General features: G+C 56.7%; 54 protein-coding genes and 1 other RNA gene (2 of these 55 cut by a window edge). 34 read left to right on the forward strand and 21 right to left on the reverse strand.

Features of this window, described 5'->3' with window-relative positions:
* Together ACA373_RS13690 and ACA373_RS13695 are read right to left on the reverse strand one after the other, a co-directional pair.
* Window positions 1–389 carry the 5' portion of a YggT family protein gene (locus ACA373_RS13690; protein ID WP_253458591.1) on the reverse strand. It extends 163 nt beyond the left edge of the window, so the window shows 389 of its 552 coding nt (coding positions 1–389); it begins with the start codon at window positions 387–389; its stop codon lies off the left edge, out of view.
* Between the two features lie 15 nt (window positions 390–404).
* Complete coding sequence (locus tag ACA373_RS13695; RefSeq protein WP_253458593.1) at window positions 405–1103, reverse strand: YggS family pyridoxal phosphate-dependent enzyme; 699 nt, start codon at window positions 1101–1103, stop codon at window positions 405–407.
* A gap of 15 nt (window positions 1104–1118) precedes the next feature.
* Between ACA373_RS13695 and ACA373_RS13700 the strand changes: the two genes are divergently transcribed.
* Window positions 1119–2114, forward strand: coding sequence for a type IV pilus twitching motility protein PilT (locus ACA373_RS13700; protein ID WP_370734669.1), 996 nt, complete (start codon window positions 1119–1121; stop codon window positions 2112–2114).
* Window positions 2115–2378: 264 nt separating this feature from the next.
* Here the strand turns inward: ACA373_RS13700 and ruvX are convergent, their stop codons facing one another.
* From ruvX to metK, 8 genes are all read right to left on the reverse strand, one after another.
* Entirely contained in the window at window positions 2379–2801 is a 423-nt protein-coding gene (gene ruvX, locus ACA373_RS13705) for a Holliday junction resolvase RuvX (RefSeq protein ID WP_125287317.1), read from the reverse strand.
* A complete protein-coding gene (locus ACA373_RS13710) occupies window positions 2801–3364 on the reverse strand; it encodes a YqgE/AlgH family protein (RefSeq protein WP_125287318.1) in 564 nt (187 codons plus the stop codon). Before ACA373_RS13710 ends, ruvX begins: the two co-directional genes overlap by 1 nt.
* Window positions 3365–3454: 90 nt before the next feature.
* The gene (gene gshB / locus ACA373_RS13715) at window positions 3455–4399 is read right to left on the reverse strand and encodes a glutathione synthase (protein WP_125287319.1); all 945 of its coding nucleotides are present in this window, start codon (window positions 4397–4399) and stop codon (window positions 3455–3457) included.
* A gap of 54 nt (window positions 4400–4453) precedes the next feature.
* Window positions 4454–5185 (reverse strand): 16S rRNA (uracil(1498)-N(3))-methyltransferase, encoded by a 732-nt coding sequence (rsmE, locus tag ACA373_RS13720; protein ID WP_253458602.1) that lies wholly within the window; start codon window positions 5183–5185, stop codon window positions 4454–4456.
* Window positions 5186–5257: 72 nt separating this feature from the next.
* Window positions 5258–5962, reverse strand: a complete 705-nt coding sequence (endA, locus tag ACA373_RS13725) for a deoxyribonuclease I (protein ID WP_370734670.1) — start codon at window positions 5960–5962, stop codon at window positions 5258–5260.
* 107 nt (window positions 5963–6069) lie between these two features.
* Window positions 6070–6582, reverse strand: a complete 513-nt coding sequence (locus tag ACA373_RS13730; RefSeq protein WP_370734671.1) for a SprT family zinc-dependent metalloprotease — start codon at window positions 6580–6582, stop codon at window positions 6070–6072.
* Window positions 6583–6651: 69 nt separating this feature from the next.
* Complete coding sequence (locus tag ACA373_RS13735) at window positions 6652–8049, reverse strand: sugar porter family MFS transporter (RefSeq protein WP_253458610.1); 1398 nt, start codon at window positions 8047–8049, stop codon at window positions 6652–6654.
* 413 nt (window positions 8050–8462) lie between these two features.
* Window positions 8463–9617, reverse strand: a complete 1155-nt coding sequence (metK, locus tag ACA373_RS13740) for a methionine adenosyltransferase (RefSeq protein ID WP_253458613.1) — start codon at window positions 9615–9617, stop codon at window positions 8463–8465.
* A gap of 540 nt (window positions 9618–10157) precedes the next feature.
* On the opposite strand from metK, the gene speA reads away from it, so the two are divergent.
* Both speA and speB read left to right on the forward strand, forming a co-directional pair.
* On the forward strand, window positions 10158–12134 hold the full coding sequence (speA, locus tag ACA373_RS13745; RefSeq protein WP_125287325.1) for a biosynthetic arginine decarboxylase: 1977 nt from the start codon (window positions 10158–10160) through the stop codon (window positions 12132–12134).
* A gap of 142 nt (window positions 12135–12276) precedes the next feature.
* Entirely contained in the window at window positions 12277–13200 is a 924-nt protein-coding gene (gene speB, locus ACA373_RS13750) for an agmatinase (protein WP_370734672.1), read from the forward strand.
* A 41-nt stretch (window positions 13201–13241) separates the two neighbouring features.
* Here speB and ACA373_RS13755 read toward each other — a convergent pair whose 3' ends face one another.
* Window positions 13242–13994, reverse strand: coding sequence for a M48 family metallopeptidase (locus ACA373_RS13755; RefSeq protein ID WP_125287327.1), 753 nt, complete (start codon window positions 13992–13994; stop codon window positions 13242–13244).
* Window positions 13995–14268: 274 nt separating this feature from the next.
* Here ACA373_RS13755 and tkt point away from each other — a divergent pair, with 274 nt between their 5' ends.
* On the forward strand, window positions 14269–16260 hold the full coding sequence (gene tkt, locus ACA373_RS13760; protein WP_370734673.1) for a transketolase: 1992 nt from the start codon (window positions 14269–14271) through the stop codon (window positions 16258–16260).
* Between the two features lie 98 nt (window positions 16261–16358).
* Here tkt and ACA373_RS13765 read toward each other — a convergent pair whose 3' ends face one another.
* A complete protein-coding gene (locus ACA373_RS13765) occupies window positions 16359–17096 on the reverse strand; it encodes a polymer-forming cytoskeletal protein (RefSeq protein WP_301253206.1) in 738 nt (245 codons plus the stop codon).
* A gap of 485 nt (window positions 17097–17581) precedes the next feature.
* On the opposite strand from ACA373_RS13765, the gene epd reads away from it, so the two are divergent.
* The 6 genes from epd (at window position 17582) to ACA373_RS13795 (ending at window position 23832) form a co-directional block, all read left to right on the forward strand.
* Complete coding sequence (epd, locus tag ACA373_RS13770) at window positions 17582–18628, forward strand: erythrose-4-phosphate dehydrogenase (protein ID WP_253458624.1); 1047 nt, start codon at window positions 17582–17584, stop codon at window positions 18626–18628.
* A 22-nt stretch (window positions 18629–18650) separates the two neighbouring features.
* Window positions 18651–19811 (forward strand): phosphoglycerate kinase, encoded by a 1161-nt coding sequence (gene pgk / locus ACA373_RS13775; RefSeq protein WP_370734674.1) that lies wholly within the window; start codon window positions 18651–18653, stop codon window positions 19809–19811.
* Between the two features lie 90 nt (window positions 19812–19901).
* On the forward strand, window positions 19902–20981 hold the full coding sequence (gene fbaA / locus ACA373_RS13780) for a class II fructose-bisphosphate aldolase (protein WP_125287332.1): 1080 nt from the start codon (window positions 19902–19904) through the stop codon (window positions 20979–20981).
* 284 nt (window positions 20982–21265) lie between these two features.
* Complete coding sequence (gene mscS, locus ACA373_RS13785) at window positions 21266–22162, forward strand: small-conductance mechanosensitive channel MscS (protein ID WP_301253209.1); 897 nt, start codon at window positions 21266–21268, stop codon at window positions 22160–22162.
* A gap of 179 nt (window positions 22163–22341) precedes the next feature.
* Window positions 22342–22962 carry an arginine exporter ArgO gene (argO, locus tag ACA373_RS13790; protein ID WP_370734675.1) on the forward strand — a complete coding sequence of 207 codons (621 nt, stop codon included), beginning with the start codon at window positions 22342–22344 and terminating at the stop codon, window positions 22960–22962.
* A gap of 150 nt (window positions 22963–23112) precedes the next feature.
* Window positions 23113–23832, forward strand: a complete 720-nt coding sequence (locus ACA373_RS13795) for an oxidative stress defense protein (RefSeq protein ID WP_370734676.1) — start codon at window positions 23113–23115, stop codon at window positions 23830–23832.
* A 90-nt stretch (window positions 23833–23922) separates the two neighbouring features.
* On the opposite strand, the gene ACA373_RS13800 is transcribed toward ACA373_RS13795, so the two are convergent.
* Window positions 23923–24819: a LysR family transcriptional regulator ArgP gene (locus ACA373_RS13800; RefSeq protein WP_125287336.1), complete on the reverse strand. Its 897-nt coding sequence runs from the start codon at window positions 24817–24819 to the stop codon at window positions 23923–23925.
* Between the two features lie 198 nt (window positions 24820–25017).
* On the opposite strand from ACA373_RS13800, the gene rpiA reads away from it, so the two are divergent.
* Window positions 25018–25677, forward strand: coding sequence for a ribose-5-phosphate isomerase RpiA (rpiA, locus tag ACA373_RS13805; RefSeq protein ID WP_253458641.1), 660 nt, complete (start codon window positions 25018–25020; stop codon window positions 25675–25677).
* 582 nt (window positions 25678–26259) lie between these two features.
* A complete protein-coding gene (gene serA / locus ACA373_RS13810; RefSeq protein ID WP_253458643.1) occupies window positions 26260–27495 on the forward strand; it encodes a phosphoglycerate dehydrogenase in 1236 nt (411 codons plus the stop codon).
* On the opposite strand, the gene ACA373_RS13815 is transcribed toward serA, so the two are convergent.
* The 3 genes from ACA373_RS13815 to zapA form a co-directional block, all read right to left on the reverse strand.
* Window positions 27489–28118 carry a 5-formyltetrahydrofolate cyclo-ligase gene (locus ACA373_RS13815; protein WP_253458645.1) on the reverse strand — a complete coding sequence of 210 codons (630 nt, stop codon included), beginning with the start codon at window positions 28116–28118 and terminating at the stop codon, window positions 27489–27491. The two genes, serA and ACA373_RS13815, sit on opposite strands and share 7 nt — an antisense overlap.
* Window positions 28119–28200: 82 nt before the next feature.
* A non-coding RNA gene (gene ssrS / locus ACA373_RS13820) (6S RNA) lies at window positions 28201–28385 on the reverse strand.
* 41 nt (window positions 28386–28426) lie between these two features.
* On the reverse strand, window positions 28427–28756 hold the full coding sequence (zapA, locus tag ACA373_RS13825; protein WP_125287340.1) for a cell division protein ZapA: 330 nt from the start codon (window positions 28754–28756) through the stop codon (window positions 28427–28429).
* A gap of 170 nt (window positions 28757–28926) precedes the next feature.
* Between zapA and ACA373_RS13830 the strand changes: the two genes are divergently transcribed.
* From ACA373_RS13830 to ACA373_RS13880, 11 genes are all read left to right on the forward strand, one after another.
* The gene (locus tag ACA373_RS13830; RefSeq protein ID WP_125287341.1) at window positions 28927–29505 is read left to right on the forward strand and encodes a YecA family protein; all 579 of its coding nucleotides are present in this window, start codon (window positions 28927–28929) and stop codon (window positions 29503–29505) included.
* An 81-nt stretch (window positions 29506–29586) separates the two neighbouring features.
* Window positions 29587–30903: a Xaa-Pro aminopeptidase gene (gene pepP, locus ACA373_RS13835; RefSeq protein ID WP_370734677.1), complete on the forward strand. Its 1317-nt coding sequence runs from the start codon at window positions 29587–29589 to the stop codon at window positions 30901–30903.
* Window positions 30900–32078, forward strand: a complete 1179-nt coding sequence (gene ubiH, locus ACA373_RS13840) for a 2-octaprenyl-6-methoxyphenyl hydroxylase (protein ID WP_370734678.1) — start codon at window positions 30900–30902, stop codon at window positions 32076–32078. The genes pepP and ubiH overlap by 4 nt, the downstream gene beginning before the upstream one ends.
* 13 nt (window positions 32079–32091) lie before the next feature.
* Window positions 32092–33291 carry an FAD-dependent 2-octaprenylphenol hydroxylase gene (gene ubiI, locus ACA373_RS13845; RefSeq protein ID WP_370734726.1) on the forward strand — a complete coding sequence of 400 codons (1200 nt, stop codon included), beginning with the start codon at window positions 32092–32094 and terminating at the stop codon, window positions 33289–33291.
* A gap of 385 nt (window positions 33292–33676) precedes the next feature.
* On the forward strand, window positions 33677–33994 hold the full coding sequence (locus ACA373_RS13850; RefSeq protein WP_370734679.1) for a tlde1 domain-containing protein: 318 nt from the start codon (window positions 33677–33679) through the stop codon (window positions 33992–33994).
* A 47-nt stretch (window positions 33995–34041) separates the two neighbouring features.
* Window positions 34042–34590, forward strand: coding sequence for a hypothetical protein (locus tag ACA373_RS13855; RefSeq protein WP_370734680.1), 549 nt, complete (start codon window positions 34042–34044; stop codon window positions 34588–34590).
* A gap of 688 nt (window positions 34591–35278) precedes the next feature.
* Entirely contained in the window at window positions 35279–36370 is a 1092-nt protein-coding gene (gcvT, locus tag ACA373_RS13860) for a glycine cleavage system aminomethyltransferase GcvT (protein WP_253458653.1), read from the forward strand.
* A 62-nt stretch (window positions 36371–36432) separates the two neighbouring features.
* The gene (gcvH, locus tag ACA373_RS13865) at window positions 36433–36819 is read left to right on the forward strand and encodes a glycine cleavage system protein GcvH (protein ID WP_125287347.1); all 387 of its coding nucleotides are present in this window, start codon (window positions 36433–36435) and stop codon (window positions 36817–36819) included.
* A 115-nt stretch (window positions 36820–36934) separates the two neighbouring features.
* Window positions 36935–39802, forward strand: coding sequence for an aminomethyl-transferring glycine dehydrogenase (gene gcvP / locus ACA373_RS13870; RefSeq protein WP_370734681.1), 2868 nt, complete (start codon window positions 36935–36937; stop codon window positions 39800–39802).
* A 63-nt stretch (window positions 39803–39865) separates the two neighbouring features.
* On the forward strand, window positions 39866–40609 hold the full coding sequence (locus tag ACA373_RS13875) for an SDR family oxidoreductase (RefSeq protein ID WP_369895959.1): 744 nt from the start codon (window positions 39866–39868) through the stop codon (window positions 40607–40609).
* Window positions 40610–40922: 313 nt separating this feature from the next.
* On the forward strand, window positions 40923–41576 hold the full coding sequence (locus ACA373_RS13880; protein WP_253458664.1) for a hemolysin III family protein: 654 nt from the start codon (window positions 40923–40925) through the stop codon (window positions 41574–41576).
* A 27-nt stretch (window positions 41577–41603) separates the two neighbouring features.
* Here the strand turns inward: ACA373_RS13880 and ygfZ are convergent, their stop codons facing one another.
* Window positions 41604–42584, reverse strand: coding sequence for a tRNA-modifying protein YgfZ (gene ygfZ, locus ACA373_RS13885; protein ID WP_301252516.1), 981 nt, complete (start codon window positions 42582–42584; stop codon window positions 41604–41606).
* Window positions 42585–42800: 216 nt separating this feature from the next.
* Between ygfZ and sdhE the strand changes: the two genes are divergently transcribed.
* Together sdhE and ACA373_RS13895 are read left to right on the forward strand one after the other, a co-directional pair.
* Window positions 42801–43067, forward strand: a complete 267-nt coding sequence (gene sdhE, locus ACA373_RS13890) for an FAD assembly factor SdhE (RefSeq protein WP_125287352.1) — start codon at window positions 42801–42803, stop codon at window positions 43065–43067.
* Complete coding sequence (locus tag ACA373_RS13895) at window positions 43048–43446, forward strand: protein YgfX (protein WP_253458670.1); 399 nt, start codon at window positions 43048–43050, stop codon at window positions 43444–43446. Before sdhE ends, ACA373_RS13895 begins: the two co-directional genes overlap by 20 nt.
* 9 nt (window positions 43447–43455) lie before the next feature.
* On the opposite strand, the gene fldB is transcribed toward ACA373_RS13895, so the two are convergent.
* Window positions 43456–43974, reverse strand: coding sequence for a flavodoxin FldB (fldB, locus tag ACA373_RS13900; protein WP_253461228.1), 519 nt, complete (start codon window positions 43972–43974; stop codon window positions 43456–43458).
* Window positions 43975–44069: 95 nt separating this feature from the next.
* Between fldB and xerD the strand changes: the two genes are divergently transcribed.
* The 7 genes from xerD to lysS all read left to right on the forward strand — a co-directional run bounded on the left by xerD (window position 44070) and on the right by lysS (window position 51044).
* Window positions 44070–44963 carry a site-specific tyrosine recombinase XerD gene (gene xerD, locus ACA373_RS13905; RefSeq protein ID WP_253458672.1) on the forward strand — a complete coding sequence of 298 codons (894 nt, stop codon included), beginning with the start codon at window positions 44070–44072 and terminating at the stop codon, window positions 44961–44963.
* Window positions 44964–45007: 44 nt separating this feature from the next.
* Window positions 45008–45706, forward strand: a complete 699-nt coding sequence (gene dsbC / locus ACA373_RS13910; RefSeq protein WP_370734682.1) for a bifunctional protein-disulfide isomerase/oxidoreductase DsbC — start codon at window positions 45008–45010, stop codon at window positions 45704–45706.
* A 5-nt stretch (window positions 45707–45711) separates the two neighbouring features.
* Window positions 45712–47430 (forward strand): single-stranded-DNA-specific exonuclease RecJ, encoded by a 1719-nt coding sequence (gene recJ / locus ACA373_RS13915; RefSeq protein ID WP_370734683.1) that lies wholly within the window; start codon window positions 45712–45714, stop codon window positions 47428–47430.
* A 147-nt stretch (window positions 47431–47577) separates the two neighbouring features.
* On the forward strand, window positions 47578–47877 hold the full coding sequence (locus tag ACA373_RS13920) for a type II toxin-antitoxin system HigB family toxin (protein ID WP_301252521.1): 300 nt from the start codon (window positions 47578–47580) through the stop codon (window positions 47875–47877).
* A complete protein-coding gene (locus ACA373_RS13925) occupies window positions 47874–48272 on the forward strand; it encodes a type II toxin-antitoxin system HigA family antitoxin (protein WP_253458680.1) in 399 nt (132 codons plus the stop codon). Before ACA373_RS13920 ends, ACA373_RS13925 begins: the two co-directional genes overlap by 4 nt.
* 143 nt (window positions 48273–48415) lie before the next feature.
* Window positions 48416–49514, forward strand: a protein-coding gene (prfB, locus tag ACA373_RS13930) for a peptide chain release factor 2 (protein ID WP_125287358.1) whose coding sequence is annotated in 2 segments (ribosomal slippage) — window positions 48416–48490 and window positions 48492–49514 — 1098 coding nt in all. Because the reading frame shifts where the segments join, the coding sequence is not laid out codon by codon here.
* 9 nt (window positions 49515–49523) lie between these two features.
* On the forward strand, window positions 49524–51044 hold the full coding sequence (lysS, locus tag ACA373_RS13935) for a lysine--tRNA ligase (protein ID WP_370734684.1): 1521 nt from the start codon (window positions 49524–49526) through the stop codon (window positions 51042–51044).
* A 288-nt stretch (window positions 51045–51332) separates the two neighbouring features.
* Here lysS and ACA373_RS13940 read toward each other — a convergent pair whose 3' ends face one another.
* Window positions 51333–51956, reverse strand: coding sequence for a serine protease (locus tag ACA373_RS13940; protein ID WP_253458685.1), 624 nt, complete (start codon window positions 51954–51956; stop codon window positions 51333–51335).
* A gap of 470 nt (window positions 51957–52426) precedes the next feature.
* On the opposite strand from ACA373_RS13940, the gene ACA373_RS13945 reads away from it, so the two are divergent.
* A complete protein-coding gene (locus tag ACA373_RS13945; protein ID WP_253458688.1) occupies window positions 52427–53590 on the forward strand; it encodes an MFS transporter in 1164 nt (387 codons plus the stop codon).
* Here ACA373_RS13945 and ACA373_RS13950 read toward each other — a convergent pair.
* Window positions 53587–54507, reverse strand: a complete 921-nt coding sequence (locus ACA373_RS13950) for a LysR family transcriptional regulator (protein WP_253458691.1) — start codon at window positions 54505–54507, stop codon at window positions 53587–53589. The two genes, ACA373_RS13945 and ACA373_RS13950, sit on opposite strands and share 4 nt — an antisense overlap.
* Before the next feature lie 119 nt (window positions 54508–54626).
* Between ACA373_RS13950 and lysA the strand changes: the two genes are divergently transcribed.
* Window positions 54627–55880 (forward strand): diaminopimelate decarboxylase, encoded by a 1254-nt coding sequence (lysA, locus tag ACA373_RS13955; protein WP_370734685.1) that lies wholly within the window; start codon window positions 54627–54629, stop codon window positions 55878–55880.
* A 3-nt stretch (window positions 55881–55883) separates the two neighbouring features.
* Here lysA and galR read toward each other — a convergent pair whose 3' ends face one another.
* A protein-coding gene (galR, locus tag ACA373_RS13960) for an HTH-type transcriptional regulator GalR (protein WP_125287364.1) crosses the window boundary here: on the reverse strand, window positions 55884–56375 show its 3' portion. 510 nt of this gene lie beyond the right edge of the window; 492 of the gene's 1002 nt are visible here — the last part of the coding sequence; its start codon lies off the right edge, out of view; its stop codon occupies window positions 55884–55886.

A 56375-nucleotide genomic window follows, 5' to 3' on the forward strand; every position in this document is an offset into this window, starting at 1 on the left:
ACCGGGTTGCGGCCCTGGCTTATCCAGCTCATCAGCGAGCGAATGATAATCACCCAGAATACCAGCACGCCGGCGGCTTTCACCAGCGACACCAGGCCGAAATAGAGGAAGACCGGATCGAAAATAAATACGCTGCTCTGAAGCGTGAACATCACGGTAAACAGCAGCACGCTCAGCACATAGGCCAGCAGTAAAGACGCGGTATCCAGCGGCCCGATAGAGGGAATGACCCGGCGCATCGGGCGGATCACCGGCTGGGTGATCTTAACGATAAACTGCGAGAACGGATTATAAAAATCGCATCTTGCCCACTGCATCCAGATACGCAGCAGCAGCACTTTCACGTAAAGATTGATTATCGTTGAGACCAGAAAAGTCAACGTCAGCATGGAGTCCCTCAAAAGTTAGTTAGTGGCGCCGTAATCGCGCGCGCCAAATATGGCGGTGCCAATGCGCACCATGGTCGTACCTGCCTCAATAGCCGCATCCATATCGTCGCTCATCCCCAGAGAGAGCGTGTCGACGGAGGCATAACTCTTTTTCAGTTCGCTAAAGGCTGCCGCCATCCGGCGACAAACGGCCAGCTGGTGCTGATAATCCGCCTCCGGCGCGGGGATCGCCATCAGGCCGCGCAGCGTTAAACGCGGCAGCTGAGCGATCTCGCGGGCCAGATCCGGCAGCGCAGCCAGCATGATGCCAGATTTACTCTGCTCGTCGCTGATATTTATCTGGATCAGCACATTCAACGGCGGTAAATCGGCCGGACGCTGTTCGTTCAGCCTTGCGGCGATCTTCAGCCGATCCACCGTATGGCACCAGGCAAAGTTTTCCGCTACCAGCCGACTTTTGTTGGATTGCAGCGGCCCGATAAAGTGCCACGCCAGCGCGGAATTGTTAAGCGCCTGGATTTTATCGACGCCTTCCTGCACGTAGTTTTCGCCAAAGGCAAGCTGGCCCGCCGCCGCCGCTTCTTCGACCGCGCTCGCAGGTTTTGTTTTGCTCACTGCAAGCAGCGTAATTTCTGCTGGATCGCGGCCGCATCGTGCGGCTGCCGCTGAGATCCGCTCGCGTATCTGCTGTAAGTTGTGCTGAATCGGGGTCATAGTCAGGGAGTTAATATGGATATTGAGGAATTAGTGGCGCTTAGTGTAAAGCATAACGCCGGGGATCTGCACCTCTGTAGTGGTCATTATCCGTTCTGGCGGCTGGCCGGCAGGCTGGAGGCGATACCGGGCGGTCTTCCTGCCAGCGACGAGCTGCTGCTAAAAATTAGTCAGGCGTGGCTGGATGCCGATCAGCAACGCGAATTCGCTCGCGCAGGCCAGCTGGATTTCGCGCTGACGCTGGCCGACGGCACGCGGCTGCGGGCGAATCTGTTCCGACAGCGGCGGGGTATTTCGCTGGCGCTGCGCTTTATCACCAGCCGCTGTCCCGAGCTGGCGGAGCTGGATCTACCGCCGATAGTAAAGGAGCTGCTCCGGCTGCAGGACGGGCTGGTATTGGTGACGGGCGCGACCGGCAGCGGCAAATCAACCACGCTGGCTGCGCTTATCGGCGCGATTAACCAGCAGCAGCACCGCCATATCCTGACGCTGGAAGATCCGGTGGAGTTTATTCACCGCAGCGAGCGATCGCTGATCCAGCAGCGGGAGATAGGCCGGCACTGCGTCTCTTTCAGCACCGGGCTGCGGGCGGCGCTGCGCCAGGATCCGGACGTCATCCTGCTGGGCGAGCTGCGCGATAGCGACACCATCCAGCTGGCTTTGACGGCGGCAGAAACCGGGCATCTGGTGCTGGCGACGCTGCACACGCGCGGCGCGGCGCAGGCGGTGGACAGGCTGGTGGACGTTTTTCCCGGCGCGGAGAAAAACCTGATCCGCAGCCAGCTGGCCGGCAGCCTGAAAGCGGTGATTGCGCAAAAGCTGGTGCCGGGCGTGACCAGGGGGCGGGTGGCGCTGTTTGAGGTGCTGATTAATACCCCAGCCACAAGCAGCTTGATTCGCGAGGGCAAAACGTATCAGCTGCCGGGCGTGCTGCAAACCGGCGCGCAGCTGGGTATGCAGACGTTTGAGCAAAGTTTGCAGGCGCGGCGGCAGGCCGGGCTGGTGGCGTGATTTCAGGTGAAGACGGAGGTGTAACGGAAAGCGGGGCCGATAGCGTAATGGCAGGCGTTACTGGCAAGTGAAGCTGGAGAAGTAATGGCAATCGAGACTGGCAGCCGCTGGTGCTGGGGCGTGGCGGCAATCGAAACGGGCGAGTGGCGGTGCTGGTGGCGTGATTTCAGGTGAAGACGGAGGTGTAACGGAAAGCGGGACTGGTGCACGAGCCGGGCGACGTTACGCGGCCCGGCGGTAAAAGTGAAGCGATAAACGAGCCGACTAGCTCCACGCGTTCTCAAACCAGCTTTCGAGGATGATCACGGCCGAAAGGGAATCGACGCTGCCCTTGTTCAGCGCCCGAAAGCCGCCGCGTGAAAAGAGGTCAGCCCTGGCTTCCACGGTGCTGAGGCGCTCATCGTGCAGCTCTACCTTGACGCCAAAGCGGCCGTGCAGCCGGTTGGCAAATTTGCGCGCTCTGGCGGTTAGCGGCTGTTCGGTGCCGTCCATATTTAACGGCAGACCGACCACAACATGATCCGGCTGCCACTCTTTCAGCAACGCCTCGATTTTGCTCCAGTCGGGCGTGCCATCCTGCGCTTTTAACGCGGGAAGCGGGCGGGCGGTGCCGGTAAGCTGTTGGCCTATCGCCACGCCGATGCTTTTGGTGCCGAAATCGAAGGCCAGCAGAGTAAGGTGGCTCATCAGGCGTGTCCAACATCGCTGGTGATATTGTGAATATCCACGCCGATGCTTTTCGCCGCTTCGCGCCAGCGTTCGGCCACGGGCGTTTTAAACAGAATATTGCTGTTGGCCGGAATGGTCAGCCAGGCGTTTTCCAGCAGCTCGTTTTCCAGCTGGTCTTTCTCCCAGGCGCAGTAGCCCAGCGCGACCAGTACGCTTTCCGGCTGCTCCGGCGTGCCCAGCGTTTCCAGCACGTCGCGGGAGGTGGTGATCACCGTATTATCGGAAACGCGAATGCTGGACGCGTAGGTATGCTGAGCCGAGTGCAAAATAAAACCGCGATCTTCTGCCAGCGGGCCGCCGGCAAAAACCGGCTTGTCGAGTTTGACTTCGGGTTCGCGCGGGGTTGGCATAATTTTTAACTTCTTAAGAATGCCGTCGACGGTAAGATTTTCCATCGGTTTATTAACGATAATACCCATGGCGCCTTCGTCATTGTGTTCGCAGATATAAACAACCGAACGTTTGAACAAAGGATCCAGCAGCGTGGGCATGGCAATCAAAAAATGATGCTGTAAATTCATATCAGGATTCTGTAGTCGGGTTGCCCGCCTGTGGTAAAGGCCGCAGGCGAACAACAGGGTTAGCACGAAGGCCCGTCAATCCTTTTCTTATCAGGCCAGTCGTTTTTCAATCGCATCCATAAGCATACCAGTAATTGAAATCGGGAATGCGGCCTCGATCTCACGTATGCAGGTCGGGCTGGTCACGTTAATTTCCGTCAGCTTGTCGCCGATGATATCCAGGCCGACAAAAATCAGGCCCTTTTGCTTCAGCATTGGGCCGACGCGGCGGGCAATTTCCCAGTCGCTTTCGGACAGCGGACGCGCTTCGCCACGGCCGCCGGCCGCCAGGTTGCCACGCGTTTCGCCCGATTTGGGAATGCGAGCCAGGCAGTAAGGCACGGGTTCACCATCCACCACCAGCACGCGCTTGTCGCCTTCTTTAATCGCTGGCAGATAGTTCTGCGCCATGCAGTAGAAGCTGCCGTGCTCGGTCAGCGTTTCAATAATCACCGACAGGTTTGGATCTTCCTGCTTCACTCGGAAAATAGAGGCGCCGCCCATGCCGTCCAGCGGTTTCAGGATAATGTCGCCGTGCTCCTGCCAGAAATCGCGGATCTGCTGCGCGCTGCGGGTCACCAGCGTGTCCGGCGTCAGCTCAGCAAACCAGGCGGTATAGAGCTTCTCGTTGCAGTCGCGCAGGCTCTGCGGCTTATTCACGATCAGCGTGCCTTTTTCTTCCGCGCGCTCAAGGATGTAGGTCGCATAGATAAATTCGGTGTCGAAAGGCGGATCTTTACGCATCAGCACTACGTTCAGGTCGGCCAGCGCAATATCCTGCTCGCTGCCGAACTCGTACCATTTGTCGTAGTTTTGCTCAACGCTCAACAGACGCGTTGCGGCGCGCGCTTCACCGCCGCGCAGATAGAGATCTTTCATCTCCATATAGTGAATTTCATAACCGCGGCGCTGTGCTTCCAGCAGCATCGCGAAGCTGCTGTCTTTTTTAATATTGATGGCGCTAATCGGGTCCATCACAATGCCAAGCTTAATCATTAGTCTCTCCAGTTGAGCTTTCTTGCCTGCCGTTTTTCTCGTCAGTGCCTGTTATCAGCCTAAATCGCCAAACCGCACCTGAAGGGCGGTAATGGCGGTTAGCGCGGTGGTCTCCGTGCGCAGCACGCGAGGCCCTAAAAGGATATCGGTGAAGCCGTAGCGCGCCGTCATCGCAATCTCATCCGCCGTCAGGCCGCCTTCCGGGCCAATCAGCAAACGGACGCGTTCCACGGGCTGCGGCAGGGTATTGATGCTTTGGCTCGCTCTCGGGTGCAGATTGAGCTTCAGGCTGCTGTCCTCTTCGGCGCTCCAGGCCTCCAGCGTCATTGCTTCACGCACCTCCGGCACGCGATTTCTGCCGCACTGCTCGCAGGCGGCAATCACAATTTTTTGCCACTGCTGGATTTTTTTCGCCAGCCTTTGGGCATCAAGCTTTACGCCACAGCGCTCAGAAAACAAGGGGGTGATGCTGTTTACGCCCAGTTCCACCGCTTTTTGAATAGTGAACTCCATCTTCTCGCCGCGCGACATCACCTGGCCTAAATGCAGGTGAAGCGGGGATTCACGGCACTCTTCGCGACTTTCCTGCACGGCGACGCGCACATTTTTCTTATCCGCCTGCACGATTTCGGCGCTAAATGTCAGATTAGTACCATCGAACAATTCCAGGCGCTGACCGGCGTTCATCCGCAGTACGCGTCCTACGTGATTTGCCGCTTCTTCGTTGAGGAAAACTTCACTGCCGACGACCAGCGGTTCGGCATGATAAATGCGGGGTATACGCATGGGGATCCTGATAAAAGTAACTGGCCGCGGCGGGCGCGGCCAAGACATGCTGTCCAGTTTAGGCCACAGATTTTACCGCTGGCAAGCACGCTGTACATAGGGGTTGTGGTTGCCCTGGACTTTTGCGATGCGGTTATCGCGCTCGCATTCCCAGGCGGTAACCGGATACTGCTTGTCCCAGACCGTCATCAGCTGAGTCTGCTGTTTCGACATCGCAATCTGGTACTGGTCGCGCATATAGAACCAGGTGCGGGCGATGGCGCCGCGCGCGCGCGCTGGCGGTTCAGCCTGCTTGTTCTTGAAGTCGATCTTCATTTCGCACTGGCCGTACTGATGCTCGCTGCCGTTCCACTGGCTGTACATAAAGTTGCCGCGATCGCCGTTAACCTCGCCGATGGCAGGCTGCAGGTTATGCAGATCGGACTCTATACGGCGATAGCCCGCGTCTTTGGCGCACTGTTTTCTGCCGCCTTCCTGCCAGCACTGGCGCTGGTGGCCGAAAGTCCAGGCGGGCACCACGTGCTCCCACTCAATGCGGTTAGCGCGGTTGGCGTTTTTGCGTACCTGATAGCCGCAGGAGGCGAGGTCCGGCACGCCTTTTTTCCCCTGCCAGTTAATTTTACAGCCGCAGTAAAAAGAGCCTGGCGCATCGGCATTGATTTGCGCGGCATAGGCTTTTGCCTGGCTGAAATTATTCTGATGGTAGTTGTTGGGGCTTAACCCGTGGGCAAAGAAGGCGGTCAGCAGCGAAAAGCAGCCAATAATTTTGCGTAACATAGTCCGGTTTTCTGTCAGTCAATAAAGCGGCGAGAGTAGCAGAAGCGCCGGATAACAGGAAATCGTCGCGTGCTTTATCAGCGCTTTTTTTGACGCCAGGCCGATTTTTATGCGGGCGTAAACGTGCCGGGCAGCAATTTTTCGCCGCAGTGAACGCAGTGGTATTCGCTTTCGCCACGCGTGACCCGGTTATGACGGCGTACGGTCAGCTGATGCTGCTGACAGCGGCAGCGATAGGGGAAAGCGCGGCTGCGCACCGATTCGATAGCAAACTGGTGGGTGCGTCTTGCAGGCACGCCCAGCACGCTTTCCATCATCCACTTCCACTCTTTGCCATGCGGCGCCACGCGGCCAAACTGTTTCCATACCAGCAGATGCGCCAGCTCGTGCGGCACCACTTCATTGATAAAAGCTTCCTGATTTTCCAGCAGCAGCACTGGATTCAGGCGGATCTCCCAGGCTTCCAGCCAGGCGGTGCCCGCAGCCGTACCCCGCTGCTGATAAACCAGCTTTGGTTCAGGATAGTGACGTTCAAGGCGCTGATTAGCCTGCTGCAGCTTGTCGCGCAGCGAACGCATCACGGCCTGTTGTAGGGCTATTGGAAGTCGAGGGGATTTCATGGTGCAGAGGATACGACGTGAGGCAGGGGAATTCAATGAAGCTGGCCGGGTTGCCCCGGCCAGTGAAGCTTAGTCGCGCTGACCGATGTCGCGCAGCTTTTTGCCACTTAACAGGTTGCGTTCGATATGCTCAAGAGAAACGTTTTTGGTTTCCGGGATCAGCATAATAGTCAGAATGATAAAGAGGATATTCAGACCTGCGTAGACCCAGAAGGTATTGGCGTTGCCCAGCGTGTTCAGCATGGTCAGGAAGGTCGCCCCGACGATCATGTTGGCAATCCAGTTGGTCGCCGTAGAAACGGTGATACCAAAATCGCGGCCTTTCAGCGGCTGAATTTCAGAACACAGTACCCAGATCAGCGGGCCGGCGCTCATGGCGAAGCCGATGATAAACATCAGCAGCATAGCGATAGCAAAGTACTGTGCACCGGCAGAGTGAATGCCGATATGCAGCATGGTACCCAGCACGCCCATACCGATCGCCATGACCAGGAAGCCCAGCTTCAGGGTCGGCTTACGGCCCCAGCGATCCACCAGACCGATAGCAATAAAGGTCGCCAGCACGTTGATCAGACCAACGATAACGGTGCCCCACATCTGCTCGGTGGTATTGGTAAAGCCGGCAATTTCAAAAATTTTCGGCGCGTAGTACATGATGACGTTCATACCGGTGAACTGCTGCATAACCTGTAGCAGAATACCCAGCCAGACCGCACGGCGGAAATTACCGTTGTTTTTGAACAGATTCCAGCCGGACTGTTTGATCTTCAGGCTTTCACGGATTTCATCCAGCTCGCGTTTTGCCTGCTCGCTGGTGTCGCGCAGGCGATCCAGCACGCGCTGCGCATCGCGGAAGTTGCCTTTCGCCGCCAGCCAGCGCGGGCTGTTAGGCAGGAAGCAGACGCCGACCAGCAGCAGGGCCGCCGGGATAGTGATGATGCCCAGCATCCAGCGCCATTCGCCGGTGTAGCTGAACGCGGTATCGGAGAGATAGGCACCCAGAATACCGATGGTGATCATCAGCTGGTACAGCGAGATCATGCTGCCGCGAATTTTTTCCGGTGCGATTTCAGAAAGGTAAAGCGGAGCGGTAAAGGAAGCCACGCCGACGGCCAGGCCCAGCAGCACGCGCGCCACAATCAGCATATCCGCGTTTCCCGCCATGGCTGACCACAGCGAGCCGATAACGAACAGCACGGCGCCAATCATCAGGCTCTTTTTACGACCGAGGTAAGAGGACATCCAGCCGCTGCCGACGGCGCCGACGGCGGCACCGAACATCATCGAGCTGACAATCCATTCCTGCTGGTGGGCAGTGACGTTGAAATCTTTCGCAATGAAAGGTAAAGCGCCGGCAATCACGCCGATATCCAGCCCGAAAAGCAGGCCGGCGAGTGCGGCGAGTAAACATACGAACAAGGTCATCGCCTTGTTGGATGTTCTGCTCTGTTTCTTATTATCAGGCATGAAGCCTCCATATTAGTGGTACTGTATATTGTTTTTATAAATGTTAAAAAAACCCGGCGCGAAAGACTGTGCGGGCGATCACATGGTGTAATCGGTTACACACCAGATCTTTCTGAAAACAGTGGTTTTCATACGCGCTTACGCTTTATAACCGTTCAGGCATAGCACTAAATAGCTTCTCCTGGTTCCCTGCTGGCCCTCTATCGGACAGCGCTGAAAATAGCGCATTCCCGCTACTCTTGTTAAGGCTGGAAATTCTTAATTATCAGATGCTGCCTGATGTTTCTGGATGTAACCGTTAACATGCGGGGCGACGAAGGCCTGCAAAAGTGTATACGGAGTTTACCAATCTGCCAGCCAGCGGGCAGCAAAAAGGGCACCCTTTAGGTGCCCTTGATGCGATAGGTAAAACCTTACTTCAGGCCAGCCGCTTCGCGCAGCTGTGCGGCCTTGTCGGTTTTTTCCCATGGGAAGTGCTCGCGGCCAAAGTGACCGTAAGCCGCAGTTTCGCGGTAGATTGGGTGCAGCAGATCCAGCATCTGGATCAGGCCGTAAGGACGCAGGTCGAAGAACTCGCGTACCAGCAGCGTCAGCTGTTCGGTAGAGATTTTTTCTGTACCAAAGGTTTCTACCATGATGGAAGTCGGTTCCGCAACGCCGATGGCGTAAGAAACCTGGATTTCACAGCGATCGGCCAGGCCGGCAGCCACGATGTTCTTGGCCACGTAGCGTGCCGCGTAGGCTGCGGAACGGTCAACTTTTGACGGATCCTTACCGGAGAACGCGCCGCCACCGTGACGAGCCATGCCGCCGTAGGTGTCCACGATGATTTTACGACCGGTCAGGCCGCAATCGCCCATCGGGCCGCCGATAACGAAACGGCCGGTCGGGTTGATATGGTATTTGGTACCGGCGTTGATCCATTCAGCTGGCAGAACCGGCTTGATGATCTCTTCCATCACCGCTTCCTGCAGTGCTTTCTGATCGATATCTTCTGAATGCTGCGTAGAAAGCACTACCGCGTCGATACCAACGATTTTGCCCGCATCGTACTGGAAAGTGATCTGGCTTTTCGCATCCGGACGCAGCCACGGCAGGGTGCCGTTTTTACGCACTTCGGACTGACGCTGCACCAGACGGTGCGCGTAGGTCACCGGCGCAGGCATCAGCACGTCGGTTTCGTTGGTGGCATAGCCGAACATCAGGCCCTGATCGCCCGCGCCCTGTTCCAGCGGATCGGCGCGATCCACGCCCTGGTTGATATCCGGTGACTGTTTGCCGATAGCATTCAGCACCGCGCAGGAGTTGGCATCAAAGCCCATGTCGGAATGAACATAGCCGATTTCACGCACGGTATTACGGGTGATCTCTTCGATATCTACCCACGCGCTGGTGGTGATTTCGCCACCGACCAGCACCATGCCGGTTTTTACGTAGGTTTCACAGGCGACGCGGGCTTTCGGATCCTGCTCAAGGATGGCATCCAGCACGGCATCAGAGATCTGGTCGGCGATTTTATCGGGATGGCCTTCTGAGACGGACTCGGAAGTGAAAAGGTGTTTAGCCATTTATTCTTTACCTTACTGAAACGGGTTGGGATCGACTGCATAGCGCTAAAAAGAAACGGTTTTCTCTCTCTGCGCCCCCTCAGGCAAAGCCATGAGCAGTACAATAATTTAATTTAAGACGCTTAGAAGTTAACCAGTATAGATGGATTCACATCTGGACGGCTATTTTAGGTTACTCGTTAAACAGATTGCCAGCATTTTTTATCGGAAACAACCGGGGAATTTTGTAAAAATTACCGTGTCCCTTGTTGTTCCTTACATTTAAATTTTGCATTCCTGTCGTGCTGATTGTATAAAGCGCCGCCGATGTAGCGCCGATCGCAATGCCGAAATTTATTGTCGAAAATCTCCTCTTTTTCGTTTCCTCAGCGCAGCTGGGTGCCGGAGTCCGCGACGTGTTTAATGTTATACTTCTGATATCGCCTGGTGCGGTTCCTCAGCGTTTTATGCTGGGATGCCCGGTAGTCGATGGGTTGTTGTCGTGGGTTTTCCCTGCGATAGTAGTTAACTGTTCCGCATCATTGAAATTCGAGGCTCGCGATGTCTGACGACAGCAAGATGATTAAGGGTTCGTCAGCAGGCGAACAGGGTGTACTCCGCTCAATGCAGGAGGTGGCCATGAGCGATCAAGATGCCAGCAAAATGCTGCGCACCTACAATATTGCCTGGTGGGGCAATAATTATTACGACGTCAATGAGCTGGGGCATATCAGCGTCTGTCCCGATCCCGACGTGCCGGAAGCGCGCGTCGATCTGGCCCGGCTGGTTAAAGAGCGCGAGGCCGAAGGGCAACGCCTGCCCGCGCTGTTCTGTTTCCCTCAAATTTTACAGCATCGCCTGCGCTCCATTAACGCAGCGTTTAAGCGCGCGCGGGAATCCTATGGCTATCGCGGCGACTATTTCCTGGTCTATCCGATTAAGGTTAACCAGCATAAGCGCGTGATCGAATCGCTGATCAACTCCGGTGAGCCGCTGGGGCTGGAAGCGGGCTCCAAAGCGGAGCTGATGGCGGTGCTGGCGCACGCGGGCATGACCCGTTCAGTGATCGTCTGTAACGGCTACAAAGACCGTGAATATATTCGTCTGGCGCTGATCGGCGAAAAGATGGGCCACAAAGTCTATCTGGTGCTGGAAAAGATGACCGAAGTGAAGCTGGTGCTGGAAGAAGCGGAACGCCTGAACGTGGTGCCGCGTCTTGGCATCCGCGCGCGCCTGGCCTCGCAGGGCTCCGGCAAATGGCAGTCCAGCGGTGGTGAAAAGTCCAAGTTTGGCCTGTCCGCTACGCAGGTGCTGAAGCTGGTTGAGATCATGCGCGAAGCCGGCAGAATGGAAAGCCTGCAGCTGCTGCACTTCCACCTCGGCTCGCAGATGGCGAATATCCGCGATATCGCCACCGGCGTACGCGAATCGGCACGTTTCTATGTCGAACTGGCGAAGCTGGGCGTCAACATCCAGTGCTTCGACGTGGGCGGCGGCCTGGGCGTGGACTATGAGGGAACACGTTCCCAGTCCGACTGTTCGGTCAACTACGGCCTGAACGAATACGCCAACAACGTGATCTGGGCTATCGGCGATGCGTGTGAGGAGCACAATCTGCCGCATCCGACGGTCATCACCGAATCAGGTCGTGCGGTTACCGCGCACCATACCGTGCTGGTTTCCAACATCATCGGCGTGGAACGCAACGAGTTTATTACGCCGGAGTCGCCGCCAGCGGATGCGCCTCGCCCGATTATCAGCCTGTGGGATACGTGGCAGGAGATGCACGAGCTGAACAATCGTCGCTCGCTGCGTGAATGGCTGCACGACAGCCAGATGGATCTGTTTGATATCCATACGGGCTACTCTCAGGGCATTTACAATCTGGAGCAGCGCGCCTGGGCCGAGCAGCTTTACCTGAGCGTTTGTAACTACATTCAGCAGCATCTGGATCCGGGTAACCGCGCGCACCGTCCGATTATCGACGAGCTGCAGGAGCGTATGGCGGATAAGATTTACGTCAACTTCTCGCTGTTCCAGTCCATGCCGGACGCGTGGGGCATCGATCAGCTGTTCCCGGTGCTGCCGCTGGAAGGGCTGGATAAAAAGCCGGAGCGCCGCGCCGTGCTGCTGGATATTACCTGTGATTCAGACGGCACCATCGACCACTATGTGGACGGCGACGGTATCGCTACCACCATGCCGATGCCGCAGTACGACGTGGATAATCCGCCGATGCTGGGCTTCTTTATGGTCGGCGCGTATCAGGAAATCCTGGGCAATATGCACAACCTGTTCGGCGATACCGAAGCGGTTGACGTTTATGCTTACGCGGATGGGCGTGTTGATGTGCAGCTGTCGGACGAAGGCGATACCGTAGCGGACATGCTGGAATACGTGCAGCTGGATCCGAACGAGCTGCTGACGCATTTCCGCAAGCAGATTGCCGAATCCGATCTGGACGATGAGCTGCGCGCGCAGTTTATCGAAGAGTTTGAAGCGGGCCTCTACGGCTACACTTATCTGGAAGATGAGTAAGCCTTAGCCGCGTGGTCGGGCGGCGCTTTTTCCGCCTGACAACCTGAACCCAATCCCTTTCTCGTCGGGCCTAACGACGCGACGGGGATTTTTTTTAGCTATAACAGCAAGGCCAGCCTGGCCGACAGCAAGAGAGGGGCTTATGTATAATACTCTGGGCAACCAGTACGATAACTCTTTGGTTTCCAATGCTTTTGGTTTTATGCGTTTTCCGGTTAACTTCCAGCCGTACGACAGCGATGCCGAATGGGTGATCACCGGCGTACCGTTTGACGCGGCCACGTCCGGCCGTCCCGGCAGCCGCTTAGGGCCGGGCTCCATCCGTCAGATCTCCACTAACCTGGCCTGGGAAGGCTGCCGCTGGCCGTGGAATTTCGATCTGCGTCAGCGTCTGAACGTCGTTGACTGCGGCGACCTGGTTTACGCTTTTGGCGATTCGCAGGATATGAGCGACAAATTGCAGGCCCATGCGGAGAAGCTGCTGGCTAACGGCAAACGCATGATGACCTTTGGCGGCGACCACTACGTCACGCTGCCGCTGCTGCGCGCGCACGCGAAACACTTCGGCAAAATGGCGCTGGTGCATTTTGATGCGCATACCGATACCTATTCCAACGGCCCGAAGTTCGACCACGGCACCATGTTCTACACCGCGCCGCAGGAAGGGCTGATCGATCCGACGCGCTCCGTGCAGATTGGTATTCGCACCGAGTTCGATGCATCGCTGGGCTTCAACGTGCTGGATGCGGCGCAGATTAACGATCGCAGCGTCGACGATATCATCGCGCAGGTGAAAGAGATCGTGGGCGATATGCCTGTTTATCTGACTTTTGATATCGACTGTCTGGATCCGGCTCACGCGCCGGGCACGGGCACGCCTGTTGTCGGCGGTCTGACCTCGGACAAAGCAACTAAGCTGGTGCGCGGTCTGCAAGGGCTGAACATTGTGGGCATGGATCTGGTGGAAGTCGCGCCGGGCTATGACCAGTCCGATATCACTGCGCTGGCCGCCGCCACGCTGGCGCTGGATATGCTGCACGTTCAGGCTGTGAATAAAGGCGAGTAATCGTCGAAAGGGGCCAGCCGCAGGGCTGGCCTTGTTCAGGCTTATTTTCCGGCTTCGATGCGCGCTTTAATATGCGCCGCGCGGGATTCGGAAGAAGGGTGAGAATCGAACATGGTGCTCGCGCTGCCGCCTTCCAGCTTCGCCAGTTTCTCAAAGCTGGTTTCCAGACCCAGCGGGCTGATACCGCGTTTTTTCAGCAGATCGAACGAGTAGTCGTCCGCCTGTGACTCCTGTTTTTGTGAGAACTGCGCGTTAACCAGCTTTTCGCCCAGATCGCCCAGCTGCGACTGCGACAGCGTAGCGGCAATACCGCCAACGGATGCGGCCGCGGTACGCGCTGCGGTGGTGCCGTAAGCGACCTGCATCGCGCGGCGGGTATGGCCCAGCGCCACGTGGCCCATTTCATGGCCCAGCACGCCTTCCACTTCGTTGTCCGTCATCATATCCATCAGGCCGCTGTAAACGCGGATACAGCCGTTGGCCATCGCCCAGGCGTTGACGTCTTTGGTCAGGTAAACCTTATAGTTAGCAGGCGTGCCGTTGATGTTATCGCCAAGCGCGGCGGCGATTTTATTCAGGCGCTGGGTGTAAACGCTGTCGGCGGGTGCAATCTGCGCTTCGCTGTCCATTTGCTCGCACGATTTTACGCTCAGCTCTTTTACCTGCGCGTCGCTAAGCGAAGCGGCCTGATAAGCCTGCGCGCCAGACTGCAACAGCGCGTTGCTGTCAAAATTCTGACAGCCGGTCAGTGCGGTAGCGACGGCCAGCGCCATCAGAGAAGCGGGTATTTTCATATTTCCATCCATTAGATAACAAGGTAATAAAAACAAACACCTGCCGTTAAAGGCAGGGAATAAGACTGGCACTATGTTAACTTCCTGCGCGCTAATGCATAGTTCCAACGTCTGAAAAACGCAAGTATGGCCCTGTTTTTTTGCACTTTTCGCCATGTACATTCGGCTGCTCTTTCATGTACATTGAGGGTCGTCTTTTGCAGCTTTGCCTGATAACTCATTGATTAAAATAGGTTAAGGACGGCGAAGCCTTTAATCCGACCTGGAGTAGAACATGTCTTCTCGTAAAGAGCTTGCGAACGCCATTCGCGCATTAAGTATGGATGCTGTACAGAAAGCGAAATCCGGCCACCCTGGCGCGCCCATGGGCATGGCGGATATTGCCGAAGTGTTATGGCGTGATTTCCTGAACCATAACCCAACCAACCCGCTGTGGGCCGACCGTGACCGCTTCGTGCTGTCCAACGGCCACGGCTCAATGCTGATTTACAGCCTGCTGCACCTCTCTGGCTACGATCTGCCGATTGCCGAGCTGGCGAACTTCCGTCAGCTGCATTCCAAAACTCCAGGTCACCCGGAATACGGCTACACCGCCGGCGTTGAAACCACCACCGGCCCGCTGGGGCAGGGCATCGCCAACGCCGTGGGCATGGCTATCGCCGAGCGCACGCTGGCCGCGCAGTTCAACCGTCCAGGCCATGACGTTGTCGATCATAATACCTACGTGTTTATGGGCGACGGCTGCATGATGGAAGGGATCTCGCACGAAGTTTGCTCGCTGGCCGGTACGCTGAAGCTGGGCAAGCTGGTGGCTTTCTATGATGATAACGGCATCTCGATTGATGGTCACATCGACGGCTGGTTCACGGACGATACCGCACAGCGTTTTGAAGCCTACGGCTGGCACGTGGTGCGCGGCGTGGACGGCCACGACGCGGAAGCGATCCGCAAAGCGGTTGAAGAAGCAAAAGCGGTCAGCGACAAGCCTTCACTGCTGATGTGCAAAACCGTAATTGGTTTCGGCTCGCCGAACAAAGCTGGCACGCACGATTCCCACGGCGCACCGCTGGGCGACGAAGAAATCGCGCTGACCCGTAAACAGCTGGGCTGGCACCACGCGCCGTTTGAAATCCCTCAGGATATCTACGCGCAGTGGGATGCTAAAGAAGCGGGCAAGGCGAAAGAAGCGGCCTGGAACGAGAAGTTCGCGGCCTATGCCAAAGCTTATCCCGAGCTGGCTCTGGAGTTCCAGCGCCGCACCAAAAACGAGCTGCCGGAAAACTGGCAGGCCGAGTCGCAGAAATTCATTGAGCAGCTGCAGGCCAATCCGGCCAAAATCGCCAGCCGTAAAGCCTCACAAAACGCGCTGGAAGCTTTCGGCAAGCTGCTGCCGGAATATCTGGGCGGCTCCGCCGACCTGGCGCCAAGCAACCTGACCATGTGGTCTGGTTCTAAGCCGATCAACGAAGACGCGGCGGGCAACTATATTCACTACGGCGTGCGTGAGTTCGGCATGACCGCTATCGCCAACGGCATTACGCTGCACGGCGGTTTCCTGCCGTATACCGCCACCTTCCTGATGTTTGTGGAATATGCGCGTAACGCTGCCCGTATGGCCGCGCTGATGAAAATCCGTCAGGTGATGGTCTATACCCACGACTCTATCGGTCTGGGTGAAGATGGCCCGACGCACCAGCCGGTTGAGCAGCTGGCCAGCCTGCGCGTCACGCCGAACATGAGCGTATGGCGTCCGTGCGACCAGGTTGAGTCTGCGGTAGCCTGGAAATATGCGATTGAGCGTCACGACGGCCCAACCGCGCTGATCTTCTCCCGCCAGAACCTGGCGCAGCAGGATCGCAGCGCCGAGCAGCTGGCTAACGTGGCTCGCGGCGCCTATATCCTGAAAGATTGCGACGGCACGCCGGAAGTGATCCTGATTGCGACCGGTTCTGAAGTGGAGCTGGCGGTTGGTGCTTACGAGAAGCTGAGCGCGGAAGGGCGTAAGGCGCGCGTGGTGTCCATGCCGTCTACCGATGCTTTCGACAAGCAGGATGCGGCCTATCGTGAAGCCGTACTGCCGAAAGCGGTTGGCGCGCGCGTGGCGATTGAAGCCGGTATCGCCGATTACTGGTTCAAATACACCGGCCTGCATGGCGCGGTGGTTGGCATGACCACCTTTGGCGAGTCGGCACCGGCCGAGAAGCTGTTTGAAATCTTCGGCTTCACCGTAGACAACGTGGTCGCTAAAGCGAAAGAGCTGCTGTAATAAACCGGGTTCGCCTGTGCAAGCAGGTGAACCTTCCTGGCAATCGCTTAAGCCGTAATAAATCCGGTTCGCCTGTGCAAACAGGCGAACCTTTTTACCTACTGCGCGGTGTCCCGCAAATGGAAATCCTGGCTGGGCGGTATCACCGGCTCCGCAAAGCTTTTCACCACGTTGCTTTCCGGCTCTCTTTCCGTCTTATAAGGCTTGGACTGGCCATAAAATTTACCCTGCTGGTTGATCGAAAGCGATTCGCACTCGATGGTGCCATCCATAAATCCGTTGGCGTTAATGGCCACCTCCCGACTACAGCATAATCCTTTCAGCTCGCCGCTGATTTCGGTGCGTTGCGCCCAGATTTCCCCTTCGACCCGCCCATCTTTCTGCACAAAAACGGTTTTTTCTGAATTCACCTTACCGTTAACGCTGCCGGTGATATGAATATCGCCTGCGGCGCTGATTTCACCTACGATGGTGCAGGTATCCGGGATGGTGGTGGTGCCTGTGGCAGGCGCGCTGGCGACGCTGACGACGGTTGCGGCAGAGACGCTTTCTTCAAATTCGCTGTCCATTAGCGAAGCGGAAGCGGGCGGCACGGGCGAGGTGTAATTCAGCGGAGCGCTGGGTTGACGGGGATTCTCTTTACGTTTGAACATCGCTATTTCCTTATTTAACGTGAATTTCCTGAAGGCAAGCCAGGTAAAAATGGCGGAGGCTGCGGCCATTAACAGTCCCCGATGCTGGCGGATCAGCAACAGCGTTGTCGCCCAGCTAAGGGAATAGACGAGCAGCGCTGAAGCCCAGATAATCCAGAGATACCAAAGCAAGTTGTAATTCATATTCCGGCACGGTTAGTGACCAGAGAGTGGACGCCAGATCTTTCCCGATCTCGCTACAGCCAGCCGCGCTTTTACCGGCGCTCTGCTGTGGGCGTCTCCTTCCTGGAAACGGTTGTCAGAGAGAAAATTCTGATATTTACCTGCAAAAGTAAGAAAATTCCGTTGATCGTGTCGCTAACTGGTTACTTGAAAGTAAATATCAGTAAAAGTTACTTTACTACTTTGTTGAGCGTTGTTGGCCTGTTTTTTATACAGAACCTTATCTAAATGTGATGCAGGTCAGATTTTTAAACTGTGGATTGATCTGGCGCATTCCAATTATTCCGCATTGTCTTTATTGTAGCTGAACCGTTTCAACAAGCATTGGCACTGACCTCTTTCCGTGGGAAAAACGGCCCGGTAACGCAAAAATTCCCTGTACAAACGGGAACGCCTGGCTCAGGCTAACGCTCCGGTTTTGCACAGAATTTGGATGCAGGAGTGATATGACGGTTCGTATTGCCATCAACGGTTTTGGACGCATTGGGCGCAACGTGCTGCGCGCGCTTTATGAAACCGGACGCCGCGCGGAGATTACCGTCGTGGCGGTTAATGAGCTGGCGGAAGCCGCCGGCATGGCGCATCTGCTGAAATATGACACCAGTCATGGCCGTTTTGCGTGGGACGTTCGTCAGGAGCGGGATCTGCTGTGGATAGGCGAAGATCCTGTGCGCATTTTGCATCGGGCCGCTATCGCCGATCTCCCCTGGAAGGAGCTGAACGTGGATGTGGTGCTGGACTGCACCGGCGTCTGGGGCAGCCGCGAAGACGGCGAAGCGCACCTTGCCGCCGGGGCGAAAAAAGTCCTGTTTTCCCATCCGGGCGGCAACGATCTTGACGCTACCGTGGTTTACGGCGTCAATGAAAAAGCGCTAAAGGCCAGCGACCTGATCGTCTCTAACGCCTCCTGCACCACTAACTGTATTATTCCTGTGATTAAGTTACTGGATGATGCTTTCGGCATTGAGTCGGGAACGGTCACCACCATCCATTCCGCCATGCACGATCAGCAGGTTATTGACGCTTACCATACTGATTTGCGCCGCACTCGCGCAGCCAGCCAGTCGATAATTCCGGTCGATACTCGCCTTGCTGCGGGTATCGCGCGTATTTTTCCGAAATTCAATGACCGTTTCGAAGCGATCGCCGTGCGTGTACCGACAATCAACGTGACCGCCATTGATTTAAGCGTCAGCGTCCGCACGCCGGTAAAGGCCTGCGAGGTGAATGCGCTGCTGCGAAACGCATCAGAAAAAGCATTTAGTGGTATAGTTGACTATACGGAACTACCGTTAGTCTCCATTGATTTTAACCACGATCCGCACAGTGCCATTGTGGACGGCACGCAAACGCGGGTCAGCGGACAGCACCTGATCAAAACGCTGGTCTGGTGCGACAACGAATGGGGCTTTGCTAACCGAATGCTCGACACGACGTTAGCCATGGCCGCCAGCGGTTTCAGCCAGGGCGCGGACTGCGCCTTTAAAATTTAGAGAATCAACGAGAGGACTCACCATGTCAGTAATTAAAATGACCGATTTGGATCTTGCCGGGAAACGCGTACTGATTCGTTCTGATTTAAACGTGCCGGTTAAAGAGGGCAAAGTCACCTCTGACGCACGTATCCGTGCTTCACTGCCAACCATTGAAGCCGCGCTGAAACAGGGTGCGAAAGTGATGGTCACTTCTCACCTGGGCCGCCCGACCGAAGGCGAGTACAACGAAGAGTTCTCCCTGCTGCCAGTAGTTAACTATCTGAAAGAAAAACTTTCTTCTCCGGTTCGTCTGGAAAAAGACTACCTGGAAGGCGTTGATATCGCCGAGGGCGAGCTGGTAGTGCTGGAAAACGTTCGTTTTAACAAAGGCGAAAAGAAAGACGACGAGGCGCTGGCGAAAAAATATGCCGCGCTGTGCGACGTCTACGTGATGGACGCCTTCGGCACCGCGCACCGCGCCCAGGCTTCCACGCATGGCGTGGGGAAATTTGCGCCGGTAGCCTGCGCTGGCCCGCTGCTGGCCGATGAGCTGGAAGCGCTGGGTAAAGCGCTGAAAGAGCCTGCTCGTCCAATGGTGGCGGTGGTTGGCGGTTCTAAAGTTTCCACCAAATTCGACGTGCTGAACTCGCTGGTGAAAATCGCCGATACGGTGATCGTAGGCGGTGGCATCGCCAACACCTTCGTGGCTATCGACAACAAGGTGGGTAAATCCCTGTACGAGCCGGATTTCGTGGAAGCTGCGAAAAAACTGCGCGACGAATATAAAATTCCTGTGCCAACCGACTCCCGCGTCGGCACGGAATTCTCTGAAACTGCGCCTTCAACCGTGAAGAAAGTCTCCGAAGTTAAAGATGATGAAGAGATCATGGACTTTGGCGACGAAACCACAGAAGCCATGGCTAAGTTGTTGAAAGAAGCCAAAACTATTCTGTGGAATGGCCCGGTGGGCGTGTTTGAATTCCCGAACTTCCGCAAAGGCACCGAAATCGTGGCGAAAGCCATTGCCGACAGCGACGCATTCTCTATCGCAGGCGGCGGTGATACGCTGGCTGCCATCGACCTCTTCGGCATTGAAGATAAGATTTCTTATATCTCTACCGGCGGCGGCGCTTTCCTTGAGTTCGTGGAAGGTAAAAAACTGCCTGCGGTAGCTATGCTGGAAGAACGCGCGAAACAGTAACCTCTGGGGCGGAGGGCTGCCTCCGCCAGAATGATTTGCCCCTTAAGGCGCAACATCTTTTCCTACTGCCGACGAAACAGGACAAAAGACATGTCTAAAATTTTTGATTTCGTAAAACCAGGCGTTGTCACCGGTGACGACGTACAGAAAATCTTCAAAGTCGCAAAAGAGAACAAATTCGCACTGCCAGCGGTTAACTGTGTCGGCACCGATTCCATCAACGCCGTGCTGGAAACCGCCGCGAAAGTTAAAGCGCCGGTTATCATCCAGTTCTCCAACGGTGGCGCGGCGTTCATCGCCGGTAAAGGCCTGAAGTCCGATAAGCCGCAGGCTGCAGCCATCCTGGGCGCAATCTCCGGTGCGCATCACGTGCATCAGATGGCGGAACACTACGGCGTGCCGGTTATCCTGCATACCGACCACTGCGCGAAAAAACTGCTGCCGTGGATCGACGGTCTGCTGGACGCGGGCGAAGCTCACTTTGAAAAAACCGGTAAGCCGCTGTTCTCTTCCCACATGATCGACCTGTCTGAAGAGTCGCTGGAAGAAAACATCGAAATCTGCAGCAAGTATCTGGCGCGTATGTCAAAAATCAACATGACGCTGGAAATCGAACTGGGCTGCACCGGCGGTGAAGAAGACGGCGTTGATAACAGCCATATGGATGCTTCCGCACTGTACACCCAGCCGGAAGACGTGAACTACGCTTACGAAAAACTGAACGCAATCAGCCCGCGTTTCACTATCGCAGCCTCTTTCGGTAACGTTCACGGCGTGTATAAGCCAGGCAACGTTAAGCTGACGCCAACCATCCTGCGTGATTCTCAGGAATATGTGACCAAAAAACATAACCTGGCGCACAACGCGCTGGACTTCGTTTTCCACGGCGGTTCCGGTTCTTCCGCTGCTGAAATCGAAGAGTCTATCAGCTATGGCGTGATCAAGATGAACATCGATACCGATACCCAATGGGCGACCTGGGACGGCATCCTGCAGTACTACAAAAAGAACGAAGGTTATCTGCAGGCGCAGCTGGGCAACCCGGAAGGCGCTGATAAACCAAACAAGAAATACTACGATCCGCGCGTATGGCTGCGCTCTGCTCAGACTTCCATGATTACTCGTCTGGAGCAGGCGTTTAAAGAACTGAACGCGGTAGACGTACTGTAATTTTCTCGTTCTGAACAGAAGGCTCCCTCGCGGAGCCTTTTTTTTGGGCAAATTTTAGAACGTCAGCGAAGTTTGCCTTCTGCATTTCTGTAAATATTGGCGCGGCTATCGGCTTTTCGCTTATTAAAAACCCTGCAAAAAAAGCGCCTTTGCGGTAACAAATTATTAATTTGCCTCGTTATTTGGCACCAGACAGCATTTTTAGTTACGCTTGAGGTTTGGGATGCCAGCCTGGACTGGCAGTCTGCTTACTTCCCGGCGGGGAACAACAACAGGATAAGCAAATGGAAGATTTGAACGTAGTCGACGGCGTTAACCGCGCTGGCAGCTGGCTGGTACACAATCAGGCGCTGCTGCTGAGCTATGCGGTAAATATTGTAGCGGCCATTATCATCCTGATTATCGGGACTATCGTAGCGCGTATCATTTCAAAAACGCTGAACAAGGTGCTGCGCGCTCGTCATATCGACGCCACCGTAGCCGATTTCCTTTCGGCGCTGGTGCGCTATGCCGTGATTGCGTTTACGCTGATTGCGGCGCTTGGGCGCGTAGGCGTACAGACGGCGTCGGTTATCGCCGTGCTGGGTGCCGCAGGTCTGGCCGTCGGTCTGGCTTTGCAGGGCTCGCTCTCCAACCTGGCAGCTGGCGTGCTGCTGGTGACTTTTCGTCCGTTCCGCACCGGTGACTTTATCGATATCGGCATTATGGGCACCGTACAACAGGTACAGATTTTCTCTACCACGCTGAAAACCGCGGACGGCAAAACCGTTGTGGTGCCAAACGGTAAAATTATCGCCGGCAACATCGTAAACTTCTCTCGCGAGCCGGTTCGCCGTAATGAATTTATCATTGGCGTCTCCTACGATGCCGACGCGGACCAGGTTCTCAAACTGCTGCGCGAAGTGGTGGATGCCGATCCTCGCGTGCTGCAGGATATGGGCGTACAGATTGGCCTGAACGAGCTGGCGGCTTCGTCGGTTAACTACGTGGTGCGCTGCTGGAGCAACGCGGGCGATCTGCAAAACGTATACTGGGATTTGATGAAGAACTTCAAGCGCACGCTGGATGCCAACAATATCGGTATCCCTTATCCGCAGATGGATGTGCACCTGCATCAGACGGCCGAGACAAAAAGCGACGCTGCTCAGACTGCTGCGCCAGTACAGGCAAAGGCAGAGTAGTGTTAGCCGGTTGAGCCTGACGGCTTGCTCATCATGCAAAAGAAAAGGCGGACTGCGGTTCGCCTTTTTACCGATCGTTATCATTAGCTAAGTTTATGGAGTATTAGAATCTTCAATTTCCTCTAATGATGCTGTCGCTATACACTCGCCGCCAGCTGAAACCGTTTGAGGAAGACTCTATGTTTGCCGTTTTTCTGCAGGGCATGGCGCTGAGCGCCGCGCTGATCCTGCCGCTGGGGCCGCAGAATGCTTTTGTGATGAACCAGGGCGTGCGCCGCCACTACCATTTAATGACCGCCGCGCTTTGTACGCTGAGCGATATCCTGCTGATTTGCGGTGGCGTGTTCGGTGGCAGCGCGCTGCTGACCCATTCCACCCTGCTGCTGAACCTGGTAACCTGGGGCGGCGTACTGTTTCTTTTGTGGTACGGCTGGGGGGCGCTGCGTACCGCCTTCAGCGGCGATGTGGCGCTGGCGTCATCGGAAGCGATGAAGCAAAGCCGTTGGCGCATTATCGCCACCATGCTGGCCGTAACCTGGCTGAATCCGCACGTCTATCTCGATACCTTTGTGGTGCTGGGTAGCCTGGGCGGCCAGCTTCCGGCAGAAGCGCGCAAATGGTTTGCACTGGGATCGGCCTGCGCCTCGCTAATCTGGTTTTTCGGCCTGGCTATCCTTGCCGCCTGGCTGGCACCGCGTCTCAATACCACCAGGGCGCAGCGTATTATTAATCTGCTGGTGGGGCTGGTGATGTGGCTGATCGCCCTTAAGCTGGCGCTGCAGGCGCTGAATATCTGGTAAACACGGCCGAACTCATTCCAGGAATTAAGGTCATAGTCTGGCAGGTACAATCGCACTAAGATGCGAACTGATGGATAAATTGTGGAAGCCGGTACGCTGTAGTCAGGCCGGCTTCTTCTGCTATGACTGAAGTCCCATGGAGGATCTCCTTTGAAGCTGACCAAACTGGCGCTGGCCGCCCTTATTTTTACCTCGCCTTTTGCCGCCGTGGCGGATGAACTGCCTAACGGCCCGCATGTTGTCACGTCCGGGCAGGCAAGCGTCGACGCAACGCCTGATATTGCCACGCTGGCGATAGAGGTTGGCGTCTCGTCGAAAGATGCCTCTGAAGCGAAAAAACAGGCCGACAGCCGTGTCGCCCAGTATTTTGATTTTCTCCAGAAAAACGGCATTGATAAAAAAGATATCAACGCGGCCAACCTGCGTACGCAGCCGGAATACGATTATCTGAAAGACGGCAAATCGGAGCTGAAAGGCTATCGCGCGGTGCGTCAGGTGCAGGTTACGCTGCGCCAGCTTGATAAGCTGAACGAGCTGCTGGACGGCGCGCTGAAATCGGGCCTGAACGAAATCCGCTCCGTTGAGCTGGGCGTGGCTAATCCCGATAGCTATCGCGATAAAGCCCGCCAGGCCGCTATCGAAAACGCGACGTATCAGGCTGGCGAGCTGGCGAAAGGCTTTAACGCTCAGCTGGGGCCGGTTTACAGCATTCGCTATCACGTAGCCAACTATCAGCCGATGCCAATGGCGAGAATGTTTAAAACCGCCGACGCCGCGCCGATGAGCTCGGCCGCGCAAACCTACGAGCAGCAGAGCATTCACTTTGACGATCAGGTGGATGTGGTGTTTGAGCTACAGCGCAAGCAGTAATCTCAGCTTGCTGAAAGCCGCGTCCGGTAAGCATTCCGGACGCTTTTCTTTGCCAGGGATGCCAGGCAAAAATCCGCTCCAACCTGAGCGCTATTCCCCCTGGCGCAGCACGCGATGGCCGTGGGCAATCAGCGCGTCGGTCACTTTGCGCATCAGGCGGCTTTCCGGCGCAAAACGATGCCAGTACAGCATCCGGCGCTGAAACAGCCCCGGCGTCAGATCGATCAGTTCGCCTTCCGCCAGCTCGCGCTCAATCTGTAAGTGCGGGATCATACAGCAGGTCGTGCCCTGACGCGCCAGCTGCACAAAAGCCTCCGACGAGTTAACGATATGGCACGGCACGCTGCCGGGCGACAGATCGAAATTCTGCTGTAAAAACGCCTGATGCATATCGTCAAGATGATCGAAAGCCACCGCCGGCGCCTTCAGCAGTGCTGAGCGGGTCACGCCGTTCGGAAAGTAGCGCGCGGCAAACTCTTTCGAGCCGACAAACAGATAATCCAGCGCGCCGAGCTGATCCACCAGGCAGCTTGGCAGCGGCTGCGGCTGGATACTTACCGCGCCGACTACTTCGCCGCGCCGCAGGCGCTCCTGGGTACGGGTTTCGTCTTCCACCTGAAGATTCAGGCGCACCGGCGAATCGCTCAGCACCGTTTTCAGCGCGGGCAGCAGCCAGGTCGCCAGACTGTCGGCGTTCACTGCCAGCGACAGCAGCAGCGGCGTGGTGCCGCTGTTTTCATCGCCCAGCCACTCTTCTTCCAGCAGCTCTACCTGATGCAGCAACGCCAGCAGCTTTTGCCCCTGTTCGGTAGGGCGAGGCGGCACGGTGCGCACCAGCAGCGGCTGACCAAACATATTTTCCAGCTGCTTGATGCGCTGGGAAACGGCTGACTGGGTAATACAAAGTTTTTGCGCCGCGCGTTCAAAGCCGCGCTCGCGAATGACTGCATCCAGCGCCTGAAGCGTTCGATAGTCCGGGCGTTTCATTGTTGTTTTAGCTCTCTTTCAGGTGTGGAATCTGCACTATGCCATATTTTTGCCATTTTGCCCTGCGCTTAAAGCTGGCGTCCCGGTTTTGCGGCCTCTCTTCCAGAGTGACAACAAATGGCGCCGCAGAGCGGTTTTTTCAACGAGGGTTGCTTTATACTATCGCCACACAGTAGCAGCACGGATTCTAAACTTACCATGACGCAGGATGAACTGAAAAAAGCCGTTGGCTGGGCCGCGTTAAACTATGTTGAACGCGGCACTATCGTTGGCGTGGGCACCGGATCGACCGCCGCCCACTTTATTGATGCGCTGGGCTCGATTAAAAATGAGATTGAAGGCGCGGTCTCCAGCTCGGAGGCTTCCACGCTCCGGCTGAAAAGCTTAGGTATTCCGGTTTTCGATTTGAACGAGGTGGATTCCCTGTCGGTTTATGTTGACGGCGCCGACGAGATCAACAGCGCGATGCAGATGATTAAAGGCGGGGGCGCGGCGCTGACCCGTGAAAAAATCATTGCCGCCGTGGCGAAGAAGTTCGTCTGCATCGCCGACGAATCCAAGCAGGTCGACGTGCTGGGCAAATTTCCGCTGCCGGTCGAGGTCATTCCTATGGCTCGCAGCTTTGTGGCGCGCGAGCTGGTGAAGCTGGGCGGCCTGCCGGAATATCGTCAGCAGGTGGTCACCGATAACGGTAACGTCATCCTGGACGTGCATAATCTGAAAATCCTGGATGCCGTCGCGCTGGAAAAAGCCATCAACGCGCTGCCGGGCGTAGTCACGGTGGGGCTTTTCGCCACGCGTGGCGCGGACGTGGCGCTGATCGGCACGGCAAACGGTGTAAAAACGCTGGGCGATTAGCTGATTAGCGTGGCCGTTTTACCAGCCGGGAATGGCCGGTAGTGCATCAAGGTCGTGGCCGTCAGCCGCGACCTTAAGCGCCAGGCTCTAAGTCATAGCTGTAGCCATAGCTATAAGCGCCAGGTCATAGCCGTAGCCGTAAGCTCTGAATGCTAAGTGCTAAGAGCTAAGTGCTAAGTGCTAAGTGCCAGGTGCTAAGTGCCAGGTGCTAAATGCCAGGTACTAAATGCCAGGCCACAATCGATAAGCTCTAAGCTCTAAGCTCTAAGCTCTAAGCCATAAAAAAACGATCTTACCGGCGCGGCTATCGCCTCGGTTAATTTTTATAAAAAAACATCTTTTCTTTTGCCCCACAAATTTGGTGACTTATGTCACGGAATTTACCCCCGCCTCGCGATCCTGCTGACGATGCTTCACGTGTCATGATTATCTGCCGATTTATGCTGATGCTTTCGGCTGCCGTGCTGGCCGCAAGGCAATCGTTTGTATTGCCGCGCGCGTAAATTTTGATATTTTGACAGAAGGCTGACTTATTCCTCACGGAGTCAGTCACTTCTGAAGTCTGCTGAATAGGGTCGGGAAATGGCAAAAGTATCACTGGAGAAAGACAAGATTAAGTTCCTGCTGGTCGAAGGCGTGCACCAGAGCGCGATTGAGAATCTTCGGGCGTCAGGCTACACCAACATCGAATTTCACAAGGGCGCGCTGGACAGCGAAACGCTGAAAGAAGCGATCCGCGATGCGCACTTTATTGGTATCCGCTCGCGTACCAACCTGACCGAAGAGATTTTCGCCGCGGCAGAAAAACTCGTCGCGGTAGGCTGCTTCTGCATCGGCACTAACCAGGTCGATTTGCAGGCCGCAGAAAAACGCGGTATTCCGGTGTTCAATGCGCCTTTCTCCAATACCCGATCCGTAGCAGAACTGGTCATCGGCGAGCTGCTGCTGATGCTGCGCGGCGTACCGGCCGCCAATGCTAAAGCGCACCGCGGCATCTGGAACAAGCTGGCGGTCGGCTCTTATGAGGCGCGCGGCAAAAAGCTGGGCATTATCGGCTATGGCCATATCGGTATGCAGCTGGGCGTGCTGGCCGAAAGCTTAGGGATGCACGTCTACTTTTACGATATCGAAAGCAAGCTGCCGCTCGGCAACGCCACGCAGGTTCGCTACCTCTCCGAACTGCTGAATATGAGCGATGTGGTCAGCCTGCACGTGCCGGAAACGGCCTCCACCCAGAATATGATGGGTGCGGAAGAGCTGGCGATGATGAAACCCGGCTCGCTGCTGATCAACGCTTCACGCGGCACGGTAGTGGATATTCCGGCGCTGTGCAAAGTGCTGGCGGACAAACATCTGGCCGGCGCGGCCATCGACGTCTTCCCGGAAGAGCCGGCAACTAACGCCGATCCGTTTAATTCGCCGCTGTGCGAGTTCGACAACGTGATCCTGACGCCGCATATCGGCGGTTCAACGCAGGAGGCGCAGGAAAATATCGGGATTGAAGTAGCGGGTAAACTGGCGAAATACTCAGATAACGGCTCGACGCTGTCAGCGGTTAACTTCCCGGAAGTGTCGCTGCCGATGCATGGCCAGCAGAGCCGCCTGCTGCATATTCACGAGAACCGTCCCGGCGTGCTGACCGCCATCAACAATATCTTTGCCGGTCAGGGCATCAACATTGCCGCGCAGTATCTGCAAACCACGCCGCAGATGGGCTATGTGGTGATCGATATCGATGCGACGAAGGAAGTGGCCGACAACGCGCTTCAGCAGATGAAAGCGATTCCGGGCACCATTCGCGCTCGTCTGCTTTACTGATGACGCAAAGCGTCCCCGCTCGTGGGACGCTTTTCCTGCCATTGCCAGAGCCGCGAAGGCGTAATTATCGCCGGCAAAGGCACATCCCATTCCGCCACGGGCAATGTTTCTACCTGCTGACAGTCATGCGCCAGGCCAATCGGCAACAGGCCGTGCTGCGGCCAATTTTGCAGAGTGCGGTCATAAAAGCCGCCGCCCATACCCAGACGCTGTCCGGCCCGATCGAACGCCACCAGCGGCACCATTATCACATCCAGCTCGTCCAGCGTGGCCAGGTTGCGGATATCCAGCGGCGGTTCCGGGATACGCAGACGGTTAGGCTGCAACAGCGTTTCCGTGTCATAGCGCAGAAAAAGCAGCTGACCGCGTGAAAAAGGGTGCAGTACGGGCAGATAAACTTCCTGATGACGCTGCCAAAGTTTGGCAATCAGCGGACGGGTATCCAGTTCGCCGTCGAAGGACAGGAACAGCGCGATTTTGCGGGCCTGCTGAACGGGTTTGAAGCTTAGCGCATGTTCGGCGACCGTTACGGCGGCCAGGCGCTGCTGTTCTGGTGTCAGGTCACGACGCAAATGGCGAATGTGAGTACGAATATCCTGACGATCGAGAAGGCTGAGGTTCATCAGTTTCACCGTGTCGGAAGCGGGATAAAGCAGGGAACCCGAAAGCGCCGGGAAAAACATGGCTTTGCAGGTGGTAAAGAAGGGAATCTCCGAGATGCCGCCGCAGGCTGTAACCCTTGAACCCTTGGTTCAAGGTGAGTGTACCGTCATAACCATCAGGCTTCTCGGACGGACCGAGCATGCACACAGGTTACAGAGCGCCACACTCTGTTTGGTATGAAATATCGGCTCAGGGGACTGGCCCGCTTGCAAACACCTCAGAGAATTTTTTACATCACCGTTACTGTAACACAGATAACGTTAACGTGTTATTCGAATTGCGTTCCAGTTCTTTCCGTAATGCGACCTTGTTCAAGCAATGCCTGCTCGATAGTCTGCTGTAACATTCGGATACGCTGTTCCATATTACTGGCATAATCGCGGGTTTTCATCTTTTCCTGCGCTAACTCATGGCAGATGTTCAACGCGGCGATAAAAACCAATTGTTCAGTATTGGTGACTCTAGTGCGAACTTTAAGATCTTGCAACCGTTGATTAAGGTCTTCGGCGGCCAGATTCAGCGCATCTTGCTGTTCAGGCGGACAATTCACTCTTAAGGAACGGCCAAAAATTTGAATATCTACGGGCTGTGCAGACATAAAACCATCCTGACTGATTACTTCGCCGGTAATCTCCCTTGCCGCTCAATGGCTTGGGAGGGGCGCAACTATATCTACCCCTGGCAGAAGAAACAACCCCTTTCTGGAATCAAAGAGGCACCTGGTGGTAGCATAACACGAACTTATCCAGCCAACGATGACCAAAACCTATGTCACTAACAAACACAATGCCGGGCTACGACGCGCTGGCTTCAGCACTGACGCAGCAGGGCGTGGGAATGACCCCGGCTGAAATGCACGGCCTGATCAGCGGAATTCTCTGCGGCGGTAACAAGGACAGCAGCTGGCAGACGCTGGTACACGACTTAACGAACGAAGGCATGGCCTTCTCGCAGACGCTGGCTCAGCCTTTACAGCAGCTGCACCAGGGCATCGGCGATACGCTGGAAGACGAAGGTTTCCTGTTTCAACTCTATTTGCCGGAAGATGACGATATCACCGTCTTCGATCGGGCGGATGCGCTGGCGGGCTGGGTTAACCACTTTCTGCTGGGCCTGGGCGTGTCGCAGCCGAAGCTCGATAAGGTCAAGGGCGAAACGGGCGAGGCGATTGACGATCTGCGTACTATCGCCCAGCTCGGCTATGATGAAGATGAAGACCAGGAAGAGCTGGAACAGTCGTTGGAAGAGGTGATTGAGTATGTGCGCGTAGCGGCGCTGCTTTGCCACGACACCTTTACCCATATCGCGCCAACGGCGGTGGAAGTGAAAAAACCAACGCTGCACTAATTTCTGCCACGCCAGGGGCGGCGACAGAAAAAAAGCGCGCTGTATGCGGGCGCTAAGATGGATTGCATTCAGGAGAAGCGGATGACACAGCAAGAGTTCGTGCGCCGTCGCCAGGCGCTGCTGGCAAAAATGGCACCGGCCAGCGCGGCGGTGATCTTTGCCGCGCCGGAGGCGACGCGCAGCAATGACAGCGAGTACCCTTATCGGCAGAACAGCGATTTCTGGTATTTTACCGGCTTTAACGAGCCTGAAGCGGCGCTGGTGCTGATCAAAAGCGCGGAAAACCATAACCACAGCGTGCTGTTTAATCGCGTTCGCGATCTGACCGCTGAAATCTGGTTTGGCCGTCGTCTGGGTCAGGATGCCGCGCCGGAAAAACTCGCTGTCGATCGCGCGCTGCCCTGGGATGCCATCAGCGACCAGCTGCCGCAGCTGCTGAACGGCCTGGACGTGGTTTATCACGCGCAGGGACTTTACGAACAGGCCGACATGCTGCTGTTTGGCGCGTTGGAGAAGCTGCGGCGCGGCGCTCGTCAGAACCTGACCGCGCCGTCGACGCTGACCGACTGGCGGCCCTGGGTGCACGAGATGCGCCTGTTTAAATCGCCGGAAGAGCTGGCCGTGCTGCGTGAAGCCGGTCGTATCAGCGCGCTGGCGCATTCGCGGGCGATGCGGCAGTGTCGGCCCGGAATGTTTGAGTATCAGCTCGAAGGCGAAATCCAGCACGAATTCAACCGTCACGGCGCGCGCTTTCCCTCTTACAACACCATAGTTGGCGCCGGTGAAAACGGCTGCATCCTGCACTACACCGAAAACGAGTCCAGGATGCGCGACGGCGATCTGGTGCTGATTGATGCGGGCTGCGAGCTGAAAGGCTACGCGGGCGACATTACGCGCACTTTCCCGGTTAACGGCAAATTCAGCAAGCCTCAGCGCGCCGTCTACGATATCGTGCTGGCATCGCTTAATCGGGCGCTGGAACTGTTTCGTCCCGGCACCAGCATCCGCGAAGTTAATGCGGAAGTCGTGCGCATTATGGTGACGGGGCTGGTCGGGCTGGGCGTAATGCAGGGTGATGTTGAGACGCTGATTGCGGAACAGGCGCATCGCCGGTTCTTTATGCACGGCCTGAGCCACTGGCTGGGGCTGGACGTGCACGATGTCGGCGGCTACGGTCACGAGCGCGATCGCGTGCTGGAGCCGGGCATGGTGTTGACGGTCGAGCCCGGTCTGTATATCGCGCCGGATGCGGATGTGCCTGTGGAATATTGCGGCATCGGTATCCGGGTGGAAGATGACATTCTGATCACCGAGGATGGCAACGAAAACCTGACCGACAGCGTGGTGAAAGATCCGGATGAGATTGAAGCATTAATGGCGGCGGCTAAAACATTATGAGCATGATCATCGCAGGCGGCGGGATGACGGGCGCGACGCTGGCGCTGGCTGTTTCCTGGCTGACCCAGGGCAGGCTGCCGGTGACGCTGGTCGAAGCGCAGGATCCGGCTTCAAGAGCGCATCCCGGCTATGACGGACGGGCGATAGCGCTGGCGGAAGGCACCTGCCAGCAGCTGGCGGCGATCAACCTCTGGCCCGCGCTGAAAGCGTGCGCCATGCCGATCACCCACGTTCACGTCAGCGATCGCGGGCATGCCAGCTTTGTGTCGCTGGCTGCGGAAGATTATGACATTCCCGCGCTGGGGCAGGTGGTTGAGCTGCACGATATCGGCCAGCGGCTGTTTAAGCTGCTGCAAAAAGCGCCGGGCGTACGCGTGGTCTGTCCGGCGAAGGTGGCGAAGGTCGAGCGAACGCAGCAGCAGGTCAGCGTGCTGCTGGATAATGACGAAACGCTGACGGCGCAGCTGCTGGTGGCCGCAGACGGTTCCCGCTCCGCCGTGGCCGCCTCCTGCGGCGTACAGGTGGCTTCTGAGGATTATCAGCAGGTTGCTGTTATTGCCAACGTTTCCACCGCACAGCCGCATCAGGGAAGGGCATTTGAACGCTTTACCGAAAATGGCCCGCTGGCGCTGCTGCCGATGTCCTCTGGTCGCAGTTCGCTGGTGTGGTGCCACCCGCTGGCGCAAAAAGCGCAGATTGATAGCTGGGACGATCGGCAATTTTTAGACGAGCTGCAAAAAGCCTTTGGCTGGCGGCTGGGACGCTTTACCCAGGTTGGGCAGCGCTACAGCTATCCGTTGGCGCTGCTGTCCGCTTCGCAGCACGTTTCCCATCGGCTGGCGCTGGTTGGCAACGCGGCGCAAACGCTGCATCCGATTGCGGGCCAGGGATTTAATTTAGGTATCCGGGACGTAATGTCGCTGGCGGAATCCGTGGCCGCCGCCTGGCGGGCGCAGCAGGATATCGGCAGCTACGGCGTGCTACAACAGTTTCAGCAGCGTCGCCAGCCGGATGCCGTTGCTACTATCGGGATAACCGACAGTCTGGTCAGGCTGTTTGCTAACCGCTACACGCCGCTGGTGCTGGGGCGAAATCTGGGCCTGATGGTGATGGATTCGCTGCCGCTGGCGCGTAATTTGCTGGCCGAGCGCACGTTAGGCTGGGTCGAGCGTTAAGGAGAAAGCAGTGATGCAAACTTATGATGTTATTGTCGCCGGTGGCGGAATGGTCGGCCTGGCCGTCGCCTGTGGCTTACAGGGCAGCGGCATGAAAATCGCCGTGCTGGAACGCGAAGCGCCGCAGGCGACGAACGACAGCGCGCCGGCGCTGCGCGTCTCCGCCATTAATGCCGCCAGCGAGCGCCTGCTGCAGCACCTTGATGTCTGGAGCGCCATTCAGGCCAACCGCGCCAGCGCCTATCACGGGATGGAAGTCTGGGATCGCGACAGCTTCGGCCGGATTGAATTCGATGACGCTCAGCAGGGCCTGGCGCATCTGGGCCACATTATTGAAAATCCGGTTATTCACCGGGCGCTGTGGCAAAAAGCCAGCGAATCACGGGATATCACGTTGATTTCGCCAGCAGAGCTGCAGCAGGTGGCGTTTGGCGATAACGAAGCCTTCGTCACGCTCAGCGACGGCACCATGATGACGGCGCGCCTGCTGGTGGCCGCCGACGGCGCCAACTCCTGGCTGCGTAACAAGGCGGATATTCCGCTGGCGTTCTGGGATTACGATCACCATGCGCTGGTGGCCAATATTCGTACCGAACAGCCGCACGACGCCGTTGCACGCCAGGTGTTTCACGGCGAAGGCATTCTGGCATTTCTGCCGCTCAGCGACCCGCACCTCAGCTCAATTGTCTGGTCGCTGCCGCCGCAGGAAGCCACGCGTTTACAGTCAATGCCGGAAGAGGTCTTTAACCAGCAGCTGTCGGTCGCCTTCGATATGCGTCTGGGGCTGTGCAAGCTGGAAAGCGAGCGCAAGGCTTTCCCGCTGATGGGCCGCTATGCGCGTAATTTCGCGGCGCATCGTCTGGCACTGGTTGGCGACGCGGCGCATACCATTCATCCCCTGGCGGGGCAGGGCGTTAACCTGGGCTTTATGGATGCCGCCGAGCTGATCGGCGAGATCAAACGTCTGCATCAGCAGGGCAAAGATATTGGCCAGCACCTTTACCTGCGACGCTACGAGCGCAGCCGCAAGCACAGCGCGGCCGTGATGCTGGCAAGTATGCAGGGCTTTCGCGAGCTGTTTAAAGGCAATAATCCCGCGAAGAAGCTGCTGCGTGATATCGGCCTGAGCCTGGCAGATAATTTGCCTGGCGTGAAGCCGCGTCTGTTAAAGCAGGCGATGGGCCTGCACGATCTGCCGGAGTGGCTGCGGTAATAAATTGCAGCGTTCAGGCCCGACCTGAACGCTGGTTATTTTATCCCACATCTGTCATTGTTTACCTCATATTTCCTTATCTTCCTTGCTTCAGTCTGAGAAATAATGCGGCAGGCACTTACCCGTCTGCAACCTGGTGCTTCTGCCACAATACGAAAAGAAAACACATCGGGGAGCGGTGCATGACCCGTAAGTGTCATACGCAGAGAATTCCTGGTTTGCGCAGATAATACGACCGGCCCGGACAAAATTAATCCCTTTTTTGATGATGGTCATAAGACTGCCTGATTTTGCTTTGCCGCTCTGGAAGTGTTTAAAGGAATTGTGTTAAGTCACTACGCAACAGGAGTAAAACGATAGTCGATGTAAACAAGGAGAGTAACTCATGGCATGGAATTACAATGTAATGCTCAGGACCTTCAAACATAACGGTATATATAAGTTCAGTGCGCGTTACGCTGGCGCGCCGGGCTATAAGGATAATCCTGAGTATGAATGTCTGCGTGATAAAGGTCCATTACCGAGAGGGAAGTACAGGATTGTGGGCATACCGTTCACGCATAAAAAAGCAGGTGTGTTTACGCTAAGGCTGGAACCAGACAGGGGCAACAGCATGTGCAATCGCGAGGGTTTTTTAATTCATGGTGACAGCAAAAAGGCGCCCGGTACGGCATCAAATGGCTGCATTATACTGGCTCCCTGATATCGTCAACAAATATGGGACAGCATGGACAAGGAGCTGATTGTTGAATGAAGTATCTACTGTTATTTCTGTGCCTGACCGCATTCAGCTCTGTAGCTGTTATTGATAATAATTGCAAAGACCTGCACTCCGGAACTGCAATAGCCATGACGGATACAATGTCTGCTACTTTGAATATAGATAAAAATACGATAGCAAAGGAGGAAACTAAAACAGAGCTTATTTTTAACGAGCCTGTAAGTGACATTCTTTCAGAACAATATGCTCTTGAAGTTTTAAAGAACGCCCAGAGTGAAAAAATACCCAAAGTAAAGGAGATCTTTTCCCAATACAATGCCAGGAACCTGATAATTAAGTTCACATTCAAAGATATCAACAATAAAGAAGATATCTTTCTGGTTTCGGCTATTGCTAATGATTACGAATGCGACGTGAAGTTTAATGGTTTTATTACTGTTAAGCGTGATTTTTGCTCCTTTGCTCCTTTGCTCCTTTGCTCCTTTGCTCCTTTGCCCCTTTGCCCCTTTGCCCCTTTGCCCCGGTGTAGGGGCTTCTTAATTTCCGCGCGTTACTTTCCGGACTGCGCACCAGCATGATTTTTTTCGACCCTCGCATTCGTCACCAGTATCAAAAAAGGCACGGTAAGCCTGGCGGGCATAGGTTTAAATCCGAGGCCAGCGCAGCGCGTCTCCGCCATTAACGCTTCCCTGTCTAACGTAGAGTTGGAAGCAAAAAGGCCAGAGCGACATTCATTCTTTGTAGATAGCACATGCAAAAAACGCCAGGTTGTAAGTAATACAGTAACTTTATGCACTAGCACACCTTTCATGCCTAATACTGAGTCTTTATGTTTTTAAATCACAGGTGAAGTACATCCTGAGCGCGCCATTCTTAAGATGTAAACAAGGAAATTTCATCCGGTGCATCTTGATTGTGCAGCCTGCCCCAAACGGGCGCGTCGTTTGAGAAATTCTAATTTAGCGTGCTTCTTCGCATTACTTTTACTAATCATCAGGTTTGAGCCATAAAGCAGGTTTTTATCTTCAACGGGCTGATACCTTACTTTTATCCTGAGATTTTGGCTGCTTAATAACATATTTGCGTATTAACTGCGCAAAAAGTGGTGATTTTATCTGTCTGATTTTGCTGCCTGAGAACACCGTCAAAAAAATCATACCCGTTTTAACTTATGGTTAACGCTGAATTTCGGTGGTAAGTTCGGAGCAAGGATATCGTTTGCGCCGGGCTGCCTGCCGACGCCGAACACTTTGCCTGAGGAAGAAGATGAAACAGACCCCTTTGTTCGAACAGCATCAGGCCTGCGGCGCGCGCATGGTGGATTTTCATGGCTGGATGATGCCGCTGCACTACGGTTCGCAGCTGGATGAGCATCATACGGTTCGTAGCGATGCCGGCATGTTCGACGTGTCGCATATGACTATTGTCGATCTGCACGGCGTCCGCACCCGAGAATTTTTACGCTACCTGCTGGCCAACGACGTCGCCAAACTGACCCAGCCCGGCAAAGCGCTTTATACCGCTATGCTCAACGCCTCCGCTGGCGTAATCGACGATCTGATTGTTTACTTTATGACCGAAGAGTTTTTCCGGCTGGTGGTGAACTCCGCCACGCGGGAAAAAGATCTCGCCTGGATTACCCAACATGCGGAAGGCTATGGCGTGACGCTGACCGAGCGCGACGACCTGGCGCTGATCGCGGTGCAGGGGCCGCAGGCGCAGGCAAAAGCCCGTTCGCTGTTCGATGAGGCGCAGCGGGAAGCGGTGGCGGACATGAAGCCCTTCTTTGGCGTGCAGGCTGGCGAGTTGTTTATTGCTACCACAGGCTACACCGGCGAAGCCGGGTATGAAATCGCCCTGCCCAACGAGCAGGCGGCGGATTTCTGGCAAAAGCTGCTGGCGGCGGGCGTGAAGCCTGCCGGTCTGGGCGCGCGCGATACCCTGCGCCTGGAAGCCGGCATGAATTTATACGGGCAGGAAATGGACGAGGGCGTTTCGCCGCTGGCGGCCAATATGGGCTGGACAATCGGCTGGCAGCCTCAAGAGCGCGATTTTATCGGCCGCGAGGCGCTGGCGTCGCAGCGTGAAAAAGGCACCGAGCAGCTGGTCGGTCTGGTGATGACCGAGAAAGGCGTACTGCGCAACGGCTTACCGGTGCGCTTTACCGACGCGACCGGCAACCTGCAGGAAGGCATTATCACCAGCGGCTCTTTCTCGCCAACTTTAGGCTACAGCATTGCGCTGGCTCGCGTTCCCGCAGGCATTGGCGAGCAGGCGATTGTGCAAATCCGCAACCGTGAAATGCCGGTTCGCGTGACCAAACCCGTTTTTGTACGCGCCGGTAAAGCGGTGGCGTAAAAGGCGCTTTCCGCGCTTCAGCTGCGGAAAACGACCCGGAATTATTTTAAGGAGATCAGGCGATGAGCAATGTTCCAAACGAACTGAAATACCGTGAAAGCCATGAGTGGGTGCGTAAAGAAGAAGATGGTACCTATACCGTAGGCATCACCGCCCACGCGCAGGAGCTGCTGGGCGATATGGTGTTTGTCGATCTGCCCGAAGTGGGCAACACCTATAGCCAGGGCGAAGACTGCGCCGTAGCCGAGTCGGTAAAGGCCGCATCCGATATTTATGCGCCGGTCAGCGGCGAAATTGTCGAAGTCAACGGCGCGCTGGAAAGCGAACCGGAGCTGGTCAACAGCGATCCCTACAGCGATGGCTGGCTGTTCCGCATTAAGGCCAGCGACGAGTCCGAACTGGAATCGCTGATGGACGCGGACGCCTACAAAACCAGCATTGACGAATAGACGGCGACAGCGCGGGCCGTATTTTACGGCCCGGCTTCGTTTCGTCAGCGATTTATTAGCCCTCTCCGGAGAGATCTCTCCTTAATGCCTTTGCCCGATGCAGGATTTACCGCTAATGACTACTCTCAGCCAGCTTGAACATACCGGCGCTTTTATCGAACGCCATATCGGCCCTTCGCCAGCCCAGCAGGAAGCGATGCTGAACGCGGTAGGCGCCGCCTCTCTCAGCGAGTTGATTACCGCTATCGTCCCGGCTGATATTCAGCTGCCCGGCGCGCCTGCCGTCGGCGATCCCCTGACCGAACATCAGGCGCTGGCCGAGCTAAAAGCGATCGCCAGCCGCAACCTGCGTTATAAATCCTGTATCGGGATGGGCTACACGCCGGTGCTGACGCCGCCGGTTATTCTGCGCAACATGCTGGAAAATCCCGGCTGGTACACTGCCTATACGCCTTATCAGCCCGAGGTTTCTCAGGGCCGACTGGAAGCGCTGTTGAACTTCCAGCAGGTCACGCTGGATTTGACCGGCCTGGATATCGCCTCTGCTTCGCTGTTGGATGAAGCAACCGCCGCCGCCGAGGCGATGGCGATGGCGAAGCGCGTCAGCAAGCTAAAAAACGCCAACCGCTTCTTTGTGGCCGAGGATATTCATCCGCAGACGCTGGACGTGGTGCGGACGCGGGCGGAAACCTTTGGCTTTGAGGTGGTGGTCGATAAGGCGGCGCGCGTGCTGGATCATCAGGACGTGTTCGGCGTGCTGCTACAGCAGGTCGGCACCACTGGCGAGGTACATGACTACACCTCGCTGATCCATGAGCTGAAGGCGCGGAAAGTGATAGTCAGCGTCGCTGCGGATTTTATGTCGCTGGTGCTGCTGACCGCACCGGGAAAACAGGGCGCGGATATCGTTTTTGGCTCTGCGCAGCGTTTTGGCGTTCCGATGGGCTACGGCGGCCCTCACGCAGCCTTCTTTGCCGCCCGCGACGAATACAAACGCTCAATGCCAGGGCGCATTATCGGCGTCTCGCGCGATGCGGCGGGCAACACGGCGCTGCGGATGGCAATGCAGACTCGCGAGCAGCATATCCGTCGTGAAAAGGCCAACTCCAATATTTGTACGTCACAGGTGCTGTTGGCCAATATCGCCAGCCTGTACGCGGTCTTCCACGGCCCGCACGGCCTGAAACGCATCGCCTCGCGCATTCATCGCCTGACGGATATCCTGGCGGCCGGGCTGCAAAAGGGCGGCATGACGCTGCGCCATCAGAGCTGGTTCGATACGCTGACCGTTGAAGTCACGGATAAAGCCGCGGTGCTGGATCGCGCGCTGAGTTTCGGCATCAATCTGCGCACCGATATCCACAACGCGGTGGGCATCACCCTGGATGAAACCACGCTGCGGGAAGATGTGGCGGCGCTGTTCTCCGTGCTGCTGGGCGAAAATCACGGTCTGGATATCGACGAGCTGGACAGCGCCGTGGCCGACAGCGCGTCCGTTCCGCCAGCGATGCTGCGCAAAGAGCCCATCCTGACGCATCCGGTCTTTAACCGTTACCACAGCGAAACCGAGATGATGCGCTATATGCACAGCCTGGAGCGCAAGGATCTGGCGCTGAATCAGGCGATGATCCCGCTCGGCTCCTGCACCATGAAGCTGAACGCCGCCGCTGAGATGATCCCGATTACCTGGCCGGAATTCGCGGAGCTGCACCCGTTCTGTCCTGCCGATCAGGCCGCCGGCTATCTGCAAATGATCGGCCAGCTGTCGCAGTGGCTGGTGCAGCTGACCGGCTATGACGCGCTCTGTATGCAGCCTAACTCCGGCGCGCAGGGCGAGTATGCGGGCCTGCTGGCGATCCGCCGCTATCACGAAAGCCGTGGTGAAGCCGGACGTAATATCTGTCTGATCCCCAGCTCGGCGCACGGCACCAATCCGGCCTCGGCACAGATGGCGGGCATGGCGGTAGTCGTGGTGGCCTGTGACAAACAGGGTAATATCGATCTGCACGATCTGCGGCAGAAAGCAGAACAGGCGGGCGAAGCGCTCTCCTGCATTATGGTGACCTATCCTTCCACGCACGGCGTCTATGAAGAAACCATCCGCGAGGTTTGCCAGATCGTTCATCAGTATGGCGGCCAGGTTTATCTGGACGGTGCCAACATGAACGCCCAGGTCGGCATCACCACGCCTGGCTATATCGGCGCGGACGTCTCGCACCTTAACCTGCATAAAACCTTCTGTATTCCGCACGGCGGCGGCGGGCCAGGCATGGGGCCGATTGGCGTAAAAGCCCATCTGGCGCCATTTGTGCCGGGCCACAGCGTGGTGCAGATTGACGACATGCTGACGCAGCAGGGCGCGGTGTCCGCCGCGCCGTTCGGCAGCGCTTCTATTCTGCCTATCAGCTGGATGTATATCCGCATGATGGGCGCGGAAGGGCTGAAGCAGGCCAGTTCGGTAGCGATCCTGAACGCCAACTATATTGCTGCGCGCCTGAAATCGGCCTATCCGATCCTGTATGCCGGACGGGATGGGCGGGTAGCGCATGAATGCATCCTGGATATTCGTCCGCTGAAAGAGCAAACCGGCATCAGCGAACTGGATATTGCCAAACGCCTGATCGACTATGGCTTCCACGCGCCGACCATGTCCTTCCCGGTGGCGGGCACGCTGATGGTGGAGCCGACGGAATCGGAAAGCAAAGTGGAGTTGGATCGCTTTATCGACGCCATGCTGGCTATCCGCATGGAGATCGACCGCGTGGCGGAAGGTGAGTGGCCAGCGGAAGATAACCCGTTAGTTAATGCGCCCCATACGCAAATGGAGCTGGTCGGCGAATGGTCGCATCCCTACACGCGCGAGCTGGCGGTCTTCCCGGCGGGCAGCGCGAATAAATACTGGCCGACCGTCAAGCGTCTTGACGATGTTTATGGCGATCGAAATCTGTTCTGCTCCTGTTTGCCGATGAGCGAATATGAATAAAGCAGCATAGCGATACAGACTGAAGGGCACCCTGGTGCCCTTTATTTTTATCGGGAGGCAAAAATGAAAACGGCTTTGGTAACCGGCGGCAGCCGGGGAATTGGGCGAGCCACCGCGCTGCTGCTGGCGCAGCACGGCTATCAGGTTGCGGTTAACTATCGTCAGCGTGAGGAAGCGGCGGCGGAAGTAGTGTCGCTTATTCAGCAACAAGGCGGAAAAGCGTTCAGCGTGCAGGCCGATATTTCTGATGAACAACAGGTAGTAGCGATGTTTCGCAGCCTTGATCAACAGGGCGCCGTGCTAAGCGCGTTGGTCAATAATGCCGGGATCCTGTTTCAGCAGACCAGCGTGGCACAGCTAAACGCCGAACGCATCAATCGCGTTTTCGCTACCAATGTCACCGGAACCTTTCTCTGCTGTCGCGAAGCGGTAAAGCGCATGAGTTTTCAGTACGGTGGGCAGGGCGGTGCAATCGTAAACGTCTCTTCCGCCGCAGCCCGTAGCGGTGCGCCACACGAATATGTCGATTATGCCGCCTCGAAAGGGGCTGTAGATACGCTAACCAGAGGGCTGGCGCTGGAAGTGGCGGCGCAGGGCATCCGGGTTAACGCGGTACGGCCGGGATTAATCTATACCGATATGCACGCCGACGGCGGCGAGGCGGATCGCGTCAACCGTATTGCGCCGACTCTTCCCATGCAGCGCGGCGGCGAGCCGGATGAAATTGCCAACGCCATTCTCTGGCTGCTTAGCGAAGCGGCTTCTTATGTTACCGGCACTTTTATCGATGCCGCTGGCGGACGATAACGGGATAAAGGCTGCCGAATAACGGCACCCGCGCCATTTTGTGGCTGCTTAGCGAAGCGGCTTCTTATGTCACCAGCACTTTTATTGCTGCCGCAGCCGGGCGTTACAGGGTGAAGGTCGCCGAATAACGGCCTGTTTTTCCTGGTTAAACAGCTGTTACAGCCGTTCACAGTTTATTTAAGCTTACAGTTGTACTCTGAAATCACTCTCGTCTAAGCTGAACGTGCGCAACTTTCGGACGGGCGGCTGAAAACGAGCCTGGATGCGATCCCCTTTGGCCGCCCCTCCGCTTCAGATTGGAAGAGGACAATGCATGACCAATAAAAAAGTGTTAACGGAGGGCTACTCCGTTGCAGAGGAGATAGCTAATAGCATCAGCCACGGCATCGGCTTTATCTTTGGTATTGTAGGGCTGGTGCTGCTGCTGTCGCAGGCGCTCGACAGCCAGGCCAACGCCGTCGCCATCACCAGTTACAGCCTCTATGGCGGCAGCATGATCCTGCTGTTTCTGGCCTCGACGCTTTATCACGCCATCCCTCATCCGCGCGCCAAAAGCTGGCTGAAAAAGCTGGACCATTGCGCTATTTACCTGCTGATTGCCGGCACCTATACGCCTTTTCTGCTGGTGGGACTTAAGTCGCCGCTGGCGCATGGCCTGATGGTGGTGATCTGGAGCCTGGCGCTGGTGGGCGTGCTGTTTAAACTGTTTTTTGTGCACCGCTTCGAGGCCTTATCGGTCATAACCTATCTGCTGATGGGCTGGCTGTCGCTGGTTGTGATTTATCAGCTGGCGATGAAACTGTCGGCGGGCGGCGTCTGGCTGCTGGCGGCGGGCGGCATTATCTATTCGCTGGGGGTGATTTTTTACGTCTCAAAGCGCATTCCCTATAACCACGCCATCTGGCACGGCTTTGTGCTTGGCGGCAGCATCTGCCATTTTCTGGCGATTTACTTTTATATTTCATAAAAAAAGGGGCCGTCCGGCCCCTTATTATTACGAAATCTCGTAGGGCAGCGGCTGGATAGCCAGACTGCCGCCTTCGTCGCCCTGTACCCGCAGCGCCGTTTCCGGCTCCAGATCGTTATTCAGCACCGCCTGCACCCAGACATCGCCATTATCCAGCTGACAGGCGGCCAGAATGGTGCCGGTGCGGCGCCAGTTGTCGCCCAGCTTCATTTCCAGCGCATCCGCAGCGGCCGGAACGCGGGCGGCCTTGCCGGCCAGCCAGTAAAGCGCACGCTTGTTGGCGCCGCGGAATTTAGCGCGCGCCACCATCTCCTGGCCCGTATAGCAGCCTTTTTTAAAGCTGATAGCGTCCAGCGCCTGCAGGTTTGTCGCCTGAGGAATAAACTGCGCGCTGTTCGCCGCGTCGATAACGGGCAGGCCAGCTTCGATATTCAGCGCCAGCCACTGCGAGCTGTCGGTTAGCTGTGCCTGACCGTCCAGAGCCGCGCGCAGCGCTAGTGCACTGTCGCGATTCAGGATTAGCAGAAAGCGTTCCGCCGGTGCGGAAAACCACAGCAGCGTCGCATCATCCTGCTGCACGACTGGGTTTTCAGCGTCCGGCAGCGTGTCAAACAGCCCGGCCAGCGCGGTGCGCGCCTGAAAACCGGCTACACCCAGCAGCACCGCTTCGTCATCCGCTTCGATAGCGACTTTGGCGAAAACGGCATACTTTTTCAGCTCGCTGATTTGCGTATCGCGCAGGCTGCGGCGTTCCAGATAGGCAAAGCCTTCGCCACGGTGAAACAGACGCAGATTGCTCCACATTTTCCCTTTTGCATCACAGTGGGCGGCGGGAAGATGCGCATTGGCGTCCAGCGCAGCGACGTCCAGCGTCAGCTGACCCTGCAAATAGCTGACGCGGTCCGCGCCGGTCACGTTGACCAGCGCCCACTCTTCCAGCGAGATCAGCGTAAGCGGCAGACGGGCAGAGGCCGCAGGTTGACGAGGCGGGAAAGATAAAGTCGGCATAGCGGATTCCTGAAGTCAAATAAGCCTGCATTCATGTTAAAAGAGCCGCCCGGCTTTGCAACCAGTTTTCTGAAGGCGACGCACAAAAGGCGCGCTTGCGCGGCAACAAATGCTTTTATCGTGCGGCGCATTACGCAAAGCCAAATTGCGCCATCAACATCGGCTCAAAAAAGCGCTACACTAGCGGCCATCTTTCACCGACTGACGATGGAAAGCATGGATATTGAAAATAGAGCGCGCGTGCAGTGGGCCTGCCGGCGCGGTATGCGGGAACTGGATATCTCCATCATGCCGTTCTTTGAATATGAATATGACACGCTGAGCGATGGCGATAAAAAGATCTTTATTCGCCTGCTGGAAAGCGACGATCCCGATCTGTTCAACTGGATGATGAATCATGGCGAACCTGCCGATCCGGAACTGAAACGCATGGTTCACCTGATCCAGCAGCGAAACCAGCAGCGTGGCCCTGTGGCGTTCTGATCTGCGGGTCTCCTGGCAGGCGCAGTGGATGTCGCTCTCGCTGCACGGCGTGGTAGTGATAGCGCTGCTGCTGGCGCCGTGGCCGGCCAGCTTAACGGTAGTGTGGATGCTGCTGCTGACGCTGGTGGTGCTGGAGTGTGTGCGTAGCCAGCGACGCATTCGCAGCCGGGAAGGCGATATCGCGCTGCTGGCGGACCATCAGCTGCAATGGCGGCAGAAGCACTGGCGCATCTGCGGTCGGCCGTGGATGACGCGGCGGGCGATCCTGCTGGCGCTGCGCTCCGCTAAAGGCGAGCGCGAGAAGCTCTGGCTGCTGCGCGACAGCATGAACGAAAGCGAGTGGCGGCAGCTCCGTCAGCAGCTGCTCGCTATTCACTAAACGGCAGGCTTACAGCGTGGCGGCCATTTCCGTCAGGATTTGTTCGCACCACTGCGCGATACGCTCGTCCGTCAGCTCAAACTGGTTAACGTCGTCCAGCGCCAGGCCGACAAACTGCTGGCCGTCGGCGGTTAGCGGTTTGCGGCTGATAAACTCGTAGCCTTCGGTAGGCCAGTAGCCGACAAAAACGACGCCCAGCGGCTGCAGCACCTCATGCAGCATGCCAAGCGCGTCCAGAAACCACTCGCTGTACTCGGCCTGATCGCCCATGCCGTACAGCGCCACGGTTTTGCCGCGCAGGTTTAGCGTAGCGAGGTCGGTCCAAACCGCCTCCCAGTCCTCCTGGATTTCGCCGAAATCCCAGGTGGGAATGCCCAGGATCAGCATGTCGTACTGCTCCATCAGCTGCGGCGAGTCCTCTTTCAGATTGTGCAGCGTAACAAGATCCTCGCCGATAAAATCGCGGATTTTCTCCGCCGCCATCTCGGTGTAGCAGGTGCTGGAACCGTAAAAAAGCCCGATGTTCATACGCGGTTTACTCAATTCTCCTGGTTCAATGGCGCGAATTATATCAGAATTGAGCTTTGACGGCGTGCCGTCGGGTAAGTGGAAAAGGAGTCAACGTGCAGGACAGCGATCTGACAGAGCAGTTTCTTGATGCCTTATGGATTGAGCGAAATCTTGCGCAAAATACGGTGGCTTCCTATCGGCTTGATCTGATGTCGCTGGTGAACTGGCTGGCGCATCACCAGCTGGATCTGCTGCATGTAGACAGCGCCGGGCTACAGAACTTTCTGGCCGAGCGCGTGGAAGGTGGCTATAAGGCCAGCAGTTCCGCTCGCCTGCTCAGCGCCATGCGGCGCCTGTTCCAGTATCTTTACCGGGAAAAGCTGCGTGAAGACGATCCCAGCGCGCTGCTGGCCTCGCCTAAACTGCCGCAGCGGCTGCCGAAAGATCTCAGCGAAGCGCAGATAGAGCGGCTGCTGCAGGCGCCCTCTACGGATATCCCGATAGAGCTGCGCGACAAAGCCATGCTGGAGCTGCTTTATGCCACCGGACTGCGCGTCACGGAGCTGGTCAGCCTGACGCTCAACAACGTCAGCCTGCGCCAGGGCGTGGTGCGCGTGGTGGGAAAAGGCGATAAAGAACGGCTGGTACCGCTGGGTGAAGAGGCGCTGCACTGGCTGGAGCATTACATTGAATATGGTCGTCCGTGGCTGCTGAACGGACAGACGCTGGACGTGCTTTTCCCCAGCAACCGCGCGCAGCAAATGACCCGACAAACGTTCTGGCACCGCATCAAGCATTATGCGACGCTGGCGGGCATCGACAGTGAAAAGCTCTCCCCCCACGTGCTGCGACACGCTTTCGCCACGCATCTGTTGAACCACGGCGCCGATCTGCGGGTCGTACAGATGCTGTTAGGGCATAGCGACCTGTCCACCACGCAAATTTATACCCATGTCGCCACCGAGCGGCTACGGCAGTTACATCAACAGCATCATCCCCGCGCCTGACGCGGTGATCAAACGGCCAAACTATAAGGCCATGAGGATAATCAATGAAAAAGCGTTACTTTCTCCTTTCTCTGCTGGTAGCAGCTGGCCTGGCGCATGCCGACGATGCGGCCATCAAGCAATCCCTGGCGAAGCTGGGACTGCAGCAGATGGAGATCCAGCCGTCGCCTTTGCCAGGGATGAAAACCGTGCTGACCGAAAGCGGCGTGCTTTACGTCAGTGAAGACGGCAAGCAGTTTATTCAGGGGCCGCTGTACGACATCAGCGGCGCGCAGCCGATCAACGTCACCAACAAACTGTTGGAGAAAAAAGTCGACGCGCTGAGCAGCGAAATGATCGTGTATAGAGCGCCGAAAGAGCAGCATGTCATCACCGTCTTTACCGACATCACCTGCGGCTACTGCCATAAGCTGCATTCGCAGATGGCGGACTACAACGCGCTGGGGATCACCGTGCGCTATCTGGCCTTCCCACGCGAAGGCATGAACGGACAGGTCGCCAAAGAGATGAAATCAATCTGGTGCGTGGCCGATCGCAAAAAAGCGTTCGACGCGGCGATGAAAGGCGAAACCCCTGCGGCGGCCGACTGCAAAATCGACCTGGCTAAGCATTACCAGCTGGGCATTCTCTACGGTATTCAGGGCACGCCAGCCATCCTGCTGCAAAACGGTATGATGATCCCTGGCTATCAGGGGCCGCAGGAGATGAAAAAGCTGCTGGATAGCCAGAAGACAGGCGGCTAAGCCCAGTGAAAGGAAAAACCGAATTACGCCGCCGCGTGGCGGCGCAGGCGTGCGAGCTGCCGGAGGATCTCCATCCTCTGCTGCGTCGCCTCTATGCGCATCGTGGCGTTAAGCAGGCCGTGGAGCTGGAGCGCGGTGCCAAAAATCTTCACGCGTTTCACTCGTTCAGCGGCATTGAGCGGGCGGCAGAGATCCTGCAAAAGGCCATTGCCGATAACCTGTGCATTATGATCGTTGGCGATTTCGACGCCGACGGCGCCACCAGCACCGCGCTGACCGTGCTGGCTTTACGCAGCATGGGCGGCCGCAATATCAAATATCTGGTGCCAAACCGGTTTGACGATGGCTACGGCCTGAGTCCGGAAGTGGTGGAGCAGGCGGCGGCGCGCGGTGCGCAGCTGATTATGACCGTGGATAACGGCATCTCTTCCCATGCTGGCGTCGCGCTGGCGCACGAAAAAGGCATCGCCGTAGTGATCACCGATCACCACCTCCCCGGCGATACGCTGCCGGATGCGGAAGCGATTGTTAATCCTAACCTGGCGGACAGCGAGTTTCCTTCACGCACGCTGGCGGGCGTGGGCGTCGCGTTTTATCTGATGCTGGCGCTGCGCGCGCGGCTGCGCGACAGCGGCGTCGCCACGCTGCCAAACCTGGCCGAGCTGCTGGATCTGGTGGCGCTGGGCACGGTGGCGGACGTGGTGCCGCTGGACGCCAACAACCGCATCCTGGTCTGGCAAGGGCTGAGCCGTATTCGCGCCGGCAAATGCCGCGTCGGCATCCGGGCGCTGCTGGAAATCGCCAATCGCGACGCGCGCCAGCTTGCCGCCAGCGACCTGGGTTTTGCGCTGGGGCCGCGTCTCAACGCTGCCGGACGGCTGGACGATATGTCGGTCGGCGTCGCGCTGTTGCTTAGCGAAGACATCGCCCAGGCGCGCATGCTGGCCAGCGAGCTGGATGCGCTGAACCAGACGCGCAAAGAGATAGAGCAGGGGATGCAGACGGAAGCGCTGGCGCTGTGCGATGCGCTGGAGCGCAGCAGCGAAGCGCTGCCGCTTGGTATCGCCATGTACCATCCGGAATGGCACCAGGGCGTGGTCGGCATCCTGGCTTCGCGGCTGAAAGAGCGCTTTCACCGTCCGGTTATCGCCTTTGCGCCCGCCGGTGACGGCACGCTGAAAGGGTCGGGACGCTCCATCAGCGGGCTGCATATGCGTGACGCGCTTGAGCGGCTGGATACGCTCTATCCCGGCCTGATTATCAAGTTTGGCGGCCACGCGATGGCGGCGGGCCTGTCGCTGGAGGCGGAAAAGTTCGATGAATTCCGCCAGCGCTTTGGCGAGCTAATCGGCGAATGGCTCAGCGAAGAGTCTTTGCAGGGCGTGGTCTGGTCAGACGGCCAGCTGATGGCGCAGGAGCTGACGTTGCCCACCGCAGAGCTGCTGCGTGAAGCCGGGCCATGGGGGCAGGCGTTTCCCGAACCGCAGTTTGACGGCAAATTTAAGCTGATCCAGCAGCGGCTGGTGGGCGAGCGTCATCTGAAGGTCATGCTGGAGCCGCTGGGCGGCGGGCCGCTGCTGGACGGTATCGCTTTCAATATTGATACCGCGCTCTGGCCCGATCCCAGCGTGAAGCAGGTAGAGCTGGCCTACAAGCTGGATATCAACGAGTTTCGCGGCAACCGCAGCGTGCAGCTGATTATCGAGCATCTCTGGCCGCTGTAGCCTGAACAGGCAAGTCTTACTCAGTCAGGAAGAGGTTGTGATTTGTCATGGCAGAGGGATAGCGTAATAAGTAAGCGCTTTTCATTATCTTGCAGTCCCAAAATGGGACTGGTATAGTCAAGGCGAATGTTTACCCAGGGAGGGGACATGAAGATTATCGCGGTAGCGCCATTACGGGAATTCTGGACCCTCCACAATCAGGCTGAGCAACCGCTTAAGGCCTGGGTTGATGAAGTCAGAAAAGCGACCTGGCGGACGCCACAGGATATAAAGAGGCGCTATCCGTCAGCCGATTTTGTGGCGAAAAACCGGGTGATATTCGAGATAAAGGGTAACGACTATCGGTTAATAGCCGCTGTGGCCTACCGCTTTCAGGCGGTATACGTGAAGTTTGTTGGAACCCACGCCCAATATAACGACATTGACGCTAAGACGGTGGAGCTATGACAAAGTATCAAATCAAACCTATTCGCACTGAAGAAGATTATCACTATGCGCTGGCTGCGGTTTCGCCGCTTTTTGATAATGAACCTGAACCCGGCTCAGAGGCGGCAGATTTTCTGGAAGTGACTATTTTGCTTATAGAAAAATATGAGCAGGAGCATTATCCCATTGAAGCGCCGGATCCGGTCGCGGCTATTAAATTTCGCATGGAGCAAATGGGAATGACCGCCAACGATCTGGTGCCGGCAATCGGTCTCAAAAATCGCGTTTATGAGGTGCTGAATTATAAACGAACGCTGACGCTGCCGATGATCCGCAGGCTGCATAAGATGTTTAACATTCCTCTGGCTTCGTTAGTGGCAGAATATCCGCCCGAGCCCCCAGCTTCTGCCGGTTAAGCGTCAACAAGCGTAACCAGCGCCGGTGCGCCTTCCGACTAAGGGATTGGCTGCGGTAAACTGCTGCCGCGCTAACGCTACAAACTCCCCGCAAATTCGTTTAAACTGCGTAGTTACATTGCAGACTTTTGAAGATCTAAATCATGTTTGAAATTAATCCGGTAAAGAACCGAATTCAGGATCTCACTGAGCGCAGCAGCGTTCTCAGGGGGTATCTTTGACTACGATGCCAAGAAAGAGCGCTTAGAAGAAGTTAACGCCGAGCTGGAACAGCCGGACGTCTGGAACGAGCCTGAACGCGCGCAGGCGCTGGGCAAAGAGCGTTCCGCGCTGGAAGCGGTAGTAGAAACGCTGGATCAGCTGAGCCAGGGGCTGGAAGATGTTGCCGGCCTGCTGGAGCTGGCGGTAGAAGCGGACGACGAAGAAACCTTCAACGAAGCGGTTGCCGAGCTGGACGGGCTGGATAAAAAGCTCGCCGATCTGGAGTTCCGCCGCATGTTCTCCGGCGAATACGACGGCGCGGACTGCTATATCGATATTCAGGCCGGCTCCGGCGGTACGGAAGCGCAGGACTGGGCCAGTATGCTGGTGCGTATGTACCTGCGCTGGGCCGAGGCGAAAGGCTTTAAAACGGAAGTGATCGAAGAGTCCGAAGGCGAAGTAGCCGGTACTAAATCCGCCACGCTGCGCATCAGCGGCGATTACGCTTTCGGCTGGCTGCGTACCGAAACCGGCGTGCATCGCCTGGTGCGTAAAAGCCCGTTCGACTCCGGCGGTCGCCGCCATACCTCTTTCAGTTCCGCGTTTGTCTACCCGGAAGTGGACGACGATATCGATATCGAGATCAACCCGGCCGACCTGCGTATTGACGTTTACCGCGCTTCCGGCGCCGGTGGTCAGCACGTTAACCGTACGGAATCGGCGGTGCGTATCACCCATATTCCCACCGGTACGGTGACCCAGTGCCAGAACGACCGTTCTCAGCATAAGAACAAAGACCAGGCGATGAAGCAGATGAAGGCGAAGCTGTACGAGCTGGAAATGCAGAAGAAAAACGCTGAGAAACAGTCGCTGGAAGATAACAAATCCGATATCGGCTGGGGCAGCCAGATCCGCTCCTACGTGCTGGACGATTCACGCATCAAGGATCTGCGCACCGGCGTGGAAACCCGTAATACTCAGGCGGTGCTGGACGGCGATCTGGACCGATTTATTGAAGCAAGTTTGAAAGCAGGGCTATAAGGAACTGACATGTCAGAACAACAACCGCAGGGCGCCGACGCCGCACTTGAGCTGAATAATGAACTGAAAGCGCGTCGCGAAAAGCTGAGCGCGCTGCGTGAGAACGGCGTGGCATTTCCCAACGATTTCCGTCGCGACAGCCTTTCCGACAAGCTGCACGCAGAATATGACGCGAAAGAGAATGAAGAGCTGGAAGCGCTGGGCGTAGAAGTCAGCGTGGCGGGACGTATGATGACGCGCCGTATTATGGGCAAGGCATCCTTTGTTACGCTGCAGGACGTAGGCGGCCGCATCCAGCTGTATGTTTCTCGCGACGATCTGGCGGAAGGCATTTACAACGAACAGTTTAAAAAGTGGGATCTCGGCGATATCATCGGCGCTCGCGGCAAGCTGTTTAAAACCAAAACCGGCGAGCTCTCTATCCACTGTAGTGAACTGCGTCTGCTGACCAAAGCGCTGCGCCCGCTTCCGGATAAGTTCCACGGCCTGGCCGATCAGGAAACCCGCTATCGCCAGCGCTATCTGGATCTGATCTCCAACGACGACTCGCGCAAAACCTTTAAAATTCGTTCGCAGATCATGGCGGGCATCCGCAGCTTTATGGTCGGCCGCGACTTTATGGAAGTGGAAACGCCAATGATGCAGGTGATCCCCGGCGGCGCGTCTGCCCGTCCGTTTATCACCCATCATAACGCGCTGGATATTGACATGTATCTGCGCATCGCGCCCGAGCTTTACCTGAAGCGCCTGGTGGTCGGCGGCTTCGATCGCGTCTTCGAGATCAACCGTAACTTCCGTAACGAAGGGATCTCGCCGCGCCATAACCCAGAGTTCACCATGATGGAACTCTATATGGCCTATGCGGATTACAAGGATCTGATCGAACTGACCGAAAGCCTGTTCCGTACGCTGGCGCAGGACGTGCTGGGCACCACGGTAGTGCCTTACGGCGATCAGGAGTTCGACTTCGGCAAGCCGTTCGACAAACTGACGATGAAAGAAGCCATTCAGAAATACCGTCCGGAAACCGATCTGGCCGACCTGGATGATTTTGACAAAGCCTGCGCTATCGCGCAGTCGCTGGGCATCAAGGTTGAGAAGAGCTGGGGTCTGGGCCGCGTGGTAACGGAAATCTTCGAAGAGACGGCGGAAAGCCATCTGATCCAGCCGACCTTTATCACCGAATATCCGGCCGAAGTGTCGCCGCTGGCTCGCCGCAACGACGTTAACCCGGAAATTACCGACCGCTTCGAGTTCTTTATCGGCGGCCGTGAAATCGGTAACGGCTTCTCCGAGCTGAACGACGCGCAGGATCAGGCTGAACGCTTCCTGCAGCAGGTTAACGCCAAGGATGCGGGCGACGACGAAGCGATGTTCTACGACGAAGACTACGTAACGGCGCTGGAGCACGGCCTGCCGCCAACCGCTGGTCTGGGCATCGGTATCGACCGTATGGTGATGCTGTTTACCAACAGCCACACCATTCGCGACGTGATCCTGTTCCCGGCGCTGCGTCCGTCAGGAAAATAAGCAACGGCTGTGAGATTAAGGGGCGACTTGTCGCCCCTTTTTTACGGCTGATTTCAGGCGGGAGCTGGCGATGGCCTGAACGGTTCCGGGAAGTCCCCATCAAAATGACGGATTTTGCTCTTCGCTGGGCTAAAGCCTGCGCTGGAATAAAGTACGTAATGTTTGCCTGCGCAAAACCGGTTTGTTACTGGAGCCGCCAGCGCGTCCGGTGCCGCTCTTTGACCACCATCGCCCTTCATGTCGAAATAGCGATAAGCTCCTGCGCCAGCGGAGTAAGCCGCCATGCCGTTACGATTTTATCGCCTCGTCCAGCCAATCCTTAAAGCGCGCGTAGGGCACGTACAGCGAGACGTTTTTATACAGCGTTTTACCGGTTTTAATATCGTTAATGCGGTTGGAATAGCCAACGATAACGCCTGCCACGGAGTCATCGGACGCGTTATAGACCGCGCCGCCGGACATGCCCTGCACCACGCCCGCGTCGGAAGCCACCACGACGCAGCTCAGCTTGTTCCAGTCGTTCTTCAGGCCGGTATTCACCAGATTGGTGCCGGTTGAGGCCACCGGCATGGCAGAGATAAAGCTGTAGCCATACAGATTGATTTTGTCGCCCATAAAGCCGTTACGGAAGCGCGGCGCGGGAACGTTGCCGTTTTTATGGTAAACCACCGCCAGGTCGCATTCAGGATGGCGCGACTTAACGCGATAAAGCGAATATTTCGCCACGTGCGCCGCCGTCAGGCTGTAATCGGCGGTCAGCGGAATAGTGGTGCCCAGCGTGCCCACGCCCAGAATGGTCGGAATGCCGGTAACGGTCATATCCACACGCTTCTCTGCTTCGCTGCTGTACTCATATTTTCCTACTGAGCACCCGGTGATACTCAGCGTCAGCAGGCAAATAGCCAGTCGCATCTTTGCTCCTCGGTAATGAATCGATCAAGCACAGCTCAATAAACGCCCGTTGCATCCATCATCGAGGTATCGGCCAACACTCGGAAAACTTTACCTATTTAACCTCACTCCGCGTCAAATGATTATCAGATAATTGATAATTTTCCGTAATGATTACCGTCTCAATGCGCGCAAAACACGACCATTATTTACTAAAGTAGCGGCGTATTTTCCTCAAGTATAGACAAACCGCGAGGCCCAAAAACGCGCCGGAAAGGCTAAAATCGGTGGATCTGACGGTCAGTCGGCGGCGATTATTGCCTTTCAGGCAAGAGATTGTTGCCTGAGAAGGGGTATAAGTCCCTGATGAGCTGTGCTTTAATCTCTGATGTGATGCAGATCAAAATTCACATTCTGTAATACTTTCCCCGCCCTTTTTTTGCCTGTCGACCGCTGTCGGCGGAAAGATAATTTTTTCTGGAGAAGATGAGATGCCCGTTTCTTTACTGGCGCTGGCGCTGAGCGCCTTTGCTATAGGCACCACGGAATTCGTTATTATGGGCCTGCTGCCGGAAGTGGCAGGCGATCTCGGCGTAACGATCCCTTCGGCGGGCTGGTTAATCAGCGGCTATGCGCTGGGCGTGGCGATCGGCGCACCGATTATGGCGCTGCTCACGGCTAAGCTGCCGCGTAAAAAGACGCTGATTTTACTGATGTCGATCTTTATTGTCGGCAACGTGCTTTGCGCGCTGGCTTACAGCTACAACCTGTTGATGATGGCACGGGTGATCACCGCGCTTTGTCACGGCGCATTTTTCGGCATTGGCGCCGTGGTAGCCGCCAGCCTGGTCGCGCCCGACAAACAGGCGTCCGCCGTGGCGCTGATGTTTACCGGCTTAACGCTGGCTAACGTGCTGGGCGTGCCGTTGGGTACCTGGTTCGGCCAGCTGTTTGGCTGGCGCGCCACCTTCTGGGGCGTGGCGGTGATTGGCGTGCTGGCCTTTATTGCGCTGATCGTCAGCCTGCCCACCAACCGCAACGAAAAGCCGGTACATCTGGCCAGCGAGGTCAGCGCGCTGGCTAACGGCAAGCTGTGGCTGTCGCTGCTGATGACGGTGTTTTTCGCCGCCGCCATGTTTGCGCTGTTCAGCTATATTGCGCCGCTGCTGCTCCAGGTTACCGGCATCAGCAACAAAGGCGTCAGCTGGACGCTGTTTTTAATCGGCGGCGGCCTGACCGTCGGCAATATCCTGGGCGGCAGGCTGGCCGACTGGAAAGTCTCTTTTAGCCTGATCCTCAGCTTCTCGCTGATCGCGCTGTTTTCGCTCGCCTTTAGCTGGACCAGCCATGCGCTGTGGCTGGCGGAAATCACCCTGTTTTTATGGGCGATGGCAACGTTCTCTACCGTGCCGGGACTGCAAATCAACGTGGTTCGCCACGGCAAAGAGGCGCCGAACCTTGTGTCTACGCTGAATATCTCTGCGTTTAACGTCGGCAACGCGTTTGGCGCATGGGCGGGCGGTGCAGTGATTGACGGCGGTTACGGGCTGACTTCCGTGCCGGTTGCGGCGGCCGTACTGGCCGTTATGGGCCTGCTGATTTGCCTGCTGACCTTCCGCCGCCCGCGCGGCCAGCAGCAGGCGGCGCGCGCTTAAGCCAGTAATGCCGCGAGGCGCTGGTTGAACAGGCTGCTATGCTCGCGCAGATGCAGACTGAACGCGTCAACCAGCGCCGAGCCGGGGCGGTGCTGCGGCCGGATCAGGCTGACGGTAAAAGGCACCGCAATGCTGAAGCGGCGGATTGCCACGCCGTTGCCCGCATAGTCCAGCGCCGTGAGCGGATTGACTATCGAAACGCCCACGCCCGCTCTTACCATCGCACAAACCGAGGCCGCGCTGTGCGTCTCCATCACCATTCTGCGCTGAACGCCCTGCTCGCTGAATAGCTGATCCAGTAACTGACGATAGCTGTCCGTTTGCGACAGGCTGATAAAGTTTCTCCCGGCGAAATCCTGCGGCGTCAGGCAGCTTTTTTCCGCCAGCGCGTCGTCCTGCGGCAGCACGCAAACCTCATTACCGGTAAAGATTACGCTGCGTTCCGTGCCGGCCGGCGTCTGGCCGGTTTCCGTTAAGCCTAAATCGTAACGTTGCGCCGACAGCCACTCTTCCAGCAGCGGCGACTCCTGCGGAATGATATTCAAACTGACGTCGGGATAACGCTGCAAAAAGGGCTGGCAGAGCAGGGGAAGCAGCGACTGGGAAAACACGGGCAGACAGGCCACAGACAGCTCGCCCTGGCGAAACTGGCGCAGGCTTTCGGCCGCGTTGATAATCCTGTCCAGACCGTACCAGGACCGCTGCACTTCCTCAAACAGCTTCAGTCCCTGAACGGTAGGGTGCAGACGGCCCCGGATGCGATCGAACAGCTTCAGGCCGGTCAGCTTTTCCAGCCTGGCCAGCTCGCGGCTGACCGTGGGCTGCGAGGTATGCAGCATGACCGCCGCTTCGGTCAGATTGCCGGTGGTAACAACCGCATGAAAAATTTCGATATGCCGCAGCGTGATGCCAGCCATAAATACCCTCGCAAAAAGACTAATTCATATCATGAATGAATAGACTTCGCTAAAACAGATATTTTTCATCCCGCTGTCGCTATGGCGTAATAACGCTATTACTGACAGGAGAAAGCCCGATGCCACGCCCGCTGAACACCACTGAAACCGCTCTGAACCGTGACAATTTGCTCCAGCTGGCGCGCCAGTATGGCGGCCCCGTCTGGGCTTATGATGCCGATGTCATTGCCGACCGTATCGCGCTGCTGCAACAGTTTGACGTGGTGCGTTTTGCGCAAAAAGCCTGCTCTAACGTTCATATCCTTAAGCTGATGCGCGCAGCGGGCGTTCGCGTTGATTCGGTTTCGCTGGGAGAAGTGGAGCGTGCGCTGGCGGCAGGCTTTCAGCCCGGCGGGGAAGAGATCGTCTTTACGGCCGATCTGCTGGATGCGCCTACGCTTGCCCGTCTGGCAGAGCTTGCGATCCCGGTGAATGCCGGTTCAGTTGATATGCTGCATCAGCTGGGCGAAGTGTCGCCGGGCCATAAGGTTTGGCTGCGCGTTAATCCGGGGTTTGGTCACGGCCACAGCCAGAAAACCAATACCGGCGGTGAAAACAGCAAGCACGGGATCTGGCACGGCGATCTTGAGCTGGCGCTGGCCGCTATCCGGCAGCATCGTCTGCAGCTGGTCGGCATCCATATGCATATTGGGTCGGGCGTGGATTATGGTCATCTGGAGCAGGTTTGCGACGCAATGGTCAGGCTGGTTATCGACTTCGGACAGGATGTGGAGGCGATCTCAGCCGGCGGCGGGCTTTCCATTCCCTACCGTTTTGGCGAAGAAGCGATCGATACCGCTCACTACTTTGGGCTGTGGGATGCGGCGCGCCAGCGAGTGGCGCAGCATTTAGGCCATGCGGTGAAGCTGGAAATTGAACCGGGACGCTTTCTGGTGGCGGAATCTGGCGTGCTGGTGTCTGAAGTGCGCGCCGTTAAACAGATGGGCAGCCGCCACTTCGTGCTGGTGGACGCCGGTTTTAACGATCTGATGCGCCCGGCGATGTATGGCAGCTATCATCATATCTCCGCCATTGCCGGAGACGGACGCGATCTGCAAGAGAGCCGGACGATTGACACCGTGGTGGCGGGGCCGCTGTGCGAATCCGGCGACGTTTTCACCCAGCAGGAAGGCGGCAAAGTCGAAACCCGCGCGCTGCCGCACGTCAGGCCGGGCGACTATCTGATATTTCATGATACCGGCGCTTACGGCGCGTCGATGTCCTCTAACTACAACAGCCGCCCGCTGCTGCCGGAAGTGCTGTTTGAAAACGGCCAGCCGCGCCAGATCCGCCGCGCGCAGACCGTTCAGGAGCTGCTGGCGCTGGAGACGTAAGCATCAGTCCGGCGAGCCGACCGAATGGCGGCGCACCAGCGTCGGACTGAACAGATTGGTCACCTCCGGCAGCGGCTGGTTATTAGCCAGCGCTAACGCCAGCTCCGCTGCCTGCTGCGCCATGGTGACGATAGGGTAGCGCACCGTGGTCAGCCTCGGGCGGACATAGCGCGATACCAGCACATCATCAAAACCAATCAGCGACATCTCTTCCGGCACCCGCACGCCGTTATCGCTGAGTACCGCCAGCGCGCCCGCCGCCATTGAATCGTTATAGCAGGCTACGGCGCTAAAGGCCTTGCCGCGTCCCAGCAGCTCCGTCATCGCCTGTTCGCCACCGATCTCATCCGGTTCGCCAAACGCGACCAGGCGATCGCTGCCCGGCAGATTGTGCTCCTTCAGCGCGTCGTAATAGCCCTGCAGCCGCTCGTCCGCATCGGAAATAGGGTGGTTTGAGCAGATAAAAGCGATGTTCTGATGGCCCTGTTGGATTAG

It is taken from the genome of Erwinia sp. STN24 (genome assembly GCF_041320675.1).
Lineage (GTDB): Bacteria > Pseudomonadota > Gammaproteobacteria > Enterobacterales > Enterobacteriaceae > Erwinia > Erwinia aeris.

What these genes read in the sequence shown, in the direction of transcription:
- ACA373_RS13695 (WP_253458593.1), bottom strand. Translation starts at nt 1,103, where the DNA reads ATGACCCCGATTCAGCACAACTTACAGCAGATACGCGAGCGGATCTCA.
- ACA373_RS13700 (WP_370734669.1), top strand. Translation starts at nt 1,119, where the DNA reads ATGGATATTGAGGAATTAGTGGCGCTTAGTGTAAAGCATAACGCCGGG.
- ruvX (WP_125287317.1), bottom strand. Translation starts at nt 2,801, where the DNA reads ATGAGCCACCTTACTCTGCTGGCCTTCGATTTCGGCACCAAAAGCATC.
- ACA373_RS13710 (WP_125287318.1), bottom strand. Translation starts at nt 3,364, where the DNA reads ATGAATTTACAGCATCATTTTTTGATTGCCATGCCCACGCTGCTGGAT.
- gshB (WP_125287319.1), bottom strand. Translation starts at nt 4,399, where the DNA reads ATGATTAAGCTTGGCATTGTGATGGACCCGATTAGCGCCATCAATATT.
- rsmE (WP_253458602.1), bottom strand. Translation starts at nt 5,185, where the DNA reads ATGCGTATACCCCGCATTTATCATGCCGAACCGCTGGTCGTCGGCAGT.
- endA (WP_370734670.1), bottom strand. Translation starts at nt 5,962, where the DNA reads ATGTTACGCAAAATTATTGGCTGCTTTTCGCTGCTGACCGCCTTCTTT.
- ACA373_RS13730 (WP_370734671.1), bottom strand. Translation starts at nt 6,582, where the DNA reads ATGAAATCCCCTCGACTTCCAATAGCCCTACAACAGGCCGTGATGCGT.
- ACA373_RS13735 (WP_253458610.1), bottom strand. Translation starts at nt 8,049, where the DNA reads ATGCCTGATAATAAGAAACAGAGCAGAACATCCAACAAGGCGATGACC.
- metK (WP_253458613.1), bottom strand. Translation starts at nt 9,617, where the DNA reads ATGGCTAAACACCTTTTCACTTCCGAGTCCGTCTCAGAAGGCCATCCC.
- speA (WP_125287325.1), top strand. Translation starts at nt 10,158, where the DNA reads ATGTCTGACGACAGCAAGATGATTAAGGGTTCGTCAGCAGGCGAACAG.
- speB (WP_370734672.1), top strand. Translation starts at nt 12,277, where the DNA reads ATGTATAATACTCTGGGCAACCAGTACGATAACTCTTTGGTTTCCAAT.
- ACA373_RS13755 (WP_125287327.1), bottom strand. Translation starts at nt 13,994, where the DNA reads ATGAAAATACCCGCTTCTCTGATGGCGCTGGCCGTCGCTACCGCACTG.
- tkt (WP_370734673.1), top strand. Translation starts at nt 14,269, where the DNA reads ATGTCTTCTCGTAAAGAGCTTGCGAACGCCATTCGCGCATTAAGTATG.
- ACA373_RS13765 (WP_301253206.1), bottom strand. Translation starts at nt 17,096, where the DNA reads ATGAATTACAACTTGCTTTGGTATCTCTGGATTATCTGGGCTTCAGCG.
- epd (WP_253458624.1), top strand. Translation starts at nt 17,582, where the DNA reads ATGACGGTTCGTATTGCCATCAACGGTTTTGGACGCATTGGGCGCAAC.
- pgk (WP_370734674.1), top strand. Translation starts at nt 18,651, where the DNA reads ATGTCAGTAATTAAAATGACCGATTTGGATCTTGCCGGGAAACGCGTA.
- fbaA (WP_125287332.1), top strand. Translation starts at nt 19,902, where the DNA reads ATGTCTAAAATTTTTGATTTCGTAAAACCAGGCGTTGTCACCGGTGAC.
- mscS (WP_301253209.1), top strand. Translation starts at nt 21,266, where the DNA reads ATGGAAGATTTGAACGTAGTCGACGGCGTTAACCGCGCTGGCAGCTGG.
- argO (WP_370734675.1), top strand. Translation starts at nt 22,342, where the DNA reads ATGTTTGCCGTTTTTCTGCAGGGCATGGCGCTGAGCGCCGCGCTGATC.
- ACA373_RS13800 (WP_125287336.1), bottom strand. Translation starts at nt 24,819, where the DNA reads ATGAAACGCCCGGACTATCGAACGCTTCAGGCGCTGGATGCAGTCATT.
- rpiA (WP_253458641.1), top strand. Translation starts at nt 25,018, where the DNA reads ATGACGCAGGATGAACTGAAAAAAGCCGTTGGCTGGGCCGCGTTAAAC.
- serA (WP_253458643.1), top strand. Translation starts at nt 26,260, where the DNA reads ATGGCAAAAGTATCACTGGAGAAAGACAAGATTAAGTTCCTGCTGGTC.
- ACA373_RS13815 (WP_253458645.1), bottom strand. Translation starts at nt 28,118, where the DNA reads ATGAACCTCAGCCTTCTCGATCGTCAGGATATTCGTACTCACATTCGC.
- zapA (WP_125287340.1), bottom strand. Translation starts at nt 28,756, where the DNA reads ATGTCTGCACAGCCCGTAGATATTCAAATTTTTGGCCGTTCCTTAAGA.
- ACA373_RS13830 (WP_125287341.1), top strand. Translation starts at nt 28,927, where the DNA reads ATGTCACTAACAAACACAATGCCGGGCTACGACGCGCTGGCTTCAGCA.
- pepP (WP_370734677.1), top strand. Translation starts at nt 29,587, where the DNA reads ATGACACAGCAAGAGTTCGTGCGCCGTCGCCAGGCGCTGCTGGCAAAA.
- ubiH (WP_370734678.1), top strand. Translation starts at nt 30,900, where the DNA reads ATGAGCATGATCATCGCAGGCGGCGGGATGACGGGCGCGACGCTGGCG.
- ubiI (WP_370734726.1), top strand. Translation starts at nt 32,092, where the DNA reads ATGCAAACTTATGATGTTATTGTCGCCGGTGGCGGAATGGTCGGCCTG.
- ACA373_RS13850 (WP_370734679.1), top strand. Translation starts at nt 33,677, where the DNA reads ATGGCATGGAATTACAATGTAATGCTCAGGACCTTCAAACATAACGGT.
- ACA373_RS13855 (WP_370734680.1), top strand. Translation starts at nt 34,042, where the DNA reads ATGAAGTATCTACTGTTATTTCTGTGCCTGACCGCATTCAGCTCTGTA.
- gcvT (WP_253458653.1), top strand. Translation starts at nt 35,279, where the DNA reads ATGAAACAGACCCCTTTGTTCGAACAGCATCAGGCCTGCGGCGCGCGC.
- gcvH (WP_125287347.1), top strand. Translation starts at nt 36,433, where the DNA reads ATGAGCAATGTTCCAAACGAACTGAAATACCGTGAAAGCCATGAGTGG.
- gcvP (WP_370734681.1), top strand. Translation starts at nt 36,935, where the DNA reads ATGACTACTCTCAGCCAGCTTGAACATACCGGCGCTTTTATCGAACGC.
- ACA373_RS13875 (WP_369895959.1), top strand. Translation starts at nt 39,866, where the DNA reads ATGAAAACGGCTTTGGTAACCGGCGGCAGCCGGGGAATTGGGCGAGCC.
- ACA373_RS13880 (WP_253458664.1), top strand. Translation starts at nt 40,923, where the DNA reads ATGACCAATAAAAAAGTGTTAACGGAGGGCTACTCCGTTGCAGAGGAG.
- ygfZ (WP_301252516.1), bottom strand. Translation starts at nt 42,584, where the DNA reads ATGCCGACTTTATCTTTCCCGCCTCGTCAACCTGCGGCCTCTGCCCGT.
- sdhE (WP_125287352.1), top strand. Translation starts at nt 42,801, where the DNA reads ATGGATATTGAAAATAGAGCGCGCGTGCAGTGGGCCTGCCGGCGCGGT.
- fldB (WP_253461228.1), bottom strand. Translation starts at nt 43,974, where the DNA reads ATGAACATCGGGCTTTTTTACGGTTCCAGCACCTGCTACACCGAGATG.
- dsbC (WP_370734682.1), top strand. Translation starts at nt 45,008, where the DNA reads ATGAAAAAGCGTTACTTTCTCCTTTCTCTGCTGGTAGCAGCTGGCCTG.
- ACA373_RS13920 (WP_301252521.1), top strand. Translation starts at nt 47,578, where the DNA reads ATGAAGATTATCGCGGTAGCGCCATTACGGGAATTCTGGACCCTCCAC.
- ACA373_RS13925 (WP_253458680.1), top strand. Translation starts at nt 47,874, where the DNA reads ATGACAAAGTATCAAATCAAACCTATTCGCACTGAAGAAGATTATCAC.
- lysS (WP_370734684.1), top strand. Translation starts at nt 49,524, where the DNA reads ATGTCAGAACAACAACCGCAGGGCGCCGACGCCGCACTTGAGCTGAAT.
- ACA373_RS13940 (WP_253458685.1), bottom strand. Translation starts at nt 51,956, where the DNA reads ATGCGACTGGCTATTTGCCTGCTGACGCTGAGTATCACCGGGTGCTCA.
- ACA373_RS13945 (WP_253458688.1), top strand. Translation starts at nt 52,427, where the DNA reads ATGCCCGTTTCTTTACTGGCGCTGGCGCTGAGCGCCTTTGCTATAGGC.
- ACA373_RS13950 (WP_253458691.1), bottom strand. Translation starts at nt 54,507, where the DNA reads ATGGCTGGCATCACGCTGCGGCATATCGAAATTTTTCATGCGGTTGTT.
- lysA (WP_370734685.1), top strand. Translation starts at nt 54,627, where the DNA reads ATGCCACGCCCGCTGAACACCACTGAAACCGCTCTGAACCGTGACAAT.